We start from the raw sequence: 57,671 nt of genomic DNA on the forward strand, positions 1-57,671 counted from the left end.
CAAACCACTAATCTTATTGGTTCTGGATAAAGCATTATAAAGCTCATTTTTGTTTTGGTTAACAATATCATTACCAATACTGGAATAGATGTTCGCTATAAAATCGAAATTTTTATAGGAACAATTCAAATTCAAACCTATTGTATATTTTGCCCAAGGAGAACCTATTTTAGTTCTATCATCAGCATTAAGAACCCCATCTTCATTTACATCTACAAAACGAACATCACCTGCTTTTGCATAAGGCTGTAATAAATCACCGTTATTATTTGTATGTGCATTTAACTCAACATTATTTTGAAACAAGCCATCTGCTTTGTATCCGTAGAAAAAACCTGGCTCATCGCCTTCAATAGTCAATGTTCTTTCTCCATTTCCAAATAATTGTTCGCCATCAACACTTAACTTGGTCATTTTTACATTTGACTTTGTAAAGTTTAAGTTAGCTCCATAATTGAAATTTCTAATGTTGTTTTTATAAGATAAACTAAATTCCATTCCTTGAGCCGTCATAGATCCAACATTAGACCAAATTCTAGCATCATTTGGATAACCACTATAATTAGGATATGATTTTTGAAACAACATATTTTGGGTTGTTTTTGTATAAAATTCAATAGTTCCAGATAATTTATTTTGGAAAAAACCAAAATCAATACCTGTATTAAAATCCTCTACAGTTTCCCATTTAATGTCTTTATTAGGAACGGCACTTGGATAAGTTGTATTAACCACAAGGTCTCCAAAAGTGTAATAATTTTGTCCTAACTTAGAAAGATAGACACTTGCTGGCAAATTTTGATTTCCTACTTTTCCCCAACCTACTCTAAACTTAAGATCACTTAAAACATCTGAATATTTGGCCATAAAACTCTCGTTTGAAGCTTTCCACGCAAAAGAAGCAGAAGGAAAAGTTGCCCATTTATTATTTGCTAAAAATTTAGAAGACCCATCACGTCTGAATGTAGCAGTCAAATAATATCTACTATCAAAGTTATACGTTAAACGACTTAGGTAAGACATAATTGAATTTGTGTATGAAGTCCCCGAAGTTTGAGGATTTAAAGTTCCTGCATTTATTTCGCGTAATTCTTCACTGTTATTAGGCAGTTTTGATATAGTACCTCTTAAATCTGCACCATTATATTCCTCGGCAGTATTACCAATCATTAAACTAACATTATGTTTATCAGCAAATGTATTGTTATAGGTTGCTGTGTTTTGCAAACTCCATGAACGTGTCAAGTTAGTGTTACGAGAAATATTATTGATCAATAAACTTTCGTGCGCCACATCAATGATAAAATTAGGATTAAAATTATTTGAAAGTGTTGAATTTATCTCATAAGAACCTTGCGAACGAATAATTAAACCTTTTACAGGACTTAATTGAACATATCCATTAGTAGCCAATGAATATTGCTTATTAGTTGAAAAAAAACGTCTAACAGCAGCAACAGGATTAAAAACATAAGTAGGAGATCGGGCATAAATACTGAATTCATTTTCATTACCAGTTAATTGATCTGCTGGTTTATAAATTGGTGTAATGGGATCAATTCTATTAAAATCGGCCCAGTTTCCAGGATTCCCCCAGGATTCGTATCTAGGATTTAATGAAAATCCAGCCGAAACCTTTTTTGAAAATTTATAATCCGATGAAATACGAGAAGTAAATTTTTCCCATCCACCTGTTTCATAAAAAGAATCTTGTTTATAAAAATTCAAGCTTACTGCATAAGTATGATTATCCGTTCCGCCTTGCAAACCAAAGCTGACATTACTCACCGCAACTCTTTCTCTGATACCTGCATTCCACCAATCAGTTGATTTTCCTCGATAACTACTTGGGTCACCAAACTCGGCTGGAAATCCAGATTGAACTGCTGCTGTATTAAATATAGTAGCATACTCCTCTGCATCGGCCATGTTATATGGGTTTTGCATTAATTGAACTCCATAACTTGTATCCAAATTGAATTTAATTGCTCCTGATTTTCCTCTCTTAGTTGTAATTAAAACAACACCATTAGAGGCTCTACTACCATAAATTGCACTTGCCGATGCGTCTTTAAGAATCTCCATACTTTCTATTTCATTTGTATTTAGAAAGTTAATATTGGTTCCCATTGGTATTCCATCAACAACATAAAGTGGATCAGTACTTAAATTAATTGTTGAAATTCCACGAATGAAAACTTTAGGTACTGAACCTGGACCACCACTATTTACAATCTGTACACCAGCTGCTTTTCCTTGTAAAGATTCAGTGGCATTTCCTACTGTCATCGTATTTAATTCTTTTCCTTTTACTGTAGCTATAGAACTGGTTAAATCACTTTTCTTTATAGTAGCAAAACCAACAACTACAATCTCATCTAATATGTTGTCAGAACTTTCAAGAACCACATTAATAGAGGTATTTGCTCCTACTTTAACAGATTTAGTAATAAATCCAAGATATGAAAATTCAATTTCTGATTGCTCATTAGGAACATTAACTGAATAATTACCACTACCATCTGATATTGTTCCCGTTGTTGTTCCTTTTACAACAATATTTACACCTACAAGAGGTTCTTTATTCGAGTCTGAAACAGTACCTTTAATTGTGTTTTGTCCAAAAGACATTACACTAAACAAAAGAGCTGTAAAAAACCATATCGTTTTTAATTTCATCTTAAATTATTTTTAAATTATTTTTTTATCAAAGTAGTTCGCTCTAATTCTGTGTCAAGTGTAAAGATGTAAGTTCCCGCAGCCACACCACTATAATTAGCATTTCCTCCACCTAAATAGGGTGCTACTGCAAATGTGTCTAATCTCCAGAATGGAAACCAACCATTCCCTGTGATGGTCATAGCTACAGCAGATCCATTTAAAGTAATTTCTCTTGTCAATCGATAAGGATTTGTAGGATCAGCAGAAAGTGCTAGAACTGTAGAACTAGGATCCCAACCAGCGTTTACAATTCCATTCCCGCAAATCGTTATAGGCGTTGTACTCAAGTTAATAGGTGCTGAAGTTGGCGTATAAGGCGTAACTGTATAAACTAAATCAATTGGATTGACCGTGATTTCATAATAGCCTTTTGTAGGTAAAACTATCGGATTAGATGTAGTGCTATTTTGCAATGTTCCTGTTGATGACAATCCAAAAGTATGTGGTTCAAAAGAAACATCTTGTCCAAGTAAAAAGATATTTTTATTATTTGAATCAGCATAATATTTAAAAGTAAATACATTTCCAACTTTCTTATGAAAAAGCATTGGTACTCCAAACGCATCATTAGATAAGCTAGAACCAACTGCTAAATCAGTTAAAAACATAGAAGTCAATCCGTCTGCAACAGTAAAAGTAACTTTGGTTGTTTCTTGATTTGGTGTCAAAAAATTATCTTTAACAGTGATTAAAATTTCATACGTTTTAAGATCCGAAGGAATAGAAAATACTTTGTTGTAATTATAGGTTTTCAAACCACCTACCTCAACTACATCATTAATTCCTAATTCTGGACAACTAACTAAGATAGTATCAATTCCTGTATAATCTTCAAGATGAAAACTAATAGGCACTTTTGTATCACTGGTTTTAAAAACTACACTATTATTGACTGGTTTTACATTGGTCAAAGTTGGAGCTACAAAATCACCATCAAGTCTTAGGCTAATATTTTTTGTAACAACATTTTCAGAAAGATCAGTAAGAATTAATTCAATTTGAAAGGTTTCTGTTATTGTTTTATCACTTGGCACTAAAAATTTATAATTAAGATCAAATTCTGTAGTTAAAGGATCTTTAGGAAAAGTAATCACTTTAATTAAATCTAACTCAGGAATTCTAATTTCAATTGTTTTCAGTCCAATATCATCATTCAATGAAGCTTTTATTTCAAATTTTCTATTTGGCCCTCCATAAATTTCATTGGACTGAGTAACTATTTCTGGATTATCCGATGCAGGGAATGCCGGGTCATTATTTTCACAACCTAAAAAGGCAGAAAACACAATCAACAATTGTAATAATTTTAGTTTTTTCATAATTAAATTTGGTTTGGTTAAAAAATAGAGTTAAATGGTTTATTAAAATTTAGATTTCATTTAAAATTTTAGTTAATAAGAGCCCTGCGCTTATATACTAGCTGACTAATCTTGAGATAGATTAGCTATAGTAATAGTAATAGCGTAAATGAACTAGTAACACCCTGTTACTGAAATAGATTTATGACTTGGATTTTATTCTATATACAATTGTATTTTTCTAATAGATACTCGTTGGTTTTTCTGCCGTTTTTTCTTTTTCTTTTTTCAAAATCAATTTTAAAGCATCTGGATTTTTAATGGTATCTGGATTAAATGAGGAACTATTCATGTAATTCAGTATCGAGACTAACATTTGTTTCGCAACTGGACGTTTCTCTAAATCATTTGCCAAATCAAAAGAAGCAAGAACTAGTTTTCCACTTCCGATACTTCCTTCAAAAAGTGAGGCCAATCTTCTATTATTAGCAAAATTATCTACCATTTCAACCAAAGGACTCCCACCATCAATACTATCTACAATTAAAGTTGTTGAATTTACATTCAAATCCCACCATTGCCAATCCGTATTCATATCTGTAGGGAAATCAGCAAAAACTTTGTGTATAGGATTACAAAGTATTCCCATAGTTCCTGCCTGTTTAGGGAAATGAATTGGGCTCCAGAAAACAGGAACAAATTTTCCTTCAATACCTTTTATTTTTTTCCAATCTGGATTTAATAATACTTTTTTTCCAGCGTTTAAAAGTTTGATGGCTTCATCAAGATTTCTGGTATAAACCACTTTTCCATAATCAATAGATTGTTTTTGAGGGTAAACCCAAATGTTCCATTTGTTTGTATAATTTGTCCCTTTCAGATTTACTTTGATGGTTAGTTTTGATGCTTTTGTTATTTTAAGCAAGCTTTCATTTAAATCTAAAATTTTATGATTGTATCCAATTGAAATTGCTGCCTTAGTACTTCCCGAAGCTATTACTGAATCATCATCAGAAATACTCCATTCAATTTCCTGATTATTTAAACTGCTATCGGAATAATTACTTACATCTAAAGAAGCCGTAAAAAATTCATTATTGGTATAAGTTGCTTTAGCAAAACGCATGAGCGGTACTACAGGAGCTGAAAAACTTCTAAATTCATCAGCCGAAATCAGTCCTTTACTGTCCCAGAAAGCGTCCAACAGACCAACTAAGGCCGTTCCCTGACCCGGAAAATCATGCAGATCTAATAATTGAAATCCGCTAATTCCTGCAGTCTTCAAAGCTCTTTCTATTTCTTCTTTGTAAAGAATTACGGCTAATTTCCCCGAAGCTTTCGTAAAATCAGCGGCTTTATGGATTAATCCTTTGCGCTCCAAATCTTCTTTAACCGATTTGAAATTGATGGGTTCTAAAACGCCTGTGTATTTTGAAATTTCATCTATTTTTGGATACACTGCATATTGTCCTATTTCATGTGTAATCAGTGGAACGGTCATCCCTTCCACAGAAGCCACATAATCTTTATTGAATGTTGGTGATTCGCTATTAAAGACTCCTTGCCCGCGCACCCAGCCCTTTTTTGTCCATTGGGTAATGAAGAAATCATCTTCAGGTTCTGGCCAGTCACCATGTCCTTTTTCGAAAGTAAAAGAAGTGGTGGTGTACAAATGCCTTTCGTCTTTTGCTTTTAGACTGTTCATCAATTTAGTCAAAACCGTCATATCGCCCTGTAATTCATTCCCCATTGACCACATACAAAAAGAAGGATGATTACCATACTCGTCAATCATACGCTGTGCTTCGGCGTATAAAAAATCGGTTGTTTTTTGATCCTCACCAATCTTGAGCGTCCAAACTGGCAATTCGACCTGAAGATAAAAACCCATTTCATCTGCAACTTCAAACGCAGCTTTGGGAGGACACCAAGAATGAAAACGTAAATGGTTTAATCCCCAGTTTTTAGCTGTCCCAAAAACTTTTTGCCAGCCTTCTTTGTCCATTGGTGTATATCCTGTAAGCGGGAAGATATCACATTCTAATGTTCCTCTTAAAAAAACAGGCTGACCGTTAATAGTCAAAACCGATCCTTTTTTAGAAAAATTTCTCATTCCAAAATCAACAGATATTTGGGAATTATTTTTTCCAACTTTTAATTCCGCTTTTAATTCGTACAACTCAGGTGAAAACTCACTCCAAAGTTTTACATCTTTGCCCATATCATAATCCACTTCAACCACAGATTGACCTGCGTTAATTTGAATCTTTTTTTCAAGCGTTTCTATTGCAATTTTGTTTTTCTTGTTTACAGCAGTTACGATCAAAACTCCTTTTGCAGCTTTTCTTGTGTTGTTATTTAATGCAAAAGCCAACTTTGCTTTTTTTGCATTTATATCTGATTTTACTTGTACACTAGCTATACGAACAACATCAAACGCTTCAATTTCCATTTTTCCAATAACACCATTCCAAATAATCTGTGTATGATTGGTATAAGCATGTGCCATATTATCTACACTGATATCAAATAGTTTACGATTATCTACCCGAATTGTTATGCGATGCGTTTTTCCTGCAATTAAATACTTAGAGAGGTCAAAATAATGCGGAGCTATAAGACTATTTTGTTCTGTTTCGACTTGTTTACCATCAATCCAAACATTGGTTTTCCAAATAACACGTTCTAATTTTAATAGTAGTTCTTTCCCTTTCCAATTTTTTGGAATTGTTATTTCACGAGAGTACCAAGCAGCTCCTACATAGCTGTTTTTTCGGGTCAAATGGCTCATTTGGAGCTTTTCTAAACTTGGCTTAAGCTTATTTGCAACTCCAAGTCCTGCATCATCTGTAGTTCCTGGTAATTTCATTGGCTGTATAAAACTCCTATTCTGCCAACCCTTTTTTAGTCCAATATCAGCACTGTCTAACTGAACTGTCCAGTCTCCCGCTATATTCATTACCAGCTTATCTTTCGAATCCCAGGAAGAGAGAAATAGTATAAGAAGAACTGATGTTACGATATGTTTGATTTGCATTTTCTAAATTTTATAATTAAAAATCCCTTTAATTAGCAGATAACATTAAGACCAACAAACTTTTCTATTTTCGAAAAGTTTGTTTATTAATATCTAATTGTTTTACTTTTTGATAATATTGCTCCGATTGGGTTTCATTCCCTAATCCACTGTGTCCTAAAGCCATCACGTAATAACAATGCACTTGATTACGAACACTTAAATCATCATCCCAAATTGCTAAATCCGGAAGTGATACCGCAAAATAATCGATTCTGGATTTTTCAAATAAATACTTTTCTCCATGCGCCAATAACTTGTTGAAACGACTACGAGCTTTATCTTCGTCTCCTAATTCGCGCCAAGCTAATCCCTGATAAAATATTTTATCCGGCTGTTGGTCATTATAGAAAAACGCCTGAACAGGCTCTGAGGATCCAAGCGTTGCATGAACAAAATTAGCCTTAGCATTTTCTACATCTCCTAGTCCTTTGTAAGCAAGTCCTTTATAATAAAAAACTTCGTTTTCTTCAGCATTTTTCAATTTACCTTCGCCTAAATTGTGTGGGTAAAACTCTGTTTCTTCCAGCAACTGTAAAGCATTTTCAAAACGGTTTTCTGCAATTGCAATTTTTGCCAGTTCTACTCTACACAATGTATATTGTCCGGTTACTTTTCCTTCACCGCCCTCCCATGGATGGAATTTTCGCTTCGAAATCAGTTCTTTTGCAATAGCATATTTTCGGGTTTGATTATAAAGCGTAATGCGTTCGATACACAAATCATCACGTTCCTCAACTAAATTTGGATATTGATTTAAAACGTCTAATCTAAATTCTGGCGATTTACCGATTTTCTTGTAAAGTTGATCCAACTCCATAAAAATTCTTGAATCTGTTGTGTCTAATGCAAACGCTTTTTCTAACATTTCCTGAGCCTTAGCTTTATCATTTGTCTTATTGAAATACGCAAGTGCTAGGTTTCTTAACAATGTTGGAAAAGTATCATCAATACTATATGACAATTCCCAGCATTTTACTGCATCTTCATATTGACGGAAAGCATACCAGAAATTCCCTAAATAATAAGGTGCTTTAGCGTCGTCCGGATTCCATTTAATGGCATCCTGTAGAATGTTTACTTCTTCAATTCGATTAGGAAAACATTTTTCCGAAGGCTGCAATGAAGCTTTTTTATACCATTCAATTGCCAGATTAGTATTTCCATCTAAAGAAGAAAAATAACCTAAAGCATAATATATCATTGGATATACTTCTTCGGTATCATTAATCGATTCCTGTAATAATTGAGAAGCTTCCTGATACAATCCGGCTCCTGCAAAATCCAATGCGTATTCAATATATCCGTGTGACCACTGACGCATAATCGTGTTCATTTCGTCTAGAACCGCTTGGTCTTTGGTAATCAAATATTTCTCAAAACGGCATCCCATATTGAAACGGTCTATTTTAATCGAATCCTCAATCCACGTTAAAGCTTCTTGATTTCTATCTAATTTTCTTAAAATAGAAGCTTTCAACTGACGTGCTTTATGATTGTGCCAATTGCGAATCAATGACGATTCTACTCTTTCTAAGGCTTCAGTCCATTCTCCTTTTATACTGTCGATTTGTGCCAAAGCATAAAACGCAGCATCCTGCCAAGCGGCATTCCATGTCGATTTAAAAAGTGAATTATAAGCATCATCAAATTTTCCTTGAAGTTTTAAACAATAACCTAAATTGTACAAAGGTTCACCGTCAATTGGATTTGGATTGCGTTCTGTTAAGACCTCAACTGCAGTTTTAAAATAAGCTTCTGCTTTTTCGAATTGACCTCTTCTTAACATCAATAAACCAACTGCATTATTACAGCGAACATCTCTCGAATCTCTGCTTAAAGCTTCAAAATAATAATCAAGTGGATTATAAGTAGCGTGTCTGTATTGCTCTAAATGCAATCCTGTTAAATACAATTGCTCCATTGATGCAATATCTTTTGGATCCAAAGCTGCTTTTGCAGGATCAGGAACAGGTTTTATTTCGGCTTTTTCTTGTTGGTATTGAACCAAAATTTTTCCATTAGCAGTATAAACTGTAAAAACTAAATCCTCTGATTTAATATCTCCAACAGCAACTCTTTTCTTGTATGGATTTACAGGGGAAATAGTAATTTCATCCTGAAACAAAACGGTATTTTCTTTAGATTTTAGTTCAATCTTTAGATTTTTATAAAGACTTGTGGTGTATAAAATTAAATCGGCTTCATTACCCTCCACTTCAATGTTTATTATGGCATCTTTAGTAGCATTTTTAACATAACCCACTTCGGCATAAGGCATAAAATACTGAACCCAGGACTTTTCTTCATAGGCTTGAAGCCAGGAAAAATCGGGCTGATTATCGGTAAAAACTCCTGTCATTAATTCTATATAAGGACCGTCTTTGTCCGTTAGATTTCGATCCCAAGCCAAACCAAAATCACCGTTACCCCATGTCCATTGTTTTTTTCCAGGAGAAACATGATGATTAGCTACGTGTAATAATCCTGCTTGTACATTATCTTCATAACCTCCCACAAAATTATACTTTGATTGCACCGCCATATAGGATGTTGGTACCGGAATATTTTTATATTTAGAAATATCAACACCAGCTGAATAATCTTGTTTGTAATATTCGCCAGTTGCAATGGGAAATTTAGAAACATCTCTTTTTCCGTGGTCAAATACGGCATTTACATCTGGTGGAAATACTGATTTATAGCCATCATTTACTACAACTGCTGGATTCGCCCACCAAAGAAACGTTTGAGGAAACGCAGTACGATTGTATATTTTTACTTTAATTTCGATATAAGCTTTATCAGGATGCAGTGTAAATCCCTGCATTCCTTTAGTTCTAAACATTCGTTCTACTTCATTACACCAAATGGTTTTACTACCATCAGCATTTTCTTCGATACTAAAATCTGTTGGTAAAAAAGTACTCGGACGGTGGTGTTGTGGCCAGTTGAACTCTATCCCTCCAGAAATCCAAGGACCTGTAAGCCCAACTAATGCAGGCTTAATTACTTGATTGTAATACACAAAATGGCGTTGTTTTACTTTATCATACGCCATGTGAACGCGACCGCCTAATTCCGGCAGAATCATTATTTTGATGTATTTGTTTTCTAAAAATACAGCATGATAGGATTTATCAAATTTTTCATCTGATAATTTTTCGACAACTGGATATGGATAAACCGCGCCAGAACTTCCTTGATACACTCGTTTTTCAAGAAATATCGGGTTTTTTTCTTCCTCCCCTATTTGGTAAGTTGGTAACAATATATCTTCTTCCCAAACACGAACTACTCCATCTTCATCAATAGTGGATTGAATTAAATAAGCTGTGATTTTTTCATCTTGAGCGTTTTCGTTTACTAATTCTTCTACAATTGTATTTTTCATTTTATTATAAGCTATTATTTTGTCAATTCATTTTCAATTTCCTCTAAAGACTTTCCTTTGGTTTCAGGTAAATAAATACGTAAGAAAAGATATCCTACAAAACAAACAACTCCGTAAAGCCAGAATGTTCCATAAGCCCCCAAACTATTATTCAATAAAGGGAAAGTATAGGTAAGAATAAAGCAGGCGGTCCATAGAGAAAAAGTAGCAACTCCCATTGCCATGGCTCTAATTTTTACAGGAAATATTTCTGATAAAACAACCCATGTAACAGGTGCCAATGTCATAGCATAACAAGCAATAGCTGCAATTACCAGAAATAAAACAGCTGGGCCAGTTACTGTAAAATAATAGCAAACACCTAAAATTGCATATATACAAGCTAGACCAATGGAACCAAAAAGCATTAAAGCCCTTCTTCCTATTCGGTCAACTAAATACATTCCTACATAAGTAAAAATTAAGTTAGTCAAACCTGTAATAACAATATTGAATAGAATATCTGACACACCATAACCAGCTGCTGAAAATATTTCCTGGGCATAATTGAAAATTACGTTTATTCCGCACCACTGTTGAAAAACAGCGATAAAAACACCCAGCATAAGTATCTTTGGTATTTTACCCTCAAATAACATTTTATAGCTAACTTTTTCTTTAATTGTTCCTAAAGCAGCTTTCAATTCCTTGATTTGTTCTACAGCAAATTCTTCGCCTCCAATTTTAGAAAAGATTGCTGTTGCTTTTTCATATTTGTATTGACTTGCTAGCCATCTTGGACTCTCTGGAATAATTAATATTAAAGCAAAAAAAGCAAACGATGGTATAGCCTCGGCCCAAAACATGATTCTCCAACCAGTTTGTACATTCCAAGAATCTAATAAAATAGTTCCTGAAGCAATTGGTTCTGCAACAAGTAAATTAGTAATTTGTGCAGCCAAAATCCCTAAAACAATGGTAAGCTGATTGATTGAAACATATTTCCCTCTAGAAGCACTTGGTGCAATTTCAGCAATATACATTGGTGAAAGATTAGATGCTATACCAATTCCAACACCACCAACGACTCTCCAAAAAATAAACATTTCAATTGTATTTGCAGCTCCTGTGCCTATAGCAGATATTGTAAAAAGAATCGAAGCTACAACCAATAACGGCTTTCTTCCATAACGATCAGACAAACTTCCTGACACCATCACACCTAACAAACACCCTAAGATGGCACTTCCCATAACCCAACCCTGCATTGAAGGCAAATTTGTAATATTAAAGAAAACTTCATAGAAAGGTTTTGCTCCACCAATTACAACCCAGTCGTAACCAAATAGCAAACCACCCATGGCTGAAACTAATGCAATAAAAAGTAGATAGGAAGAATTATACTTACTCATATATTTAATTTTTAAATTATTTTAACATTGCAAATGTCGCTGCTTCATTTGGCTACAAAAATGTAATATTCATATAAAACATGTATAAAACAACTTTTTAGAGGAGATAATTATTATACTAAAAAAAATAAAAGATATATTTACGATAAATGTATTTTTTAAGTTAATAATAAACATAAAGAACATTACTAATACTAAAGGTATCTAAAAAAAACATTAATTATTAGCTGACAAAAACCTATACTACATCAATGAATTACATAATATGTAAATTACCATTATTGAGCCAAATTTATATTTAACATTATTATTTGTTAAATTTGACTTGTAATGCTTCGGAAAATGAGTTTCGTATTTTTAAAAAAATTATAATTGACATGGATCACATAGCTGATGGTTTTAAAGGTGAAAGAGCAATCGTTGTACCTTATAGCGTGAGGAATTTTCAATCGGAAAATGAATTGACAAAAAATGTATTCGTTACTCATATTGGCTATTATCCGAATGCAAAATATCATTTTAGAAAAAGATCAAAAGGTGCGCTTGAAAACATTCTTATTTACTGTGAAAACGGAAAAGGATTTATAACTCTTGAAAATGAAGAATTTTTCCTTACAAAGAATCAGGCTTTTATTATTCCCGCACACAAAGCGCATAGTTACGAAGCTGAAATTTCAAAACCTTGGAGTATTTACTGGTTACATTTTAAAGGAAATTCAAATTCTTTATACACAACGGTTTCTGGAAAAATTTTAAATCTAGACGACAGCAGATCATTAGACCGATTGAATCTTTTTGAGGAAATTTATCAAAACCTTGAAATGGGTTTTTATCCTGATAACATGGAATATTCTAGTATTTGTTTGCAACATTTTTTAGCCAGCATAAAATATACCGATCAATTTTTAAAAATAAAAACAGCGGATACAGAAGTTTTAGACATAGTACCTATGAGTATTATTTTCATGAAAAATAATTTAACAGCTAAGATCACATTACATGAAATTGCACAACATGTGGGATATTCAAGCTCCTATTTTGGATCTTTGTTTTTAGAAAAAACATCATTTACTCCAATGGAGTATTACAATCAATTGAAAATTCAAAAATCCTGTTCTCTATTACAATTCAGTACTATGAAAATAAAAGAGATAGCTTATTATTTAGGATATTACGATCCTTTCCATTTCTCAAAAACATTTAGACTTGTTATGGAAATATCACCCAGAGAATATCGACTAAGATATAAAAGTCAGGTGTAATTTATGCCTTTGCGGAGCTCTATAAAAATCAAGCACTACGTTTTTTTTTTTAATACCCGCTTAACAATCTTAAATGGTATTAAGTAACAATTTAACTTTTATTTTATTTCATTTCTTTTGTTACTAAAAATTTACTATTGCCAAACCCGTTGGGTGAAATTATCAAAAACGTCAATGGTAGTGTTTTTTGCGTAATGAAATGAAGCAAAAATGTATCGAGAACCGTTTTCTATTCAATATTTTCTCGTTCTCGATACAAATTTTCCGAAAAAACTGTTGCGTTTTCTGAAAATTCACTCGAACTGACGAAAATTTAATATCCAAAAACAATTTCACCAAACGAGTTATTACCAACTATATCCTTTTGTATAATCAATAGGACTATTGATACAGTCTCACTTTATTTAAATTACTTACTTTCACTATAAATCTGAACTATTTTAAAGCAAATAATTTACTTTTGTGTTTTAAATCTTATCGATAATATTTCTTTTACAAAAAAAAATTATATTATTAAAATTGGATTAAAAATATAGTTATGTTCCCTTTAATAATTTGTAAAAATGTTTGAAAATTTCCCTTTTTATCTAGGTATATTAATTGTTATTTTATTGTTGATTATGTTAGCTAATAAAATAAAAGTGGCTTATCCTATACTTTTAGTGTTGGCAGGATTAGTCATTAGTTTTATTCCTGGTGTCCCTGTTATAAATATCGAACCTGAACTCATATTCTTTATTTTTTTACCACCCTTATTATATGAAGCAGCTTGGAAAGTCTCGTGGAAAGAAATGTGGCGTTGGCGACGCATTATTACGAGTTTTGCTTTTGTAGTGGTGTTTTTATCGGCACTTTCCGTAGCATTAGTAGCTAATTATATTATTCCTGGATTTTCATTAGCATTAGGTTTTTTATTAGGCGGAATTGTATCACCTCCCGATGCGGTAAGCGCTGGAGCGATTTTAAAATTTGTTAAAGTTCCAAAATCAATTTCATCAATATTAGAAGGTGAAAGTTTATTGAATGACGCTTCATCATTAATTATTTTTAGATTTGCAATGATTGCCGTTGCCACTGAACAGTTTTTATTTTATAAAGCTGCCGCAAGTTTTAGCTGGATGATTATAGGTGGCGTTACAATAGGTTTATTCATTGGATGGATTTTCATGAAAGTCCACCAATACATGCCAACTGATTCTAATATTGATATTGTTCTATCCTTGCTTACTCCTTATGTTATATATCTGGCAGCCGAGGAAGTACACAGTTCTGGTGTACTAGCGGTGGTATGTGGCGGTTTACTTTTAGCTAATAATAGGCATCGTTTTCTTACCAGTAAATCACGTTTGCAGGGAATAAATGTTTGGGAAAGTTTTTGCTTTATTTTAAACGGATTGGTTTTTATGCTCATCGGATTGGATTTACCACAAATTACCAAAGGACTTGAAGAAGCAAATATTAGCATTACAACAGCAGTGGGTTATGGCGTGTTAATAACAATTGTTTTGATGGTAAGTAGAATTTTATCTTCTTATGGTGCAGTAATAATTACTTCGATTACTAGAAAGTTCATTACTGGTACTGAAAACAGAAATCCTGGTATTCAAACCCCTTTTATACTTGGATGGACCGGAATGAGAGGTGTTGTTTCATTGGCAGCAGCATTATCTATACCTGTTTTTTTGAATAATGGTAATGGATTTCCACAACGAAATCTAATCTTATTTATAACTTTTATTGTTATTCTTTTAACTTTACTAATTCAGGGATTAACACTGCCTTATTTTATTAAAAAAATTAAATTTACCACTATTGATGATTCTTTGTCTCGTGAAGAAGTGTATAATAACATAAGACAAGAATTAGCGGAATTTGCTGTAAATTATCTGAAAACGAATTATAATGAACAAGTCGAAAATAGTTCTGCTTTACAACATCTTATTCTAAAATGGGAACAGCATAGTAATGGAATCTACGACGAATCAATTGCTATAGAACTTAAAGATATTTATCTAGATTTGTTAAATAAACAAAGACAATGGCTTACAAATAAAAATAAAGAAGATCAAAGTTTAGACGAATCAATCATTAGAAGGCAGATGCACTATTTAGACATTGAAGAAGAAAAATTGCGATATTTATAAAACAGTTTAGAAATATCAAAAAATTAAATTTCATTTTTTTACATCTGCTGTAGCGAACACTAGTTTTTTCAGTCCTCACTACAAAATAGACACCATAATAATCAACGGATTAGATATTCTAATCCGTTTTTTTATGCCTAAAAATGAGATTTTCAATTCCATTTTCTACATACGAAAAAATTAAAACCACAGGAATTAATCTATTTACAAAAAAATATTCATAATAACCTCTAAAAGGATATACTACTAAAAACCAACATCTTGAAAACCAGCATTTATGGATTGCTAAAAAGAAAGTTTTTTCTTTAATTATTTAAAAAAAACGTCTTTTAATCGATTATTTATACTTTTAATCGATTAAATAACTAAGATACTTGTATTTTTGTACGATACAAGAAAGCCCGATTGCTTCTCTATGATTGAGTTTAAAAACTGGCTTTTCCTTACAATAAACACAATAGTTCTAATATCAATATATACTATGGAAGAACTTTACTTAAAAAAAACAAAGAAAAATAGCCTTTACTTACTAATTCTGTTGGTAATATTGGTAGTTCCTAATTGGTTAGTAGCTCAAACAGTTACGTCTCCACAAGTTAATTTTACACAAAGGACTGCAGCAGCTTCTCCAGCAAAAACAGTCTATAATATTAAAGGAGATTTTACCCTGTTAGGAAATACAAACCTCACACTAGACAGTTATGGAGACAATCTTAACAATGAGGGAAGACTAATGAAATACGTTGATATAGATGGTGACAGTAATACCTTAAATTCATCTATGGCAACTATGGAACTCTCTAATGGAGGAGAAAATAGTGCTAATCAAGATTGCTCTACCATAATTTTTGCTGGACTGTACTGGACAGGGAAATCTGATGATGCTAATGAAACTTTCCTTGCAAATAAAAGAATATCTCACTCGCAAACTACTCCAAACGCCTCTTATACACTAACTGTAAGCAGAGGAGGCTCTTCCAGTAATTATTATCCCATTTATACTTTCTCTGGATATTCACACACCTATGCTTTTAGCTTTACAAATGCAACAACAGGATCATCAATAGTAACCCTTAGTATCGACAGCGGAGCGGCCGTTAACATTCCTGTTACATACAATAATCTTGGAATAGCAACATTTAGCACTCCTTACACATCAAATTCAGCTTATGGGCCAACGTTTAGTATTACTAGTTTAGTAAGAGATATTTCCAAAACGTTATCTTTAGCTAATTATCAATCTAGTAGTTCTGCAGGTATTGTCTTGTCTCCATCAAAAAACTACGATAAAAAAACAATTTCACTAAAAGGGCCTGGAGCAGCTTCATACACTACAGTCACAGCCAATTCAAATGTTTATTTCCCCGGAACATCATACGGTGGGATATTTGTTGGTTACCAAGAAGTTACCGATTATGTAAAAACTCACGGTCCTGGCGCCTACACCGTAGCCGATATTGCTTTAGTAGAAGGAACTAATGGATCAAGTGCCCAAAATCCAGGATTCGCTGGGGGTTGGACTATGGTGGTTATTTACGAGAATCCAGTAATGAAAAGTCGTGCGGTAACTCTATATGATGGTTATGCATACGTAAATGGACAACGCAGTGGTGGTGGCGAATTTGGAAACATCCCTGTTTCAGGATTTACAACAGTTGATTCAGGACAGGTAAATATGAAGCTGGGTGTGATGGCTGCAGAAGGAGATGTTGCAACAAATTCAGGAAGCGATTATCTTGCAGTTCAAAAACTAAATGCAGACCCTAATACTTATAATACTACCAATTATTTAACGTTAAGTCATGCTGGCAACACCACAACTAACTTCTTCAATTCTTCTATATTTCCTCAACCAGCGGCTGGAACGAGCAACCCTATCTTAAAGAACAATACAGGAGTTGATTTTAGTATGTTTACCATTCCAAATGCAGGAAACACAGTTATAGGCAACAATCAAACCTCAACCACATTTAGATTTGGTTCTACTTTTGAAGTTTACACTATTTTTGGATTTGCCATGTCAGTAGATGCCTATGTTCCAAATCCGAAAGGTTTAATTAGTGTGAATTCTATTAACAATATTACTAATCCTACTGTGCTAAACGCATTACCAGGGCAAGCCATAAATTATTCTCTCGATATTACCAATGAGGGAACGGAAGCAACAAACAATACTATTGTTTCTATCCCTATACCAGCAACTGCACTTTTTAATACAGGAGCAAATATTATTTATAATACCTACCACGGTTTTATCCCTAGTGAAGCCCCTAGTTATGATTCAAATACAAATAGTATCGTCTGGAATTTAGGAACTTTACCCGTAACAGCTGGTCATCCTGAATACATTTATGCCGACATAAGCTTTGAACTTAATGTTACAACAGATTGCTCCATCATATTAAATGCTGGTTGTAATCCCGAAGTAGCTCTGGAAACAGGTGCGATATCAGGTACAGGTGCGACATCAGGATCTGCATTTACCAACTATTTTTTCCAAGGATACGATAACAGTACTTGTCAATTACCGATTGATGGCGCTATCAAAGTAGCCATAGACGCTAGTTCCTGTTTATCATCATTAGCCGGTCCCAACCAAACCACTTCTTGTGGAGGAGAATTTGTAACACTGAATGCCTCAACTGGAGCAACTGGTACCTGGTCAATTGTAAACGGTCCCGCAGGAGGAGGGGAAATTTTCTCGAATAATACCAGTCCAAGTTCAACGTTTTATAGTCCAAATGTTGGTGTGTATACCTTGAGATGGACCACTAGTTGCAACACAACAGACGATGTTTTAGTTACATTAGAACTTTGCAACGTAGTCAATTTTGATGGTGTTGATGACCACATCAATTTCAAAAACAAATTTAATTTAGAGAGTGGAAATTTTAGTATTGAAGCTTGGGTAAAATCTAATGCTGTAAATGGTAACACGCAAACCATACTTTCTAAACACCTTAGCCCTACCGCTGCTAATGGCTATGACTTAAGAATAGTAAACAATTTCGTTTCATTTTACTGGAACAACAATGCTATAACTGCTACACATAGTATTGATACTGACAGATGGTATCATATTGCACTGACTTTTGACGGTACTACTTATACATTATATATTGATGGTATAGTAGAAAAAACTACTTCGGGTATAAACCCAACATCAAACAGTGTCGATTTTATTTTAGGCGCAATGAGTCAAAATACAGATACTCCGTATAATTATTTCAATGGCTGGATGGACGAACTCCGCATTTGGAACGTGGCTTTAACTGAAGATCAAATTCGAAAAATGATGAATCAGGAAATCATTAATGATGGAAGCAACAATGTAAGAGGAGTCATTATTCCAAAAAACATTAGTAGCTTGAATTGGTCTAATTTATCTGGATATTTCCAAATGAATAATGCTAGTGACGTTAATAATGGTTACTTAATCGATAAATCAGGTAATGCTGTCAATGGAAAATTAAAAGGGATTTACCTTCCAGAACCAGATACTGCTCCTATACCATACACCACAAGAATTGATGGGGAATGGGAAACAGATGAAACCTGGACACATCATGATGTTTGGGATCCTCCTTACAGTTTAGGAATTGACAACATTACAGCCATCGAATGGAATATTGTTGAAACCTCACATAATATTACTTCTATAGGTAATAAAACCGTTTTAGGATTATTAGTTAATAGTAACACAATTAGCGCTAACAATAATTCCAAAATAGAAATTTCTAGCTATTTGAAACTTGATGGGAAAATAGATTTAGTCGGGAAATCACAATTAATTCAAACACTGGATAGTGATTTAGACGTAAATAGTTCTGGTGCTATAGAACGTGACCAACAGGGACAATCTAATTTATTCAATTACAATTACTGGAGTGCTCCTGTTGGCGCCATAAGTACTATTTCCAACAACGTAAATTATACTGTTGGAAGCGTAATGAAAGATGGTACTACAACTACTCCAAGAAACATTCAATGGATTGGAGGATACAATGGCTCCCCTACAAGTCCTATAAGTGCGGCACGTTATTGGCTTTTTAAATTTGACAATTATGCTAATGCTTACGCAAATTGGGTACAAATGAATGAAAATTCAGGAGTAAGAGTAGGACAAGGTTTCACTATGAAAGGTAGTGGAGCTGCCACAGCTACTCAAAACTACACCTTTGTAGGAAAACCAAACAATGGATTAATCACCTCTAATTCTGTAAGTGCTAATCAATTATTATTAGCCGGAAACCCATACCCGTCTTCTCTGGACAGTTATACTTTTATTAATGACAACCAAAATTCAATAAACGGAACTATCTATTTATGGGAACATTATGCTACTAATAATACTCATATATTAAGAGACTATCAAGGTGGTTATGCTACTCGAAATCTAACAGGAGGTATTGCTCCATCATCTGCCAATGTAGATTTTATAAGCAAACAAGGAACTCCTTCAAGAGGTATTCCTAACCGATTTATTCCAGTTGGACAAGCATTCTTTTTAGTTGGTAAAACAGATGGAGGAGGCACAATTATTTATAATAACAGTCAAAGAGCTTTCCACAAAGAAGATGATGCAGTGAATTCTAATGTATTATATAGAATTACTTCTCAAACAAAAGAACTTTGGCAAAACAACAACAACGACATAGTAGAGGAAGAAAATCATAAAAAAATTAGATTAGGATTTAACTCTCACAATGATTACCATAGACAAATACTTTTAGGTTTTATAGACGGAAAAGCTACTGACGAAATAGATTTTGGTTATGATGCTCATAATATGGATAATTTCCCTAATGATATGTTTTTCTTAATTGGAGGAAATCATTTTGTTATTCAGGGAGTAGGCGCTTTCGACAAAAATGCCTCATATCCAATTGTTGTAAAAACAAGTGCCGAAGGAATTGTAAAATTCATGATCGATGAAATAGAAAACTTTGATACTAATCAAGCTATTTATATTTTTGATAGTGAAACCAATACCTATCATAATATCCGAAATAGTACATACGAAGTAAACCTAATTACGGGAATAAACACAACACGATTTTCTTTACGTTTTTATAATCCAGCAGATGCTCCAATTGAACCAGAAATTCCTGTAGAAGAACCAGAAATCAAAGATGGTATTGATATTATACACATTCAAAAATCTAACAATATCAATATCAACAATCATAATATTAATAGTAGTATTACAATGGTAAGACTTTATAATAGTTCTGGAGTTGAAATTGAAAATTGGAAAATTCAAGAAAACAGAAACCAGGCTAATATACAAGTACACATTAAAAAAACAAAATTAGGAGTGTATATTGTAAAAGTGGAAACCACAGCCGGAGTATTTACAAAAAAGCTAATCATACAGTAAATGAATAAAATCTATATTTAATCTTTTTTGGAATTATTAAACAAGAAGGAAGTTTTAAAGTCGAAAATTCAAAAGGCTCAAAACCATTAAAATTCCTGTATGTATATAATTTTATTCCAAATTATAAACTGACATTGTATTCATTTCATAACTTTAAAATAACTAAATCATCCCAAATTGATAATTCAATCACTTTTGGGATGATTTTTTTTAATCAACATACTCTTCTGTTTTTCAATAAATTAGTATAGTAAAATATAAATTACTTATTAAATTTTTCAAAAAATAATAAGTAAGAAATTGATACTGTAGTTTTTATTTCTACATTTGCATTATTTTTATTTATTCTAAATAGACTGAATAGATTAAACCAAAATAAAAAAGCACTATCTAATCGAAAAACAATATAATAATGAAGAAAAATCTATTTGTTTCCCTTGCCCTGGCTACTACTTTCCTAGCAGTAGCACAACAAAAAAATTCGCTGTTAGAACAATCTTTTTGGAAATCATCTCCTGATGTTACTGCACTTAAAACAGAAATTGCAAAAGGAAATAATCCTTCAGCCAGCAACCAAATGGCTTTTGACGCCGTAGTTTATGCCATTAATAATGAGGCTCCAAATGAAACTATCAAATTTTTATTGGAACAACATGGAAATACTATTAGCAAATTAACCCATGACAACCGTATTTATTTGCATTGGGCAGCGAGCAAAGGAAATCTGGAAATTGTAAACTATTTAATTGCAAAAGGTGCTGACATCAATTTTGAAGACAGTCACGGAACTACACCTATAACATTTGCAATCAACGCAGGTCAAAAAAATACAGCTATTTATGATGCTTTTTTTAAAGCAGGATTAGATATTAAGAAAAAGTACAAAGATGGTGCTAGCCTTTTGCTTTTGTCGATTGCAAATGACAAAGATTTAAGTTTAACTAATTATTTTATTGCTAAAGGTCTGTCATTAAAAGACACGGATAACAATGGTAATACAGCATTTAATTACGCTGCAAGAACAGGAAATATTGAGTTTTTAAAAACACTTTTACAAAAAGGAGTAAAACCTACGGATAATGCAATTATAATTGCTGCACAAGGTTCTCGCCGTGAAGCAAATACAATTGAAGTTTACCAATATTTAGTAGATGATTTAAAATTAAAACCAACTGTAGTTTCTGCGGATGGAGAAACCGTTTTACACAGTTTAGTACGCAAAACCAATCAAACTGAAATTATCAATTACTTCATAAGCAAAGGAGTTGATGTTAACAAAGCAGATAATGATGGAAATACTGCTTTAATTAACGCAGCCTCTGCAAGAGATACTGAAGTCTTAGAATTATTACTTTCAAAAGTGAAAGACGTGAATGTTCAAAATGCAAAAGGCGAATCAGCTTTGTCTATAGCAGTCCAATCTGGGAGTCCTAAAACAGTGGAACTTTTATTGAGCAAAAAAGCAAATATCAATGTTTTAGACAAAGACAATAACAACTTAGGTTATTACTTAATCCAATCGTATCGTCCACAAATGATGGGAGGACGTGGTCCTGAATCTAGCAATAATGCTCCTAAAGAAGACCCATTTACAGCAAAAATAAAATTATTGCAAGAAAACGGACTAAACTTAGCACAAACTCAAAAAGACGGAAACAACTTGTATCACTTTGCTGTCTTGAAAAACGATCTGACTTTACTACAAAAAATTGCCAATCTAAATATTGACATCAATACTAAAAATAAAGACGGATTAACTGCATTGCATAAAGCTATCATGATTGCAAAAAATGATTCGATAATAAAATATTTATTATCCATTGGTGCTAAAAAAGATATTAAAACTGACTTTGACGAAAGCGCTTATGACTTAGCTAAAGAAAACGAAACCTTAACTCAAAACAACATTTCTGTTGAAATTTTAAAATAACAAAATGAAATCTATTATTAAAACAGCCTTAGCAGGCGCATTCATCTTCCTTATTTCTTTTCAGGCTACAGCACAAAGTAGTAAATACAAATGCATGCTTCAAATGTCTAATTATGTTGGGGAAGGTGCTTATGTAGTAGTCTCTTTAGTAAATGCTAAAGGCGATTATGAAAAAACACTTTACGTGATGGGAGACGACAAAAAATGGTATAACAGTTTGAAAGAATGGCATAAATTCAACTCTAAAAAACCAAACAATATTAGCGCTATCACTGGTGCCTCAGTTACTGGTGGAGACCGAAGCATGACAACAATTGAAATTGATGATTCTAAAATTAATAAAGGTTACAAATTGCGTTTTGAATCGGCGGTTGAAAATCAAAAATACCATGTTTCTGATGTAGAAATCCCTCTTACCACAGCTGGGATTGCAGCAAAATCTGAAGGAAAAGGATACATCCGCTACGTACGATTAAGCAAAATTTAAAGTATAGCTAAATGACTCTTTCTTTTTGGCGGTACTCACACCTCGCTTTAGCGGTAATTTCTGCTGCATTCTTAATTATTGCATCCGTAACAGGTACTATACTTGCCGTAGATGCCATACAGCAGAAAATACCTGCCCATCGGGTGGAAAATTTCGATGCTATAACTTTGGGGCAAACCCTGCCTACACTCCGAAAAAGCTATCCCGAAATAACCGAATTAAGTATCGACCACAATCAGTTTGTAACCCTACAAGCGATTGACAATGATGGAAACGACATTAATGCTTACATAGATCCTACAACAGCGAAAATCATTGGTACACCAACTAAAAAAAGCGATTTTATTAATTGGAATATCAGCCTACACCGTTCTTTATTTCTACATGAAACAGGACGCATTTTTATAGGAATTAATTCTTTTTTATTAGTATTAATTGCTATTTCGGGTTTTGCACTTGTTATCAATAGACAGAGAGGTTTACGCAACTTCTTCGCTAAAATTATCAAAGAATATTTTGCACAATACTACCACGTTTTATTAGGCCGCTTGGCATTAATTCCCATCTTGATTATAGCGCTTTCGGGAACTTATTTGTCAATGGATCGTTTTCATCTTTTCGAAAATGAAAATGAAAACCAAACCGAAAATCCAACAACAACTGAGACTAAAAAAACATTCGATTTAAAAAATACTCCTTTAGCGAATGTTACTAAAATAGAATTCCCTTTTTCAGACGATCCTGAAGAGTATTACATCTTTGAATTAAAAGACCGAAAAATAGAAGTCGATCAATATTCGAATGCGATTGTTTCCGAAGAAGAATTCCCAACCACAAAACTCCTATCCGATTTAAGTTTGGACTTGCACACCGGAAGAGCCAATAGTATCTGGGCGTTTATCCTTGGGTTAGCTTCATTGAACATCCTGTTTTTTATCTATTCCGGATTTGCTATGACCTTTAAAAGAAGAGCAAGCCGTATTAAAAACAAATTCAAAGCGGAAGAAAGCAAATACATTTTATTAGTGGGTTCAGAAAACGGAAGTTCGCTTCGTTTTGCCAATGCAATACTCAAACAATTAAATGATCAAGGTAAAAAAACACACCTTGCTCAATTAAATAATTACACCAGCTATCCAGAAGCAGAACATTTACTGATTTTTACCTCAACTTACGGTTTAGGCGATGCACCTTCTAATGCGAGTAAGTTTGTAACTCTTTTAGAGAAAAATTCGCAACAACAACCAATTAATTATTCTGTAATTGGTTTTGGTTCCAAATCCTATCCAGATTTTTGTGGTTATGCTAAAGAAGTTGATGCTCTTTTAGAAACTAAAATCTGGGCAAATCGCTTGTTAGATTTGCAAACCGTAAACGATAAATCAGCCGAAGAATTTGTCAATTGGGTACAATTATGGTGTACCAAAACGGGAATTTTATTGAGCACTACTCCATCGGTTTACAATCATATTCCAAAAGGATTACAACAATTAATGGTTTTAGACAAAACTACTATATCCGAAACTGACCAAACCTTTTTATTGACTTTAAGAGCCGGAATAAGAAGCAAATTCACATCGGGAGATCTCCTGGCCATTTATCCAGCTAATGATAATCGGGAACGTTTGTACTCTATTGGAAAAAGAAATGGGAACCTTCAATTAGCCGTAAAATTACATCCTAGCGGTTTAGGTTCTGGATATTTATACAATTTAAAAGCAGGAGATACTATTAAGTCGCAAATTATCAATAACTATGCTTTTCATTTTCCAAAAAAAGCAAGTCAGGTCGCTCTAATTTCTAATGGAACAGGTATTGCTCCTTTTCTGGGAATGATTGCACAAAACAAGAAAAAAACCGACATTCATTTGTATGCTGGCTTTCGCCAAGAAACGGAAATCACAATACATTATCAAAAATTTGCCTCAGAGATGATGCAAAAACAATATTTAACACAATTCCATTTGGCTTATTCTCGCGCAGCCAATCATCATTATGTGATGGATTTAATCCAAATTGACGCTGATTTCTATGCTCAACTATTAAAAAACGGTGGCATAATCATGATTTGTGGGGCATTGGCCATGCAATTTGATGTCGAAAAAATACTGGACATTATTTGTATTGTTAAAAACAATACAACCCTTTCCGAATACAAAGCCAAAGGACAAATCCTGACCGATTGTTATTAATACTATTTTATAAAATTTATCTTCTCGAATGAAAACCAAATACTTATCCATAATAAGCTTTTTCACTTTTTTGCTATTTGGTTTGTCCTGTCATTCGCAAGTTTTACGAAAAAGAACAACAATGCTTATGGGCGGTCGTTTTGATATTAATATTGTAGCTCAGGATTCTCTTTCTGCCGAACAAAATATTGACATCATCATTGGCGAGATTGACCGTATTGAACACCTCATCTCCGATTGGAAACCCACATCTCAAGTTTCAGAAGTCAACCAAAATGCGGGAATTCGGCCTGTAAAAGTAGACCGCGAAGTTTTTAAATTGACTCAAAGAGCGCTTCATTTTTCTGAAATTACCAATGGTGCTTTTGATATTAGCTTTGCTGCAATGGATCGAATTTGGAAATTTGATGGTTCCATGACCGAAATGCCAACACCAGAAGCAATTAAAAAATCAGTGGAAAAAGTAGGTTATAAAAATATTATTCTGGACAGTATCAATTCGACTATTTTCCTGAAATTAAAAGGAATGAAAATTGGATTCGGTGCACTTGGCGAAGGTTATGCCACCCACAAATGCCAACAAATGATGCTTGCCAGAGGAATCCAGTCTGGAATTATAAACGCTACAGGCGATATGAGTGTTTGGGGAACACAACCCGACGGAAAACCCTGGAATATTGGTATTACAAATCCTTTTGATCCGAGCCAAATTTTAGCAACTATTGCTTTAAAACAAGGCGCTGTGACTACTTCTGGCTCTTATGAAAAATTTGTTGTCTTTAACGGGAAACGCTATTCTCACATTATCAATCCAACTACAGGTTATCCTTCAACGGGATTGTGTAGCGTAACTGTTTTTGGTCCTAATGCTGAAACAGCGAATGGTTTTAGTACATCGGCTATGGTTTTAGGTAAAAAAGAAGCGATAGAACTTTTAAAGAAATATCCTGAGTATTATTTTATCATGATTACCGATTCTGGAAAAATGATAAAATCTAAAAACTTCCCCAAACATCAATTAAAAAAATACAAAAACTAGAAATTGTTTTTTTACGACTTTAATTTAATAGTCCATTCAAAATCCATTTCAGAAACCCGCTCCCCTTTTTCATTTGTTCCAATAGATTTTAACCAAAAAGTTTGTCCTTCGCCAGTGGCTATTGTGTTCTGGATTGCTCTTTCTATTTGATTTTTATTTTGGCATTCAAATGTAATTCTTCCTGTAGCTTTTTTAGTAAAACTACTTTTATTATTAGCAACAAGCATTGCAATATTTCGATTTGATTTTTGAATATGAAACATCACTAAAGCTCCTGTTGTTAATTCGGCTGCCATGGCTTGTACAGCAAAATACATGGAATTAAATGGATTTTGATTAATCCATCGGTGTTTTACGGATACTATACATTGATCAAAAACGATTTGTTTTACCCTTACTCCGCAAAGGAATGCCGAAGGTAATTTGAATAATAAAAAACGATTCAGTTTTGCTGCTGTAAGTATCATAGCCTTGGTTTTGAACTAATATACAACTTATTTTATAATTCTGCTCGAATTCAAAATAGTTAATATTTTGTTAATATTTAGTACTTTGTAATACACAATACCTGCTTTAGGATATATATTTGCATAAGAAATTACTATATACTATAAAATATGGAAACCAAAAACGAAAAAACAATAGCAGCTTTAACGCATTTAAGTGCATTATCACAGTACTTTATCCCTTTTGGGAATTTTATTTTTCCTATAATCATTTGGAGTAGTAAAAAAGACAAATCGGAATTTATTGATACAAACGGAAAGCATGTAATCAACTTTCAGCTTAGTTTATTACTTTATTCGATTGTACTTATTCTTATTGCTGTTCCTACTTTTATCACGGTAGTTTTTAGCAATATGAATTGGAATGAACTAATAAACGATCACGATTTCTTTTGGGAAGGCATTAACATGGCTGATAATATTGGTTTAATGACCTTAGGAATCGTTTCAGTATTATTAGTTATTTTATTAAAAATAGTTGAATTTTTCTTAATTATAATTGGAACTATAAATGCTTCCAATGGAAAAGAATACAAATATCCTGTAACGATTAACTTTATTAAGTAAACAAAAAATCATGAACATTGAAAACACAAAAGCCCAGATGCGTAAAGGTGTTCTCGAGTTTTGCATCTTATCAGTCTTAAAAGAAAAAGATGCCTATACATCCGAAATATTAGAGACATTAAAAAACGCAAAATTATTAGTCGTCGAAGGCACTATTTATCCCTTACTAACGCGACTAAAAAACGACGGACTACTAACTTATCGTTGGGAAGAATCTACCTCGGGACCACCAAGAAAATATTATGGTCTAACCGAAATTGGTCAAACTTTCCTGAACGAACTCAATGGCACTTGGACTGAATTATCCAATGCCGTAAACCTAATCACAAACCAAAACACAGAGTCATGAACAAAACGGTAAACATAAACCTAGGCGGTATGTTTTTTCATATAGACGAAGACGCATACCAAAAATTATCACGCTACTTTGACGCTATAAAACGTTCGCTTACCAATTCTTCTGGTCAAGACGAAATCATTAAAGATATCGAAATGAGGATTGCTGAGTTGTTGAACGAAAAACAAAAAAGCGACAAACACGTAGTAGGTTTAAAAGATGTAGACGAAGTTATTGCTGTAATGGGACAACCCGAAGATTACATCATTGAAGATGAACCAAAAACTTTTGAAAATCAATACCAACAAAACACTAGAGTTAAATCTAGAAAACTATATCGTGATACTGAAAACGGCATGATTGGTGGCGTTCTATCTGGTTTAGGACATTATTTTGGAGTTGACAAAGTATGGCTTAGAGTATTTTTACTATTAATGGTATTTGTTTTTGGATCTGGAGTTTTGGCATATATTATTTTATGGGTAGTTATGCCCGAAGCCAAAACAACAGCTGAAAAACTTGAAATGTATGGCGAGCCCGTAAATATTTCAAATATCGAAAAAAAAGTGAGGCAAGAATTTGAAACTGTTTCTGAAAAAATTAAAAATGTTGATTATGACAAATATGGTAACCAAATTAAACGCGGAGCCAACAAAGCTGGAAATTCATTAGGGAATTTTATTCTGAGTATTTTTGGAATCATAGCCAAGTTTCTTGGAGTTTTGTTAATTATCACTGGTTTAACTACATTGGTATTTTTATTAATTGGCGTTTTCACTTTGGGAACCAATACCTTTATTGATTTTCCATGGCAAGGATTTATAGAAACAGGTAATTTTACCGATTATCCTATCTGGTCTTTTGGTTTATTGATGTTTTTTGCCATTGGAATTCCGTTCTTTTTCCTGACTTTATTAGGATTTAAGTTATTAGCTCCAAATACAAAATCGATTGGTGCTATTGCAAAATATACTTTAGTAGCGCTTTGGATTATTGCCATTACTTTAGTAACATTCTTAGGAATACAACAAGCTTCAGCCTTTGCAACCGAAGGCCGAACTGTTAAAAAAGAAACACTAAATATTGCTTTAAATGACACTTTGCTAATAAAATTCAAACACAATGATTATTTTTCGAAAGACATTCATGACCGTTCCGAATTTAAAATCACAACTGATTCAACTAATAATGATATCATTTACTCGAACGAGGTGCGTTTTCGAATAAAAAAATCGAACGAAAATTATTCTTACATCCAAATTGAAAAAGAAGCCAAAGGAAAATCATTTTCGGAAGCCAGAGAAAAAGCAGAACAAATTCGTTACCAATATAAAATAATTGGAAACCAATTGGTTTTTGACAATTACTTACTGACGGAATTAAAGAATAAATTTAGAAATCAAGAAGTTGAAATTACCTTATTTCTAATCGAAGGAACGCTTTTTAAAGTAGATGATAGTGTTCATCATTACGACCGATCTGACAATGACTTTTTTAATATAGATCATGATACTGATGAACCATTGTACAAAGTAGGTTATTCTAAAGTTTCCTGCTTAAATTGTTTTGATAATACGATTATCAATCAAGACACTAACACGGAATCAGTAATTATCAACAAAGATGGAATTACAATAACAAAAGACAGTGTAAATAGTCTTCCAATATTAAAAGTGGATAAAAATGGTATTATTATTAAAACCAATTAGTCATGCAAAAAACTAAATTCAATACATTTATTTTATTCTCTTTAATAATACTATTATTTGCTTCGTGTATCAATTATGAAAGAACCGAAACCGTAAAGACCGTAAAATCTTCAGGAAATATAACTCAAGAATCTCGGTATTTTGACGAAGATTTCAATAAAATTAATGTGAGTTGCGGGATTAATGTAGTTATTGAACAGTCTACTAATACTGAAGTTACTGTAATTACCGATGAAGACTTTCAGCAGAAAATAAAAACCAAAGTAGAAAATGGTACTTTGTATATTTCAAATACTACAAGCAAAACTACTTTTTCAATATTTGGATACAAACGTACCAAGATTCATGATGCAGCTACTAAAAAAGTCATTATTAAATTACCTATAATAAAAGAATTAGAAGCAAATTCGGCATCAAAAATTGAAAACAAAGGAATTTTAAGAGGAAATAGTATCGCGCTAAAATCATCAAGCGCAAGTGAAATAAAACTAAACTTAGAATACGAAAAAATAGATGCCGAATCCAGCAGCGCAAGTAAAATTGACCTGGAGGGATTGGCAATCGATTTTAATGCATACGCATCAAGTGCCAGTAAAATAGAGGCTGATGATTTATTAGTCAACACTGCAACAGCGGAATCATCAAGTGCATCAAAAATAAGTATTCATCCTAGTGTAAGTTTAAAAGCAAATGCCAATAGTGCAGGAGAAATTAAATACAAAAAGATTCCTAAGCAAATTGAAAAAACAATTAATTCAGGAGGAAACATTAAACAAGATTAACAAAAAGTCCCGTTAAAAAACCAGAAATCGCCCATTAATAATAGGCGATTTCTTTATATTTGTAGGTAATCTAAATGAATATGAAAAAAATCAGCATCCTACTCTTAGTCTTTTTATCTACAAACGTTATTTTAGCTCAGAAAAAAGAAAAAATAAGTGGTTCCAAAAGCGTAACCACAAAGCAAAAAAATATTGGCAATTTTAACGCAATTGAAGTCGAAGACAACTTTGAAGTTTCCTTAGAAAGAGGTGAATTTCCAGAAATAAAAATTGAAGCCGACGACAATCTTATGGACATTATTGATATTGAGGTTACCGATGGGACATTGCATCTTTCAACCTCAAAAAAAGTTCAAAAAAGCAAAGCCTTAAAGATAAAAATAACCTACACATCCGATTTGAATACTGTGACATCAAAAAATGATGCCGTCATTAAAGCAATTCAAGAAATCCAAACCGATAATCTTATCATTAAAACTTTTGACGATTCTAAGGTGTTAATGAATGCCAATACAAAGAGTTTTGTTTTACAAGCCGATGGCAATTCAGAAGTTGAATTGAATTTAAAAAGCGAAAAAACTGAAATAGAACTCTCTAAAGACGCCGAATTAAAATCCTTGATTACAACTAATGATTTAGCCTTAGATATGTATCAAAAAACAAAAGCCAAAATTGAAGGAACAGTAAATACAGCTGTCATAAGATTAGAGAATAATGCCGAACTTGACGCTTCTAAATTAGAAATAAACACTATAGAATTAACCACTGAAGGAGATAGTAAAAGCAGTGTAAATGCTAAAAAAGACATCATTATCAGCGCTAACGAAAAATCAGAAATAGATTTATATGGCGATGCTAAAATTGAAATGAATAAATTTGCCGATAAAGCAAAATTATCTAAAAAATAATTTTTAGATAAAAACAATCAAAAAAGAGAGGCTGTTTCAAACATCATGAAACAGCCTCTCTTTTATTTAAAACAATTGCTAATTTATTTCGCAGCTAAATATCTTTCTGCATCAAGAGCGGCCATACAACCTGTACCAGCAGCTGTAATTGCCTGACGATACACGTGATCAGCAGCATCACCCGCAACAAAAACGCCTTCAATATTAGTTTTAGAAGTTCCTGGAGTATTGATAATATAACCTGTTTCGTCTAAATTTAAAAAGTCTTTAAAAATATCAGTATTGGGTTTATGACCAATAGCCACAAAGAAACCAGTTGCTGGAATATCATAAGTTTCATTATTGGTTTTATTCAAAACTTTAATAGCTTCCACTACTTGATTATCTCCTAAAACTTCAACCGTATCATGATTTAATAAAATTTCGATATTCTCCGTTTTACGCACGCGTTCTTCCATAATTTTAGAAGCTCTAAATTTCTCGCTTCTTACTAACATGGTTACTTTTTTACAAAGTTTTGATAAATAATGAGCTTCTTCACAGGCTGAATCTCCTGCACCTACAATGACTACTTCTTGATTTCTATAAAAGAATCCGTCACAAACGGCACAAGCCGAAACACCACCACCCATTTTTAAATAATGCTGTTCTGATGGTAATCCTAAATATTTAGCTGAAGCACCAGTAGAAATAATAACCGTTTCACAGTGTAATTCAATAGTATCATTAATCCAAACTTTATGGATATCACCAGAAAAATCAACTTTTGTAGCCCATCCATCACGAATGTCAGCACCAAAACGCTCTGCTTGTTTTTGCAACTGAATCATCATTTCCGGACCAGTAACTCCATCAACATATCCTGGAAAATTTTCTACTTCATTAGTTGTAGTCAACTGACCACCAGGTTGCATTCCTTGGTATAAAATTGGATGCATATTAGCTCTTGCCGCATAAATTGCCGCAGTATAACCCGCAGGACCTGAACCTATAATAAGACATTTTATTTTTTCGATTGTATCAGACATAATAATTAAGGTTTAATTTTATAAACAGCACAAAAGTAAGTTTTTATTATTGGAAAATGAGTCTAGAATAATCAGTTTTTATTATCCTAACATAGACAAATAAAAACATGATTATCCTTCGATAGGTACCAAGTCTTTTTTTACCAATGATTTCAAAGATTTTATACAATTGATAAAGAAATCTATATTAATCTTTTTGAGCTGTGGCTAATTTTATTTTTATTAATTCTGTATCGCTATTTCAAAACGGGATATTATAAATAAAAAAAACCTTCTTGGTTTACAAGAAGGTTTTTGTCGGGGTGGCAGAGTTTATTCCGAAAAACGGAAATTCGAACCTGCGGCCTTCCCGTTTTCAAAACGGGACGCAATAACCGTTCTAAGCTGAAATCAATTCAATTATCCTTACTCTACTCTTCCATTTCTTAATCTCTTGCTCTCGCAAAATTGCTTCTTTCTTATTCTCATAAGATTCACAATAAACTATTTCCCAATCTTTTGCCCTTCCTGTAAAACCGCTATGTAAACATAAATGACGACGCAATCTGTCCTCCAATAACATTGAGGTAGAACCGATATAATAAGTATCGATGGTTTTCGAGTATAATATATAAACGTAAAACATAATTACTACAAATAAAAAAACCTTCTTGGTTTACAAGAAGGTTTTTGTCGGGGTGGCAGGATTCGAACCTGCGGCCTCCTGCTCCCAAAGCAGGCGCGATAACCGGGCTACGCTACACCCCGTAACGCGGCTGCAAATATACAACTCTTTTTTGCTTTTACAAACTATTCTTAAAAATAAAATATCAATTGAAAAAATAGCCTAAAAGCAAACGAAAATTCCTCAAAAGACAACAAATCAAGCTTTAACAAATGTTAACAAAATAGATTTTCAGAAACGATAATAAATTGTATTTTTACCGTTCAAAATTATACAAAATAAATGGGCAAAATCATTGCGATTGCTAATCAAAAAGGAGGCGTTGGAAAAACTACAACATCTGTAAATCTAGCTGCTTCACTAGGTGTTTTAGAAAAAAAAGTATTATTAATCGATGCTGATCCTCAAGCTAATGCCAGTTCTGGATTAGGTATTGACGTGGAAAGTGTAGAAATTGGTACCTACCAAATTCTGGAGCATAGCAATACCCCAAAAGAAGCTATTGTAAAATGTTCAGCACCTAATGTAGATGTTATCCCTGCTCACATTGATCTTGTGGCTATCGAAATCGAATTGGTAGACAAGGAAAACAGAGAATACATGCTTAAAAAAGCTTTAGAAAGTGTAAAAGACGATTATGATTTCATCATTATTGACTGCGCCCCTTCTTTAGGTTTATTAACACTAAACGCTTTAACGGCTGCCGACTCTGTGGTTATTCCAATCCAATGTGAATATTTTGCACTGGAAGGTCTTGGTAAATTACTGAATACGATAAAAAGCATTCAAAAAATCCACAATCCGGACTTAGACATCGAAGGTTTATTATTGACGATGTACGATTCTAGATTGCGTTTATCGAACCAAGTGGTGGAAGAAGTACAAAAACATTTTAACGATATGGTTTTTGAAACAATCATTCAAAGAAATGTGAAGCTAAGTGAAGCACCAAGTTTTGGCGAAAGTATCATCAACTATGACGCTACGAGCAAAGGGGCAACCAATTATTTACACCTTGCTCAAGAAATTATAAAGAAAAACATCCAATAGTTTTATGACAAAAGCAATAAAAAAACAAGCCTTAGGAAGAGGTTTATCTGCTTTATTAAAAGACCCAGAAAACGATATCAAATCGGTTGAGGACAAAAATGCAGACAAGGTTGTTGGAAATATTATTGAGCTTGAAATTGAAGCTATTGAAATCAACCCTTTTCAGCCTAGAAGCAATTTTAACGAAGAATCTTTAAAGGAATTAGCTACTTCCATCAAAGAACTAGGTGTAATTCAGCCTATTACTGTTCGGAAATTAGATTTTAACAAATACCAATTAATTTCTGGAGAACGTCGTTTGCGTGCTTCAAAATTAATAGGTCTTGAAACCGTTCCAGCTTACATTCGAATTGCAAACGACAACGAATCGCTAGTAATGGCATTGGTTGAAAATATTCAACGTCATGACTTAGATCCTATCGAGATAGCTCTTTCTTACCAACGTTTGATGGATGAAATCCAACTGACTCAAGAGCAAATGAGCGAGCGCGTAGGAAAAAAACGTTCTACAATTGCTAACTATTTACGCCTTTTAAAACTAGACCCGATTATCCAAACTGGAATTCGCGACGGTTTTATCAGTATGGGACATGGTAGAGCTATCATTAACATTGAAGATTTAGACGCACAAACTGATATTTATCAAAAAATTGTAAGTCAAAATCTTTCTGTTCGCGATACCGAAGCTTTGGTAAAAAACTATCAGGAAAGTTTAAAACCAAAACCAGCTGCAAAAGCTAAAACAGCTTCTTTTGATATTGACGAAAGCCAGAAAAAAGTTTTTAATTCTTATTTTGGAAACAAAGTAGATATTAAAATAGCAACTAATGGAAAAGGAAAAATTACTATTCCATTCCAATCTGAAGAAGATTTTAATCGAATTATGGAACTAATTAAGGGATAGTGAACAAAATTATTTCCATAGCACTATTTCTTTTTATCTTAAGCACTACTGTTACATTGGCACAAAAAAAAGCCGAATCAGAAGTAGTTGTTAAGGATACTTTAAAATCGATAGACATTGATCCTCTAACACCAGCTAAGGCAGCCTTTTACTCGGCGGTTTTACCAGGTTTAGGTCAGGCTTATAATAAAAGGTATTGGAAAATCCCATTGGTTTATGGTGCCATTGGAACTAGTCTTTATTTTTATTTAGACAGTAATAAAAAATACCATGAATTTAGAGATGCGTACAAACGAAGATTAGAAGGATATACTGACGACGAATTTTCTTTTTTAGACAATAGCCGATTGATTGCGGGGCAAAAATTCTACCAACGTAATCGCGATTTATCCTCTTTATTTGTTGTAGGTTTTTATGTTTTAAACATTATTGATGCCAATGTTGATGCGGCATTAATGCAGTTTAACGTAGACGATCGACTGTCTGTAAAACCGACACTTTATCAGAACAATATCAATTTTAAAACAAATGTAGGGCTAAGCCTTAACTATAACTTTTAATCGAATACAAAAGAATTGATGCATTCAATATCTTTTTAATTTAAATAATACACAAATGAAAATTGCGCTTTTAGGATACGGAAAAATGGGTCAGGTAATTGAAAGAATTGCTTTAGAAAGAGGTCACGAAATTGTTTTGAAAAAAGATGAATTCAACACCTACGACGGACTTTCAAATGCTGATGTTGCTATTGATTTTAGTGTTCCTACGGCAGCCGTTGATAATATTTCTGCTAGTTTTAACAACAATGTTCCTGTAGTTTCAGGGACTACGGGATGGTTAGACCGCTACGACGAAATGATTGCTTTGTGCAAAGAAAAAAACGGTGGTTTTATTTCAAGTTCCAACTTTAGTTTAGGAGTGAATTTATTTTTTGGTCTAAACGAATATTTAGCTAAAATGATGGCTAACATCGATGGTTACAAAGTAACTATGGAAGAAATTCACCATATCCATAAATTGGATGCTCCTAGTGGAACAGCAATTTCATTGGCTCAAGGTGTTATCGAAAACAGTAACTATAGCAACTGGACACTTGAAAACGCAACAGAAAACGATATCCTTATCGAAGCAGTTCGTACAGGTGAAGTTCCAGGTACACACACTGTAACTTATGATTCTGGCATTGACAGTATCGAAATCAAACATACTGCTCACAATCGTGAAGGATTTGCTTTAGGCGCTGTAATTGCTGCCGAATGGTTAGCAGGAAAACAAGGCATCTTTAGTATGAGAGATGTGCTTAATATTCAATAATCAAACCAAAATTAACTTTAATTAAAAAGAACTATGACACTATATCAATGGTTTGTATTCTTCCTTTTTATTCAAATTGTTCACTTTTTAGGAACATGGAAACTATATGAAGCGGCTGGAAGAAAAAAATGGGAAGCGGCAATACCTGTATATAATGCTATTGTCCTGATGAAAATTATTAGTCGACCTACTTGGTGGACTTTATTGCTTTTTATCCCAATTATCAACTTGATTATGTTTCCAGTTATTTGGGTAGAAACCTTAAGAACTTTTGGAAAACGCAGTCAACTAGATACTATTTTAGGAATTGTAACTTTCGGATTGTACATCTATTACGTTAATTACACACAAAAATTAGAGTATACTAAAGAAAGAAGTTTACACCCTAAAAACAAAACTGGAGACACTATAAGCTCTTTGTTGTTTGCTATTATTGTAGCCACATTAGTGCATACCTATTTTGTACAACCTTATACTATTCCAACTTCTTCATTAGAAAAATCGCTGTTAGTTGGTGATTTTCTATTTGTTAGTAAAGTAAATTATGGAGCTAGAGTTCCTATGACAACCGTAGCTTTACCGATGGTTCATGACTCGATTCCAATGACAAAAAGAAAATCATATTTAAGCTGGCCACTATTGCCTTACTTAAGATTACCTGGGATTGAAGATCACATTAAACGCACAGACATTGTTGTCTTTAACTGGCCTGTTGATACCGTACATTACTTTTTTGAAGCTAAAGGAAAACCGGGTGTAATCAAGCCTATTGACAAAAAATCAAATTATGTAAAACGTTGTTTAGGTATTCCTGGAGACAGTTTAGCTATAAAAGACGGAATTGTATACATCAATGGAGAAGTTTTGCAACTCCCTGAGCGTGCTAAACCTCAATTTTCTTATGCCATAGGAATAGACACAAAAAATCCTCCTGTAGATTTAGAAAATCTATTAAGAGAAATGGATGTTACTGATGGCGTAGGTTTTAAAAGCGAATTGAGAGACACTCTTTATTTTAGAGCTTTAACTGCCGTAGGAGCTGAAAGATTAAAAAACACAGCTGGAATAACATCTGTAAAAAGAGAAATTTCCAAAAGTGTTGAGCAAAATATTTTCCCTAATATCAATAAATGGAATCAAGATAATTTTGGCCCCATTTATATCCCCCAAAAAGGCAAAACGGTAGCCCTTACATTAGAAAGTTTACCATTTTACCAAAGAATCATTACGGATTACGAAACTGATGACAACGGCACCAAAAACGATCTAAAAGTAACTGGAAACGAAATTAGATTAAATGGAAAAGTAATTAACAGCTACACTTTTAAGCAAAATTACTACTGGATGATGGGTGATAATCGCCATAATTCAGAAGATAGCCGTTACTGGGGTTATGTTCCAGAAGATCACATTGTGGGGAAACCTGTGTTTATCTGGATGAGTTGGGACACTAATGGGAAAGGATTGAACAAAGTGCGTTGGGATAGAGTATTCACAACTGTAAGTGGCGAAGGTCAACCGCAATCTTATTTCAAAATTTTCTTGATTTTATTAGCAGCGTTTTTCGTTGGTGAGTATTTTTGGAAAAAGAGAAAAGAGAAGAATAGTTAATTTGACTATTTGTGGATTTGTGGATTTGTGGATTTGATTATTGGATAGTTTATGGTAAATATTCTTATTTTTACAAATTAATTACTAAAAAAATCAATCATAAGATCTTAAAGCAAATATACAAATCCACAAATAACCAAAACTATGTATACATTTTCTTTTGAAAAATTAGAAGTTTGGATTGAAGCCAAAGATTTTTCTAAAATGATATATCAAATAACCACAAAATTTCCTGAAACCGAAAAATATGGTTTAATCTCTCAACTACGTCGTGCATCGATTTCAATAGCCTCAAATATTGCCGAGGACAATGCCAGAAAGACCTTTAGAGATAAAGCACATTTTTCAACAATTGCTTTTGAATCTTCCGTTGAAGTACTAAATCAATTAATCATCTCCTACGAATTGAATTTTATCTCCGAAATAGATTATTTGAACTTGAGAAAACATTTGGAAAGTATAACCAACAAACTTAATTCTTTAAGAAATTATCAATTAGAGAAGTCTGAAAACAAATAACCAAATCCTCAAATCAACAAATGAAAACCTTATTACACCCTTCTTATTTCCCATCGATTAGTCATTTTGTTGCTATACTGCAATCAGAAAGTATCGTATTTGAAATGGAAGACAATTTCCAAAAACAAACCAATAGAAACCGAACTTACATTTATAGTCCAAACGGAATTCAACTCTTAAATATTCCGATCAAACATTCGAAAACAAGCCATCAAAAGACTAAGGACATCCAAATAGAAAATGATTTTGACTGGCAGAAACAACATTTTAAATCTCTGGAAGCAGCTTACAGAAGCTCTCCTTTCTTTGAATTCTTCGAAGATGATTTTATTCCTTTTTTCGAAAAAAAACATCAATTTTTAATGGATTTGAATTTTGAATCATTAGAAATCATATCAAAATGCATGCGAATGAAATTAGATTATGAGAAGACAACTGAATATTTTCACGAAGTAGATGCTAATGCAGTTCTTGATTTAAGAACTTTGGTTGATGGAAAAAAAGACCAATCTCAATTCGAAAGCTACACTCAAGTTTTTGATGATAAACACGGATTTTTAAGCAATTTGAGCGTTTTGGATTTGTTGTTTAACGAAGGAAAATACGCTTTGGATTATTTGAAAATACAGCAACTGATTATCAAATAATTCCGAGCGATTGGGTTGCATTATTACAATGATAATTGTGACCTGCTTTTTTACCTCAAAAGCTGTTTGAATATTGCTCTTGCCAACAAAACATCTCGCCACTTTACTTCCGCTAGATATGCCATATATGACTCAACATTGTGGAAGAATCTACTAAATTCAATGTTATTTTGAACTGTAAATAACTCATATTTCTTATTTCAAAGGCAACATTTACAGAAATAATCTGGATGACATAACAAATTTAAATATCTGGTTCTACTGGATATTTTTGAAAATTTATTTTTTTTATACAATCTTCAGCCTCTATCTATCACCCTATAAAGTGTCCCTACTCTCGTGTTGAGACTCCTGCGGACTGACAAATAGCCTTATATTTTATTCTTTTAGTTGAATCTTGTTTTCACACAAACCCTGTAGAACCTAAAAAAAATAACATTCACAACATTTTAAGAAAAATCATTAAAAAAATATATATTTAGAGCTTAATGGTTATTTTTTTATTATTAATTTTTTTTTTACTTAATTTCACACCATATAAACAACTAAACCAATTTTTTATGAAAAAAATTTACCAAATCAATTTTTTAAAATGTGTGATGTTTGCACTTATTTTAATGTCTGTAAACACGATTACGGCACAATATTCTAATCAAGTTACCTTTTCAGGAACCAGATTTGCTGTCCGAATCAACGGAGTTGACTCTGGCACAGAAAGCAGTCTTGGGACAGCCATTAACCGATGTATTGGTACAGGAAACCGTACGGTTCACATTTTGGCGGGTGGAACAATAAATCAACAAATCAATTTGCAACCAGGATTGATTTTGGATTGTCACAGTGTAACCTTTAACAAAACACATACTGGTGTGGGTTTCTTTAGAGATGGAGCAGGGCCAATTACTATTAAAGACATGAATTTAAATAACAATACCAATTTTGGTATTCGTACTAGTCGTGCCAGTAATGTAACCATTACAAATGTAAGAATTAGCGGAGGTGGCATTGGTATTAGAATCGATAGCCATCCAAGTCGTCCATACGAAGCACAAAATATAGTAAGAACCATAGCAGTAAATAATTGTAGTTTATTGAACACATCTGGTCATGGATTGGAAACTTATGGTGTAGATGGATTTACACTTAACACAATCACTACTAATAATAATGGCGAGTGTGGTGTATTATTGAATAGAACATTTAATGGTAGATTAGGAACTGTAAATGCATTCAGATCTGGTAATGGAACTGGTTACGCAGGTTTACGTTTAGCAAATGATTGTGACAATATTGTTACACAAAACTTGATTGCAAATGAATGTGGTAGAGGCTACTTTGTGCTTACAGGTAGTAAGAACAGTACGCTTAACAACTGTAGAATTACCAATGGAACAGGTGTTGGAATCTGGCTGGAAAATGTTGTCAACTGTAGAGTTTTGGCGGGCTGTACTAACGATGGTATTGCAGTTACTGGATCTGGTAGTTCCGCTGCTGGTGTTAGTCAGGTAAATTGTTCTGCAAGCAGATTTGCAGAACCTACTAAAAACATGGACATACAAGCAATTGATACTGAAAATGCAGAAGTATTAACGAACAGTAATCAACTATCTTTGGAGGTATCTCCAAACCCAACAACTGGAGAGTTTACAATTTCATTACCAGACAGTTTCCAATCCGATACAACGGTAAATATTTACAACGTAACAGGAAGTATTGTAAAACAAGAAGTACATAATACACAAAACATATCTATAAATATTGCCGATTTACCAAAAGGAATATACGTATTGAGTGTTACTAATTCGAAGAGTGAAATTATTAAAAAAATCATTAAGAATTAGGAATTTATAACAATTAACAAATTAAAAGGCAACTCTAAAAGTTGCCTTTTCTATTTATACATCTTAAATTATCAAAATCAATATCAAATAAAAATGTTTGGTTTGATATATCTATAAGAATACTATTAGGAGAACATCAAACATAAATCAGGTATTAAAAAAGCATATTTTAGTTCATGATGGTTCATGGAAATGATGCTTCAGCAATACAAATTTATTGAAGGATCTTTTCGAGAAGAAAGCTTCAAAAACTCACCAATCCTTTACAAAATAAATAAATGCTTTCTTTTACTCCATAGAAAGTCTAGCCATAATTGGATAATGATCTGAATTATCAAATTCTGGAAAAGTCTCAAACTTTTTAACCATCATCAGTTTATCGGCAAAAATGTAGTCAATTCGAGCTGGATAATATTTAAATCGGTAGGTTTGTCCAAAACCTTGTCCCGCTTCTTCAAAAGCATCTTTTGAACTCCCTTTGATAATGCGATATACATAAGAAAAAGCACTGTTATTCATATCTCCGCAAATAATTACAGGATATTTACATTCTTTGATATTCTCGTTTAAAATCTCCGCTTGCTGCTGTTGTTGCTTAAAAGCTTTACTTATTCGAATAAACATCATTTGCGATTTTTCTTTGTTAATCACGTCAATATTTTCAGAAATCTCATTTACATCTGGCGAAATTTTTATGGATTGCAAATGCATGTTATACACTCTAATAATATCCTTCCCTTTCTTAATATCTGCAAAAACGACATTGCTATCCGAATTGGGAAAAACAATTTTACCTTGTTCTATAATCGGAAATTTAGAAAAAATAGCTTGTCCTGTTTTTATCTGTTTCCCATCAATAAAAATAGTACGATGAGGAAACACTTTTAAGTCAAGATGAGCCGAACTAGAATATTCCTGAACACATAAAATATCCGGATTTTTATCATTGATAAATTCTAAAATGGACTCTGGAACGTCTGATTTGTCCTGCCATTTAAACAAATTAAACAAACGAACATTGTAACTCATTACCACAAAGTCTTTATCGCTTTCAGGATATTCTTTAGTCGAAAACTTGTAAAATTTATTAATAAAAGTAATTCCCATTAAAAGAACCAAGCCAGACAACATCATTCTTTTTTTAAATTGGATGGCCCAAAACACAAAAAAAAGACTGTTTAAAATTAAAAATAAAGGCATAACCAAAGTCAACACCGACAAGAAAGGAAAAATCTTGGGTGCCAAAAAAGGCAACACATACGCGATAAAAGTGACGACTATGAGAATAATGTTTAAGAAAAACATTCCTTTATTGAACCACGAAAGATTTTTCATTCTATTTTATTTATGCTAAAGTAAAACTAGAAAACTTTAAACAATTATTTTCCTGATTTGAATAAAAAATCCTTTTCCTCTTTTGTTAAACTATCATAACCCGATTGACTGATTTTATCTAAAATTTCATCAATTTGCTGTTGCGCTTTATCCTTTGTTACAATTCTAGAAGACGTTCTCTTTTCAACTGGTTTTGAATAATTTCTATGTACTTTTTTAAAGGGTGTTGATGGCGATTTTCTAAAACTATTGGCAAAAAAATCAATAATTTTAGTAATTACAATACTCATATCTGTACCATTTTGTAATGCTTTTATGTAGAAAAGCCCAAAAAAAGCACCTGCTAAATGCGAAATATGCCCACCCATATTACCTAAACGAAGTTGTACCAAATCTAGTATAAGCAACACCGCAGTTAAATGCCATAATTTTACATTTCCTATTAATAACAAACGTACTTGCATTAAAGGCTGATAAGCCGTAACAGCAACTAAAACTGCCATAATTGCTCCCGAAGCTCCCACAATAGCCGAATTGATATTTAGAAAATAATAACTGGCAACAAATACAGCACCAGCAAAAATCCCGCCCAAAACATACAGTCCAAAAAGTTGTTTTTGAGTAAAAAAAGTTAAAAACAATTGGCTGGAAAAATTAAGAACCAGCAAATTGAAAAGAATATGAAAAAAGTCAAAATGAAAGAAAGAATAACTAAGTATTGACCAGGGTTTCCATAAAAAGTCGGATGGATTAGATGATAAGCTAACGTACTGCAATAAATTTACATTCACACTAAACAACCCAAGTAGACCTGGAAGAACAAAGGAAATCAAAAAGAAAGCAATATTCCAATAGATCAATCTTTGAGCTACTCCTCCTTGTTTGTATTGTAATTTTAAGTCGTCTAAAATATTCATTTAGCTTATTTTCTTAGGTTGATTCTTTTTCTACAATTAATTCCAACGGTTGTCATTAAACTGGTTTTTCTTCCAATACCACATAATCAGGAAACCAAATAAAGCACCGCCTACGTGAGCAAAATGAGCAATTCCGCTTGATCCCCCAAAAATGGACTGTCCTGAAACTCCTAAATATAAATCTATCAAAACTAATCCGGGAACAAAATATTTTGCCTTTATTGGCACTGGAATAAACATTAAAGCCAACTCTGCATTAGGAAACATAAATGCAAAAGCAACTACAACTCCATATATCGCACCAGAAGCACCAACAACCGTTCCTGCAAAAGCGCTAATGAAGTTTTGATATTCTGATGGTGTTAAAATAGCTTGCCATTGTGTATTAATTTTACCTTCATTCAATAATTGTAAAATCTCTGATTTTCGAAAACCATTTTCCCCTAAAATACTTACAGCATCATTAAAATAATAATAGTTAATTCCGGTATGCAATAAAGCTGCTCCTAAACCACAAGAAATGTAGAAAAAAAGGAACTTTTTTCCTCCCCAAAAATGTTCCAATGCTGAACCAAAAGAATACAAAGCAAACATATTAAAGAAAATATGCATAAATCCGCCATGCATAAACATGTGAGAAATAATTTGCCAACCATGAAAGGCTTGGTTCTCTGGAAAATACATGGCTAACATTTGGTAAGCCGGATCACCCACAGCTAATGTTCCAATAAAGAAAAGAACATTAATTATCAATAATTGCTTTACCGTTTCGGTTACATTCATCATAGTGCAAATTTTTTATCTATATCTTCCACACGCATTGTAATGAAAGTTGGTTTTTGAAAAGGAGAAACGTTAGGATCTTTGCAGGCAAAAAGTCCGTTTACTAAATTTTCCTGTTCTTTTATGGTTAAACTTATTCCTGTTTTTACAGCCAAACTTTTTGCCATCGACTTGGCAATAGTATCATTTTGACTAAAACTATTCTCTGGGATTCCATCATGCAAATCACTCAATAACTGTTCTAAAACCATCGAAATTTCACTTTCAGTAACATTCACTGGAATTCCGGAAATCACTACATGATCGTCGTTAGTTTCTTCGAAGACAAATCCGGTATTAACTAGCGAAAGCTTCAACTCATCAATTAATTCCATTTCGCTTGACGAAAAATACAAATTCAACGGAAACAACAATTGTTGACTCGATGCTTGATGTACCGTCATATTCGTCAAAAATTGTTCGTACAAAACCCGCTGATGTGCGCGTTGCTGATCCACAATAACCATTCCTGATTTAATAGGCGAAACAATATATTTTTTATGAATTTGATAGACATTCTGAACCACATGTTCTACTTCTTCGTCATTAAATAATGAACCCGTAACTTCTTCGCTTTCAAATGAAAATTCGGTACTTTCGGTTGTAAAATCAGCTTCTTGCTTTAAACCCACATACAAACTCTCCCAGTTAGCCGTAGCAGCTGGTTTCTTGTAGCTTGAACCAGAGCCAGCATAATGCTTGTTGACTTTATCATCCGAAAATGGATTAAAAGTACTATCGACCTGAATGGTAGGCACTGCTCCCTCCAAATCTTTATAATGATAAGGTGTATCCAAATTAGCATCTCTTTCGAAATCCAAAACCGGTGCCACATTAAACTGTCCTAAACTGTGTTTTATCGAAGCTCTTAAAATAGCATACAATGCACTTTCGTCATCAAACTTGATTTCAGTTTTCGTAGGATGAATATTAATATCGATAGAATTAGGTGGAACTGATAAATACAAAAAATAACTCGGTTGCGCTCCATCTTTTAAAATTCCGTCATAAGCAGCCATCACCGCATGATGCAAATAACCACTTTTTATAAATCGGTCATTGACAAAGAAAAACTGTTCGCCTCTATTTTTTTTAGCAAATTCAGGTTTGCTAACAAATCCCTGAATGGTTACAATTTCGGTTTCTTCCTGAACGGGAACCAATTTTTCATTGGTTTTCCCCGAAAAAACATTCACCACACGTTGTCTTAATGTCGAACTGGGTAAATTGAACATTTCGCTGCCATTGTGGTAAAAAGTAAAATGAATATTAGCATGCGCCAAAGCCACACGTTGAAATTCATCAACAATATGTCGGTATTCCACCGTGTCCGATTTCAGGAAATTACGTCGGGCGGGAATATTAAAAAACAAATTTTTAACCGCAAACGAAGTTCCTTTAGGCAACACAGCTGATTCCTGAGAAATAAATTTACTTCCTTCGATAACAATTTGCGTTCCTAATTCTTCTTGATCTTGCTTGGTTTTCATTTCCACATGAGCAATCGCAGCAATAGAAGCCAAAGCTTCTCCACGGAAACCCTTGGTATGCAATGTAAACAAATCTTCGGCATGACGAATCTTAGAAGTCGCGTGACGCTCAAAACACAAACGTGCATCGGTAACATTCATTCCTTTTCCATTGTCAATCACCTGAACCAATGATTTTCCAGCATCTTTTATAATCAACTTGATATCCGTTGCATTAGCATCGACTGCATTTTCAAGCAATTCTTTGACCACCGAAGCAGGTCTTTGAACGACTTCTCCAGCAGCAATTTGGTTAGCAACATGATCAGGAAGTAATTGGATTATACTCGACATTTTTTTAGGATTCAGTTTTCAGTAATTAGTACTCAGAAAATAACCAAGCCCAGCAAATTTAATAAATTTCTAGCGTCTTTTAGGTTATCTTAAGTCATAAATAAAACAAAAAACCTATACCATTTGGCCAGAATAGTATAGGTTTCATTTTGAATTATTTAGTTTTTATTCTTTTAATTCCAAAGGCGTTCCTTCTTCTAATTGTATTGCTCCGGAAGTCAACAAATTCTGACTTGGATATTCATGCGTTAATGAAGCCTGCTGACGAATGTAAGCCATTTTTATAGCTGCAATAGCTGCTTCAGTTCCTTTATTTCCATGAATTCCTCCACTTCTGTCAATGGATTGCTGCATCGTATTATCGGTCAGGACACAAAAAATTACCGGAATATCCGTTTGTACATTCAGGTCTTTAATTCCCTGAGTTACGCCTTCGCAAACAAAATCAAAATGCTTGGTTTGTCCTTGAATTACACATCCAATTACAATAACTGCATCAACTTTTTGAGTTTGCAACATTTTTTTCGCACCATAAATTAACTCAAAACTTCCTGGGACATTCCATCGAATAATATTTTGAGCAGGCACTTCATTGTCTAAAAAAGCATCTTCTGCTCCTTTATACAAACCTTCTGTGATGTTGTCATTCCACTCTGAAACAACAACTCCAAAACGAAAATCTTTCGCACTTGGAAGCGTGCTCTTATCGTAAACTGATAAATTTTTATTAATCGTTGCCATATTAAATTTAATTTTTTTAGACGTTCAATTTATAAATAAAAATTGGTGATTACAAGTATTAATTCCTTGCAATCACCAATTTTTAAATGCGATTTTATGTTACTGAGATAAACCGATCAATCCTTCTACAGAAGCTGCTTCTGGTGAATTCTCATAGTTATCTTTAATATCTGTAAAATATTTCAAAGCCTCTTCTTTTTGACCTAATGCTAAAGCTGTTTTTCCCGCTTTCAACAAGAAACGTGGCGTTGTAAAATCATTTTTATTCGATTCTGCTGCTTTTACATAATTTTCCAAAGCTTCTTTTGGTTGCTTGTTTTCAGAATAAGCATCTCCAATAGCTCCTTTTGCCAAAGCACTCAAAACAACATCATCCGATTTGAATTTGCTCAAATAATCAATTGCTTCAGTATATTTTCCAGTGTTCAAATAAGCAACACCAGCATAATAATTAGCTAAGTTTCCAGCTGAAGTTCCTGAATATTCGTCAGCAATTTTAAGGAATCCAAATTTTCCTTCAGAACCATTCAATGATAATTTGTATAATGAATCACTGGCTACGCCATTACTTGCTTGTTCAAAATTTTGTTGCGCAACAAACATTTCACTAGCTGCTTCTTCTTCTTTAGGATCAGCAACAAATTTTTGGTAAGCTACATAACCTACAGTAAACAAAGCAATAGCTCCTACTATACCAATAATAATTTTTTGATTTTTAGCAACCCAGTCTTCCGTTTTTGATGCAGTTTCGTCTAATTTAGAAAAAACCTCAGCAGTTGTACTGTTTTTTTCGTCAATTACTACTTGTTCTTCTACAGCTTCTTTTACTTCTTTCTCTTTTGGTGCTTTATATCCTCTTTTATTGTACGTAGCCATTTAAAAATAATTTAGTGAACCGCAAAAATAAAATTTTTATTCAAACCCACACATAAAAACTCATATTTTATATTTAAATCGAAAATATTTTTATTTTATGGATTTTTTTCAACAAATGCAGTCTCAAACTTTTTAATACAGAAAAGTTCCAAAAGCTATTTATATCGATATTTTTCAATAATTTGCAGCCTGTTTTAAAAGCTCAGGCAAAAACAGCAAATTCCTCAATACCAGCAGCACTTCAATGTATTTAAAAAAAATATCTTTATTCAATTATAAAAATTTTTCGGAAGCCAATTTTGAGTTTGACGGCAAAATTATCTGTTTTGTAGGTAAAAATGGTATTGGAAAAACTAATGTTCTGGACGCTATTTACCATTTATCCTATGGAAAAAGCTATTTCAATCCGTTGGCAGTTCAAAATATCAAACACGGCGAAGAGTTTTTTGTCATTGATGCCGAATTCATCAAAAATGAAAGAAGCGAACAACTGGTTTGCAGCTTAAAAAAAGGGCAGAAAAAAGTTTTGAAGCGCAACGGTAAAGCTTACGATAAATTCTCCGATCATATTGGATTCATTCCCCTTGTTATTATTTCGCCAGCCGACAGGGATTTGATTATTGAAGGTAGCGAAACCCGCCGAAAATTTATTGACAGCATAATATCCCAACTCGATTCCCACTACTTGCAACAACTCATCCAGTACCAAAAAGTAATGAGTCAGCGCAATGCCTTGTTGAAATATTTTGCTTTGAATCATGTTTTTGACAACGACACTCTTTCTATATATAATGAGCAATTAAATGGATTTGGAAAGTATATTTTCGAAAAAAGAAAAGAATTCATTGCCGAGTTTATTCCCATTTTCAACGAACACCATCACACCATTACAGGTTCGCAGGAATCCGTTCAATTAGTATATGAAAGTCATTTGTTCGAAAAGGATTTATTGACGCTTTTACAAGAGAACATCAATAAAGACCGAGCTTTACATTACACCAGCGTGGGAATTCACAAAGACGATTTAGCATTTGAAATCGACAACCATCCCATTAAGAAATTTGGTTCACAAGGCCAACAAAAATCATTTTTGATAGCTTTAAAACTGGCTCAATTTGAATTCCTAAAAAAACAAAGTGGTGTAAAACCCATTTTATTATTCGATGATATTTTTGATAAATTAGACGAAACCCGGGTTGCAAAAATTGTTGAAATGGTCAATTCGGATACTTTTGGTCAGCTTTTTATTTCCGACACACATCCGGAACGCACCGAAGCCATTGTAAAATCGACGTTGCAATCGTATAAAATATTCAACTTATAATTTTTTTAACCACAAAGGGCACAAAGTTTTCCGCAAAGTTCACTAAGTTTTTTTTAGCGAAAAAAAGAAAAAATCTGTGTTAATCTGTGAAATCTGCGGTTAAAAAAACTAACAAACTAAACAAAAACTATCCTTTTTAACTATTTTTGATACAATTAAAATCCAAATTCGATGAAATTCAAATCCTTATTCGCAATACTACTTTTATTCATTTTATTTTCTTGCAACGCACAAACTTCAGAAAACATCAAGACTGTTGAAGTGGCTGCTTTCGCAAAAGAAATAAAAACAACTCCAAAACCACAAATACTCGATGTTCGCACTCCTGAAGAATTTGCTACAGGACATATTGACAAGGCGAAAAACATAGATTGGCAAAACGAAAATTTCGTTAAAAACACCGAGAAATTAGACAAAAACAAGCCCGTTTATGTATACTGCAGAAGTGGAAAACGAAGCCAAAAAGCATCTGAAAAACTATCAGCATTAGGTTTCAAAAAAATCTACAACCTAGACGGCGGCTACCTGAAATGGAATGCCGAAACAAAAACAGCGCAATAAAAAACTCAAAAGCCATTATTCATGCTAACAAAAGAATCACTACAATTTTTAGACGATTTAAGAAACAATAACAACAGAGACTGGTTTCAGGATAATAAAAAACGATACGAAATTTTCAAAAAAGAGTATCATCAGTTAGTTGCTGCTTTTTTAGACACTATGAAACCTCTGGATCCTGCATTAGAAATATTGGAAATAAAAAATTGTACTTTCAGAATCAATCGTGACATTCGGTTTTCTAAAGACAAATCACCTTATAAATCGCATTTGGGCGTTTGGTTGTCTTCTGGTGCTAAAGGACTCAATCGTGCGGGATATTATGTTCATATCGAAAAAGGAGCTTCGTTTATTGCTGGCGGTTTTTATTCGCCCGAAGCCGAAGACCTAAAAAAAATACGCAAAGAAATTGCCTTTTTCTACGACGATTTAGAAGCTATTTTGAATGAACCTAATTTCAAAAAAGAATTTGGTGATTTCAATCGAAATGAAAAAAGCACACTCAAAAATCCACCAAGAGGTTACGAAAAAGATCATCCTGCGATTGAATTATTGAAATTAAAAAGTTTCGAAACCATTCAAAAATTTGATATTTCAGAGGTGACTCAAAAAGATTTTGTTTCGAAAATGAGTCAGAAACTAATCCTTTTAAAACCTTTAAACGAATTCATGAATCGTGCTTTAGAAACAGAGGGATTTTAAAAAGCGAGTCCTGACGACACCTATACTAGTTTTAACCGTAAAGAACACGAAGATATTTTTTCTTTTTTAACGCAAAGACCGCAAAGCTTTGCGATCCTTGCAAAATACAAATACTTAAAAGCATAGCGTCCTTTGCGGTAAATAAAAAAGTTTTATCTGTGGCAAAAAAATCAGCTTATTTTAATGAAAAAAAGGAAAATACTTTTTCTTGGAGAATCCTATCGCGCTGATGCCATTACCTGGACAAACGGCTTAAAGGAATTTGGTGGTTTTGAGATTATCAATTGGGAATTGCAAACTGCAAACAATTCGTTTTTGAATAGAATCCTAAGAACATTGGAATTTGGCTTCGCTCCTATTGCCATTCGAAAAATAATTCGCCAACAAAATCCCGATATGATTATTGCCGAAAGAACCACCAGTTATGGTTTTCTGGCAGCACTTTCAGGTTTACAACCTTCTGCCATTGCCCAACAAGGCAAAACTGATTTATGGCCTGAAGATTCGATTACCATTCCGTTTAAAAAAATAATTCAAAATTACGCTTTCAAAAAAGCCACACTTATTCACGCCTGGGGTCCAATAATGGCGGAACACATGAAAAATTCCAAAGTAGATACGACCAAAATTTTGGTTTTACCAAAGGGAATTGATTTGAACAAATTCGAAAATAAAAACACCGTCAATCCTGAGAAAATTTTCGCTATTGTTACTCGTTCATTATTGCCAGAATACCGACACGATGTTATTTTAAAAGCTTTTGGAATTTTACACCAAAAAGGAATTGATTTTAGTTTGACTATTATTGGTAATGGCAAACAACTTGCTGTTTTGAAAAAATTAGTCAGAACATTGGATATTGAAAACAAAGTCATTTTTACTGGAAGAATTCCGAATACTGAACTTCCAGAACAGTTACAAAAATCTAACTTTTATATTAGTATGCCCATAACCGAAGGCGTTTCGGCTTCTTTATTTGAAGCGATGGCTTGCGGTTGTTATCCCGTTGTTAGCGACATATCGGGAAATCAAAGTTGGATTCACCATCGCGAAAACGGTCAATTAATTGCTGTTGATGATTTTGAAATGTTAGCTAAAGAAATCCTTTGGGCTTTTGAAAATTCAGCCATTCGAAACGAAGCTGTTACAAACAATCGAAAATTCATTGAAAATCATGTGGATTACAAAACCAATATGAAAATTATTGCGGAGAAATACCACGAGTTGATTGATTCTAAAAAATAGTTTAACCACAAAGTTCGCTAGGATTTACGCAAAAAACACAAAGCTTAGCGAACTTTGCGCAAACTTTGTGTCTTAGCGGTAAAACCAAAAATTATAATTCTTACTTTTGAATCTTCAATTCACGACTAAAAAAGCGCTTTCTTTTATGGAAATTCTAAATCATTTTTCTTTAAAAAACTACAATACTTTTGGCATTGAGGCCAAAGCCAAACAATTTGTTGCTGTTCACAGCATCGCCGAATTGAAAACCATTTTAGAACAATATTCTTCTGAGAGAAAATTCGTTTTGGGCGGTGGAAGCAATATGTTATTGACAAAAGATATTGATGCTTTAGTGATTCATATTGATTTAAAAGGAAAAAAAATCATCAAGGAAGATGAGGATTTTGTCTGGATTGAAAGTCAGGCGGGCGAAAACTGGCACGAATTTGTACTTTGGAACATCGAGCAAGATTTTGGAGGATTGGAAAACATGTCGTTAATTCCTGGAAATGTGGGTACAACTCCGGTTCAAAACATTGGTGCCTACGGAACTGAAATCAAAGATACCTTTGTTTCTTGCAACGCAATGAATATTAAAACTCAGCAAATAAAAACCTTCAGCAATGCCGAATGCAATTTTGGATACCGCGAAAGTATTTTTAAACACGAAGCAAAAGACCAATATATTATTACTTCGGTGGTTTTTAAACTGACTAAACGAAACCATAAAATCAATACATCTTACGGAGATATTTTAGCCGAATTAGAAAAAAACAATCCCGAAGGCTCGGGACTAAATCCTAGTTTAAAAGACGTAAGTAACGCCGTAATTGCTATTAGACAAAGTAAATTACCTGATCCCAAAGAATTGGGTAACAGCGGAAGTTTTTTCAAAAATCCAATTGTTTTGAAAACCGATTTCGAAGCCATTCATAGAAAATTCCCTGAGATGAAATTCTATGAAGTTTCAGAAACCGAAGTAAAAGTTCCTGCGGGTTGGCTGATTGAACAAGCTGGCTTTAAAGGCAAACGTTTTGGTGATGCAGGAATTCATAAAAACCAGGCTTTGGTATTAGTCAACTATGGTAACGCAACAGGACAAGAAATTTTAGCCGTTTCCAGAGCCATTCAAAAAACTGTTTTTGAGACTTTTGGCATTCACATTGAAGCTGAAGTAAACGTGATTTAGTACAAAAAACCGACTTGAAAATTTTCTTTTAAAATTCATATTTTATCATTTTCAAATCCTAATTGTATTCATACCTTTGCACTCGATTTAAAAACCCATTAAACTCTGATGCTTATACTGATTCTTTACTTTTTTATTGCTATTGTTGCTATTCAAATTGCGTATTATTTAGGTGTTTTTGGGAAATTTGCTTTCGCCAAAGCGCAAAAAATAACACCCAAAAGAATTCCTATTTCGGTTATCGTTTGTGCTAAAAATGAAGAAGAAAATGTAGCAAAGTTTGTTCCGCTATTAGCTGAGCAAAACTATCCTGATTTTGAGATTGTTTTAATCGATGATGCCTCTAGTGATGATACATTAGAACTTTTTGAAGCATTCGAGCAACAATATTCTAACATTCGTCTCGTTAAAGTTCAAAACAACGAGGCTTTTTGGGGAAATAAAAAATACGCTTTAACCTTAGGTATCAAAGCCGCTAAGAAGGACTATTTGTTGTTTACGGACGCCGATTGTTATCCAACATCAAAAGACTGGATTACTGCTATGAGTTCGCAATTTACAATGCACAAAACGATTGTTTTAGGATATGGAGGTTATGAAAAAATCGCCAATTCATTCCTGAACAAAGTCATTCGTTTTGAAACTTTGCTTACCGCAGTTCAGTATTTTTCCTGGGCAAAACTAGGACATCCTTACATGGGAGTGGGCCGGAATTTAGCCTATAAAAAAGAAGAGTTTTTTAATGTAAACGGTTTTATCAATCACATTCAGGTACGTTCAGGCGACGATGATTTGTTTATCAACGAAGCGGCCAAAGGAAGTAATACCACAGTAGCGTATATGCCTGAAAGTTTTACGTATTCGGCACCGAAAACCAAGTACAAAGATTGGTTTACCCAAAAAAGAAGACATATTGCCACGGCAAAGCATTATAAAACCGTAGATCAATTGCAATTGGGTTTGTTCTATAGTTCGCAATTGTTATTTATTGTTTTGGCTACTTTATTATTAGCTTTACAATTCCAATGGATTCTGGTATTGAGCTTAGTGGGTTTACGCTATTTATGTGCCTGGATTATCGTTGGTTTTTCAGCAGGGAAACTAAAAGAAAAAGATATTAAATTTTGGTTCCCAATAGTAGAGATTGCGCTTGTTTTTACACAAATCAATGTTTTTATCACTAATCTTTTTTCAAAACCAGTCAATTGGAAATAAAAATTCAAATAGAAAAAGCCAAACAAGGAGACCAAACGGCCTTTACTTTTCTATTGAACCATTATTGGGGTGAAGTCTATGGATTTATGCTCAAACACACCGAAAACGAGACCAACGCCGAAGATATTACCATTGAAACTTTTTCGAAAGCATTCGATAAAATAGCAACTTACAATTCTGAATTCCAGTTCAACACCTGGCTGATTGCCATTGCAAAGAATGTCTATATTGATATGCTACGCAAAAAAAAATCCAGCCTTTTTGTCGAAATTACCGAGCAGGAAGACCAGAAAGCTTACAATATTGCCGACACCTCTCCGTCTAAGGAAGACGAGCTGATTACCGAGCAAAACCTATCACAATTGCTGCAATACATCAAAGAATTAAAACCACATTATCAGGAAGTAATTCAACTGCGTTATTTTCAGGAAATGAGCTATCAGGAAATAGCCAACAAAATTGACGAACCCCTCAACAACGTCAAAGTAAAACTCCTTAGAGCCAAAAAATTATTGGCAGAAATTATCCATACTAAGAGATAGTTTTTTTTTAACCATTAAGGACATTAAGTATCATTAAGATTTTTCTTTTACAAGTAAGAAAAGTTTTTATATTTGTAGAAATAGAAACTTGCGTGTAATATGCTGTTTTTAGAACAAAACAAATCAAATTTATGCGTGTTAAACCGGTTACAGGCATTTTATAAAAATGAAGCAGCAAAAACACATTGAAAAGTTAAGCCAACTAACAAAATCTTCAGGTTTTATATTTGTACTTGTCAAAATTTTATTCAATGATTTTATTGGTACAACGGAAACATTATTTAACAAAAATGTTTTCGAACACCTAAATCACAACGAGTTTAGCTTTCTAATTGGACTTTGGTTAAAAAATGCTAATGTTGATGAGGTAGATACTGAAAGAATTGAGGAAATGGAGGCACATACATATGAAATAATGGAAAACCTTCATAATTCTTTTCTTGAAGATTATTATGAAACTAGAGATGAAAATGCATCTTTTTATGAGCGTTTTACTCACGGTGGGATGCTGAAGGAAGCAATGTTCTATTCTAGTGATGGCGCTTATGATTTACAGTATTTGAGCTTAATTAATCACAAATTTACTTACGATAAGGAATGGCTCCAATTAAATAAAGATTTGGACTTAATTGTGAGTGAACTATTTTATAAAAACATCTCAGACAAACTTGAAATAAAAATCAATCAACTTAAAATAAAGAAGAATATTCCCTTTTATCAACATTTCTTAGATAGTGTTTGTTTAACAAAAGAAGAAATTACAAATAATAAAAAAACATATGAAAGTTTATTAAATCACTTATCAATTGACATCGAACAACCAAACAATAAGAATTTAAATGATTTGGGGGACTTTAATATTTTTAAGGAAAAACCGATTATAAAAATCGCATCTAATAAATACTTCATTCCATCTTTATTTGCAATAAGTGAATCACTTTACGAAAGTCCTTTTTATTGGATGATTCTTGACAAGGCTTATTCATCAAAAGCCTCATATAATAGAGGAAAAGTTGCAGAAGAAATGACTAAAAATATACTTTTAAAAATTTTTCCAGAATGTTCAGTCTTTCAAAACATTATAATAAATAAAACAAAAAACGATCAAATAACCGATATTGATATTTTAGCAATTTCTGGAAATTTTGGAATTATATTTCAAATAAAATCGAAAAAATTAACTTCATTATCTAAGAATGGAAATTTAGATGCTATTAAAAAAGATTTTAAAGCTGCAATTGAAGATGCTTTCAATCAAGGAATAGTAGCCAAAGAAAGTTTATTAAATCCTGAAGGACTTATATTTAATTGTGAGAACACAAACTTTTCCATAAATAATTTACGTGGCATTGAAGAATATTATATTGTAACAATAGTTCTAGAAAATTATCCTGCGCTTACTCACCAATCACACGTCATGTTAGGAGAAACCAATACAGAAGTACCTGTGACACTAAATATTTTCGACCTTGATCTTTTGGTAAAATATTTAAACAAACCTGTTAACTTCCTGGATTACATATCGAAAAGAGTGAAATTTAGCAAAAAGTACAAAGCAGAAAATGAAATGGGATACTTAGCATACCATTTAAAACATGGTTTAACCGAACCGAAAACTGACATTGTTGGATTAGATTATTCTTGGGGACAATCAATTGATCAGATCTATTACCGTGAAAGGCGTCAAAAAAAAACTGAAAAATTTCAAACTAAAAAATTTCAAAGAAACGATTCTTGTCCTTGCCATAGTGGATTGAAATTCAAGAAATGTTGTGGAAAAGTTTAAACCGCTGCTAACAGCTAATAAATCCCGACAGCTTGGGTATATCAACACAACGATAGCGCGGAAATATTTTCCGTGCCCACAACGATAACCAAATACTTAAACACTTTACGGAGTTACGGGATGCCATTCCTCGTTCCTCGAAATGACAGAATTGTGAGTAAAAATCCTTCAAAACGTTCTTTTATACAAACCAAAACCGCCCAGTTTGTCTTTCCAACGAGGGAGGACACGAGCGATAGTGAACTGGCGAAGCAATCTCAACAATACTTTTCTATCCTGATAGTAAAGATTTGAAATGATTAGACAAACAAACAACTTATATACTTTGTGGAATTACTAGAGGGAATTGCGTAAAATCAATTGGAACGGGCTTTAGCCCGTTTTAAAATAAGAATCTAAATTGGCTTTAGCCTAATTCGTTCTGTTTTTTGGCTAAAGCCTTATCCTTATCTTAATTCCATCATCTGGCTAAAGCCAGACGCAATTGATAAACGAATCCTTAATCCCCTCTGGTTCTCGTTTGCAACGAGGACCTACTTCCTTTTTAATATAAAACAGAGCGTTTGCAACGCGGCTTATTAAAGAGAATCCCCGATAGCAAGAACATCTTTTCCATGCCCACAACGATGAGCAAATACTTAAACACTTTACGGAGTTACTGAATGAAATTGCTAGTTCCTCTGAATGACAAGATTATGAGTAAAACTCCTTAAAAACGTTCTTTCACACAAACCAAAACCTCCCAGTTTGTCTTTCCAACGAGGGAGGACACGAGCGATAGTGAACTGGCGAAGAAATCTCAACAATACTTTTCTATCCTGATAGTAAAGATTTGAAATGATTAGACAAACAAACAACTTATATACTTTGTGGAATTACTAGAGGAAATTGCGTAAAATCAATTGGAACGGGCTTTAGCCCGTTTTAAAATAAGAATCTAAATTGGCTTTAGCCTAATTCGTTCTGTTTTTTGGCTAAAGCCTTATCCTTATATCAATTCCATCATCTGGCTAAAGCCAGACGCAATTGATAAACGAATCCTTAATCCCCTCTGGTTCTCGTTTGCAACGAGGAGCTACTTCCTTTTTAATATAAAACAGAGCGTTTGCTACGCGGCATATTAAAGAGAATTCATAATTTAAAGACCCTAACAACCCACTTTAAAATTATTCTAAATTATTTTCGAAAACACTACGGAAATTACACACTAAATTCGTACCTTAATCGTTCTAAATAAAAATACCACATACGCATACCGATTTAACTGAAAACTTTAACCATTAAATCTATATCTTATGTCACAACACAGTCTTTATGAAAGCAACTGGATCAATCTAGTTTTCGAAAACAGAAACAAAGAGTACGGCGCCTTCCAACTGCGTCAGGAAACTACAAAAACCTCTTTTAACGCCCTTTTTATTGGTATTTTAGTGTGCACCGCACTAGTGATTTTGCCCAATTTACTACTTCATCCAAAAGAAATCACTGTTCCCACAGTTCCTGAAATGCAAGATAGAATAATTGAATTAACCGATATTTATCAGGCAGAAATACAAGAGGCAGCTGCAGCAGCACTTCCAGCACAACAGCAAACAGCTACCGAAGAAATAGATAACAAACAACTTATTAATCCAACGGTAGTAAGCACAATACAAGCAACCCCAGTTGTAGAATTCACCTTAGAAAGAACCAATCCAGTAGAAAGCACAACCGATGGACTGGTTATTGCTGGCTCCGGAAATGGAACAGGAGAAGGAGTTGCAAACGGAACGGGTTCAGGAATCGGAACAGGCACTGCAACTGACGGCACTGGTTCTGGTACAGAAACTCATATTGCTGCAATGTTAGATAAAAAACCGCAATTTCCAGGAGGAATAGAAAAATTCTACCGTTATGTTGGAAATAATTTC

At 33.3% G+C, this 57,671-nt stretch carries 43 protein-coding genes and 1 tRNA gene (2 of these 44 cut by a window edge); 29 read left to right on the forward strand and 15 right to left on the reverse strand.

The genetic code is table 11. The features are described 5' to 3' along the window. From AAGV28_RS10590 to AAGV28_RS10610, 5 genes are all read right to left on the reverse strand, one after another. Positions 1-2,679: the 5' portion of a SusC/RagA family TonB-linked outer membrane protein gene (locus AAGV28_RS10590; protein ID WP_373406779.1), read on the reverse strand. The gene continues 333 nt to the left of window position 1, outside the view; only the first 2,679 of its 3,012 coding nucleotides appear in the window; its start codon is at positions 2,677-2,679; the stop codon falls past the left edge of the window. A gap of 17 nt (positions 2,680-2,696) precedes the next feature. Next, the gene (locus AAGV28_RS10595) at positions 2,697-4,040 is read right to left on the reverse strand and encodes a hypothetical protein (RefSeq protein WP_373406780.1); all 1,344 of its coding nucleotides are present in this window, start codon (positions 4,038-4,040) and stop codon (positions 2,697-2,699) included. Positions 4,041-4,260: 220 nt separating this feature from the next. Next, positions 4,261-7,056, reverse strand: coding sequence for a sugar-binding domain-containing protein (locus tag AAGV28_RS10600; protein WP_373406781.1), 2,796 nt, complete (start codon positions 7,054-7,056; stop codon positions 4,261-4,263). 64 nt (positions 7,057-7,120) lie between these two features. Then, positions 7,121-10,489 (reverse strand): DUF5107 domain-containing protein, encoded by a 3,369-nt coding sequence (locus tag AAGV28_RS10605; RefSeq protein WP_373406782.1) that lies wholly within the window; start codon positions 10,487-10,489, stop codon positions 7,121-7,123. Between the two features lie 14 nt (positions 10,490-10,503). Continuing rightward, on the reverse strand, positions 10,504-11,880 hold the full coding sequence (locus AAGV28_RS10610; RefSeq protein ID WP_373406783.1) for a sugar porter family MFS transporter: 1,377 nt from the start codon (positions 11,878-11,880) through the stop codon (positions 10,504-10,506). A 377-nt stretch (positions 11,881-12,257) separates the two neighbouring features. Between AAGV28_RS10610 and AAGV28_RS10615 the strand changes: the two genes are divergently transcribed. The 7 genes from AAGV28_RS10615 (at position 12,258) to AAGV28_RS10645 (ending at position 26,314) form a co-directional block, all read left to right on the forward strand. Next, the gene (locus tag AAGV28_RS10615; RefSeq protein ID WP_373406784.1) at positions 12,258-13,142 is read left to right on the forward strand and encodes an AraC family transcriptional regulator; all 885 of its coding nucleotides are present in this window, start codon (positions 12,258-12,260) and stop codon (positions 13,140-13,142) included. Between the two features lie 563 nt (positions 13,143-13,705). Then, a complete protein-coding gene (locus AAGV28_RS10620; RefSeq protein WP_373406785.1) occupies positions 13,706-15,286 on the forward strand; it encodes a Na+/H+ antiporter in 1,581 nt (526 codons plus the stop codon). 481 nt (positions 15,287-15,767) lie between these two features. Further along, a complete protein-coding gene (locus tag AAGV28_RS10625; protein ID WP_373406786.1) occupies positions 15,768-20,666 on the forward strand; it encodes a LamG-like jellyroll fold domain-containing protein in 4,899 nt (1,632 codons plus the stop codon). Positions 20,667-21,078: 412 nt separating this feature from the next. Next, positions 21,079-22,596, forward strand: a complete 1,518-nt coding sequence (locus tag AAGV28_RS10630; RefSeq protein ID WP_373406787.1) for an ankyrin repeat domain-containing protein — start codon at positions 21,079-21,081, stop codon at positions 22,594-22,596. A 4-nt stretch (positions 22,597-22,600) separates the two neighbouring features. Beyond that, entirely contained in the window at positions 22,601-23,083 is a 483-nt protein-coding gene (locus AAGV28_RS10635) for a DUF2271 domain-containing protein (RefSeq protein ID WP_373406788.1), read from the forward strand. A gap of 11 nt (positions 23,084-23,094) precedes the next feature. Continuing rightward, entirely contained in the window at positions 23,095-25,275 is a 2,181-nt protein-coding gene (locus tag AAGV28_RS10640) for a PepSY domain-containing protein (protein WP_373406789.1), read from the forward strand. A gap of 28 nt (positions 25,276-25,303) precedes the next feature. Next, entirely contained in the window at positions 25,304-26,314 is a 1,011-nt protein-coding gene (locus AAGV28_RS10645) for an FAD:protein FMN transferase (protein ID WP_373406790.1), read from the forward strand. 11 nt (positions 26,315-26,325) lie between these two features. On the opposite strand, the gene AAGV28_RS10650 is transcribed toward AAGV28_RS10645, so the two are convergent. After that, positions 26,326-26,781, reverse strand: coding sequence for a DUF4442 domain-containing protein (locus tag AAGV28_RS10650; protein ID WP_373406791.1), 456 nt, complete (start codon positions 26,779-26,781; stop codon positions 26,326-26,328). Between the two features lie 150 nt (positions 26,782-26,931). Between AAGV28_RS10650 and AAGV28_RS10655 the strand changes: the two genes are divergently transcribed. The 5 genes from AAGV28_RS10655 (at position 26,932) to AAGV28_RS10675 (ending at position 31,123) form a co-directional block, all read left to right on the forward strand. Continuing rightward, complete coding sequence (locus AAGV28_RS10655; protein ID WP_373406792.1) at positions 26,932-27,387, forward strand: DUF4870 domain-containing protein; 456 nt, start codon at positions 26,932-26,934, stop codon at positions 27,385-27,387. A gap of 10 nt (positions 27,388-27,397) precedes the next feature. After that, the gene (locus AAGV28_RS10660) at positions 27,398-27,736 is read left to right on the forward strand and encodes a PadR family transcriptional regulator (RefSeq protein ID WP_373392508.1); all 339 of its coding nucleotides are present in this window, start codon (positions 27,398-27,400) and stop codon (positions 27,734-27,736) included. After that, on the forward strand, positions 27,733-29,433 hold the full coding sequence (locus tag AAGV28_RS10665) for a PspC domain-containing protein (RefSeq protein WP_373406793.1): 1,701 nt from the start codon (positions 27,733-27,735) through the stop codon (positions 29,431-29,433). Before AAGV28_RS10660 ends, AAGV28_RS10665 begins: the two co-directional genes overlap by 4 nt. A 2-nt stretch (positions 29,434-29,435) precedes the next feature. Beyond that, positions 29,436-30,215 carry a head GIN domain-containing protein gene (locus AAGV28_RS10670; RefSeq protein ID WP_373406794.1) on the forward strand — a complete coding sequence of 260 codons (780 nt, stop codon included), beginning with the start codon at positions 29,436-29,438 and terminating at the stop codon, positions 30,213-30,215. A gap of 80 nt (positions 30,216-30,295) precedes the next feature. Next, a complete protein-coding gene (locus tag AAGV28_RS10675; protein ID WP_373406795.1) occupies positions 30,296-31,123 on the forward strand; it encodes a GIN domain-containing protein in 828 nt (275 codons plus the stop codon). Positions 31,124-31,206: 83 nt separating this feature from the next. On the opposite strand, the gene trxB is transcribed toward AAGV28_RS10675, so the two are convergent. The 3 genes from trxB to AAGV28_RS10690 all read right to left on the reverse strand — a co-directional run bounded on the left by trxB (position 31,207) and on the right by AAGV28_RS10690 (position 32,898). After that, on the reverse strand, positions 31,207-32,151 hold the full coding sequence (gene trxB / locus AAGV28_RS10680; protein ID WP_373406796.1) for a thioredoxin-disulfide reductase: 945 nt from the start codon (positions 32,149-32,151) through the stop codon (positions 31,207-31,209). A gap of 379 nt (positions 32,152-32,530) precedes the next feature. Beyond that, positions 32,531-32,776 (reverse strand): GIY-YIG nuclease family protein, encoded by a 246-nt coding sequence (locus AAGV28_RS10685; protein ID WP_373406797.1) that lies wholly within the window; start codon positions 32,774-32,776, stop codon positions 32,531-32,533. Positions 32,777-32,823: 47 nt separating this feature from the next. Next, positions 32,824-32,898, reverse strand: a tRNA-Pro gene (locus tag AAGV28_RS10690). 199 nt (positions 32,899-33,097) lie between these two features. Between AAGV28_RS10690 and AAGV28_RS10695 the strand changes: the two genes are divergently transcribed. From AAGV28_RS10695 to AAGV28_RS10730, 8 genes are all read left to right on the forward strand, one after another. Continuing rightward, complete coding sequence (locus AAGV28_RS10695; protein WP_373406798.1) at positions 33,098-33,865, forward strand: ParA family protein; 768 nt, start codon at positions 33,098-33,100, stop codon at positions 33,863-33,865. A 4-nt stretch (positions 33,866-33,869) separates the two neighbouring features. Further along, positions 33,870-34,769, forward strand: a complete 900-nt coding sequence (locus AAGV28_RS10700; protein ID WP_373406799.1) for a ParB/RepB/Spo0J family partition protein — start codon at positions 33,870-33,872, stop codon at positions 34,767-34,769. After that, positions 34,769-35,329 carry a DUF5683 domain-containing protein gene (locus tag AAGV28_RS10705; RefSeq protein ID WP_373406800.1) on the forward strand — a complete coding sequence of 187 codons (561 nt, stop codon included), beginning with the start codon at positions 34,769-34,771 and terminating at the stop codon, positions 35,327-35,329. The genes AAGV28_RS10700 and AAGV28_RS10705 overlap by 1 nt, the downstream gene beginning before the upstream one ends. Before the next feature lie 55 nt (positions 35,330-35,384). Beyond that, positions 35,385-36,086 carry a 4-hydroxy-tetrahydrodipicolinate reductase gene (gene dapB, locus AAGV28_RS10710; protein WP_373406801.1) on the forward strand — a complete coding sequence of 234 codons (702 nt, stop codon included), beginning with the start codon at positions 35,385-35,387 and terminating at the stop codon, positions 36,084-36,086. A gap of 33 nt (positions 36,087-36,119) precedes the next feature. Continuing rightward, positions 36,120-37,697, forward strand: a complete 1,578-nt coding sequence (lepB, locus tag AAGV28_RS10715; RefSeq protein WP_373406802.1) for a signal peptidase I — start codon at positions 36,120-36,122, stop codon at positions 37,695-37,697. A 144-nt stretch (positions 37,698-37,841) separates the two neighbouring features. Next, entirely contained in the window at positions 37,842-38,216 is a 375-nt protein-coding gene (locus AAGV28_RS10720; RefSeq protein ID WP_373406803.1) for a four helix bundle protein, read from the forward strand. 20 nt (positions 38,217-38,236) lie between these two features. Then, complete coding sequence (locus AAGV28_RS10725) at positions 38,237-38,863, forward strand: WbqC family protein (RefSeq protein ID WP_373406804.1); 627 nt, start codon at positions 38,237-38,239, stop codon at positions 38,861-38,863. 560 nt (positions 38,864-39,423) lie between these two features. Then, positions 39,424-40,704, forward strand: coding sequence for a T9SS type A sorting domain-containing protein (locus tag AAGV28_RS10730; RefSeq protein WP_373406805.1), 1,281 nt, complete (start codon positions 39,424-39,426; stop codon positions 40,702-40,704). A gap of 288 nt (positions 40,705-40,992) precedes the next feature. Here AAGV28_RS10730 and AAGV28_RS10735 read toward each other — a convergent pair whose 3' ends face one another. The 6 genes from AAGV28_RS10735 to AAGV28_RS10760 all read right to left on the reverse strand — a co-directional run bounded on the left by AAGV28_RS10735 (position 40,993) and on the right by AAGV28_RS10760 (position 47,218). Then, entirely contained in the window at positions 40,993-42,039 is a 1,047-nt protein-coding gene (locus AAGV28_RS10735) for an endonuclease/exonuclease/phosphatase family protein (RefSeq protein WP_373406806.1), read from the reverse strand. A gap of 44 nt (positions 42,040-42,083) precedes the next feature. Next, a complete protein-coding gene (locus AAGV28_RS10740; RefSeq protein WP_373406807.1) occupies positions 42,084-42,956 on the reverse strand; it encodes a rhomboid family intramembrane serine protease in 873 nt (290 codons plus the stop codon). A 36-nt stretch (positions 42,957-42,992) separates the two neighbouring features. Then, complete coding sequence (locus AAGV28_RS10745; protein WP_373406808.1) at positions 42,993-43,742, reverse strand: rhomboid family intramembrane serine protease; 750 nt, start codon at positions 43,740-43,742, stop codon at positions 42,993-42,995. Continuing rightward, complete coding sequence (gene mutL, locus AAGV28_RS10750) at positions 43,739-45,601, reverse strand: DNA mismatch repair endonuclease MutL (RefSeq protein WP_373406809.1); 1,863 nt, start codon at positions 45,599-45,601, stop codon at positions 43,739-43,741. Before mutL ends, AAGV28_RS10745 begins: the two co-directional genes overlap by 4 nt. A 165-nt stretch (positions 45,602-45,766) precedes the next feature. Then, positions 45,767-46,342, reverse strand: coding sequence for a 6,7-dimethyl-8-ribityllumazine synthase (gene ribH / locus AAGV28_RS10755; RefSeq protein ID WP_373406810.1), 576 nt, complete (start codon positions 46,340-46,342; stop codon positions 45,767-45,769). A gap of 99 nt (positions 46,343-46,441) precedes the next feature. Beyond that, positions 46,442-47,218, reverse strand: a complete 777-nt coding sequence (locus tag AAGV28_RS10760) for a tetratricopeptide repeat protein (protein WP_373406811.1) — start codon at positions 47,216-47,218, stop codon at positions 46,442-46,444. Between the two features lie 244 nt (positions 47,219-47,462). Here AAGV28_RS10760 and recF point away from each other — a divergent pair, with 244 nt between their 5' ends. The 9 genes from recF to AAGV28_RS10805 all read left to right on the forward strand — a co-directional run. Then, on the forward strand, positions 47,463-48,542 hold the full coding sequence (gene recF, locus AAGV28_RS10765) for a DNA replication/repair protein RecF (RefSeq protein ID WP_373406812.1): 1,080 nt from the start codon (positions 47,463-47,465) through the stop codon (positions 48,540-48,542). 171 nt (positions 48,543-48,713) lie between these two features. Next, entirely contained in the window at positions 48,714-49,103 is a 390-nt protein-coding gene (locus tag AAGV28_RS10770; RefSeq protein WP_373406813.1) for a rhodanese-like domain-containing protein, read from the forward strand. A gap of 21 nt (positions 49,104-49,124) precedes the next feature. After that, positions 49,125-49,802: a DUF2461 domain-containing protein gene (locus AAGV28_RS10775; protein WP_373406814.1), complete on the forward strand. Its 678-nt coding sequence runs from the start codon at positions 49,125-49,127 to the stop codon at positions 49,800-49,802. Positions 49,803-49,985: 183 nt separating this feature from the next. Next, positions 49,986-51,047, forward strand: a complete 1,062-nt coding sequence (locus AAGV28_RS10780) for a glycosyltransferase family 4 protein (RefSeq protein ID WP_373406815.1) — start codon at positions 49,986-49,988, stop codon at positions 51,045-51,047. A gap of 106 nt (positions 51,048-51,153) precedes the next feature. Beyond that, the gene (gene murB / locus AAGV28_RS10785) at positions 51,154-52,218 is read left to right on the forward strand and encodes a UDP-N-acetylmuramate dehydrogenase (protein WP_373406816.1); all 1,065 of its coding nucleotides are present in this window, start codon (positions 51,154-51,156) and stop codon (positions 52,216-52,218) included. A 108-nt stretch (positions 52,219-52,326) separates the two neighbouring features. Further along, positions 52,327-53,433 (forward strand): glycosyltransferase, encoded by a 1,107-nt coding sequence (locus AAGV28_RS10790; RefSeq protein ID WP_373406817.1) that lies wholly within the window; start codon positions 52,327-52,329, stop codon positions 53,431-53,433. Next, positions 53,424-53,975, forward strand: coding sequence for an RNA polymerase sigma factor (locus tag AAGV28_RS10795; RefSeq protein ID WP_373406818.1), 552 nt, complete (start codon positions 53,424-53,426; stop codon positions 53,973-53,975). Before AAGV28_RS10790 ends, AAGV28_RS10795 begins: the two co-directional genes overlap by 10 nt. Before the next feature lie 166 nt (positions 53,976-54,141). Beyond that, complete coding sequence (locus AAGV28_RS10800; protein WP_373406819.1) at positions 54,142-55,761, forward strand: YecA family protein; 1,620 nt, start codon at positions 54,142-54,144, stop codon at positions 55,759-55,761. Between the two features lie 1,295 nt (positions 55,762-57,056). Then, positions 57,057-57,671, forward strand: the 5' portion of a protein-coding gene (locus AAGV28_RS10805) for an energy transducer TonB (protein WP_373406820.1). Its footprint extends 231 nt past the window's final position; 615 of the gene's 846 nt are visible here — the first part of the coding sequence; its start codon is at positions 57,057-57,059; its stop codon lies off the right edge, out of view.

Source organism: Flavobacterium zubiriense (assembly GCF_041729725.1).
Lineage (GTDB): Bacteria > Bacteroidota > Bacteroidia > Flavobacteriales > Flavobacteriaceae > Flavobacterium > Flavobacterium zubiriense.

What these genes read in the sequence shown, in the direction of transcription:
- AAGV28_RS10595 (WP_373406780.1), bottom strand. Translation starts at nt 4,040, where the DNA reads ATGAAAAAACTAAAATTATTACAATTGTTGATTGTGTTTTCTGCCTTT.
- AAGV28_RS10600 (WP_373406781.1), bottom strand. Translation starts at nt 7,056, where the DNA reads ATGCAAATCAAACATATCGTAACATCAGTTCTTCTTATACTATTTCTC.
- AAGV28_RS10605 (WP_373406782.1), bottom strand. Translation starts at nt 10,489, where the DNA reads ATGAAAAATACAATTGTAGAAGAATTAGTAAACGAAAACGCTCAAGAT.
- AAGV28_RS10610 (WP_373406783.1), bottom strand. Translation starts at nt 11,880, where the DNA reads ATGAGTAAGTATAATTCTTCCTATCTACTTTTTATTGCATTAGTTTCA.
- AAGV28_RS10615 (WP_373406784.1), top strand. Translation starts at nt 12,258, where the DNA reads ATGGATCACATAGCTGATGGTTTTAAAGGTGAAAGAGCAATCGTTGTA.
- AAGV28_RS10620 (WP_373406785.1), top strand. Translation starts at nt 13,706, where the DNA reads ATGTTTGAAAATTTCCCTTTTTATCTAGGTATATTAATTGTTATTTTA.
- AAGV28_RS10625 (WP_373406786.1), top strand. Translation starts at nt 15,768, where the DNA reads ATGGAAGAACTTTACTTAAAAAAAACAAAGAAAAATAGCCTTTACTTA.
- AAGV28_RS10630 (WP_373406787.1), top strand. Translation starts at nt 21,079, where the DNA reads ATGAAGAAAAATCTATTTGTTTCCCTTGCCCTGGCTACTACTTTCCTA.
- AAGV28_RS10635 (WP_373406788.1), top strand. Translation starts at nt 22,601, where the DNA reads ATGAAATCTATTATTAAAACAGCCTTAGCAGGCGCATTCATCTTCCTT.
- AAGV28_RS10640 (WP_373406789.1), top strand. Translation starts at nt 23,095, where the DNA reads ATGACTCTTTCTTTTTGGCGGTACTCACACCTCGCTTTAGCGGTAATT.
- AAGV28_RS10645 (WP_373406790.1), top strand. Translation starts at nt 25,304, where the DNA reads ATGAAAACCAAATACTTATCCATAATAAGCTTTTTCACTTTTTTGCTA.
- AAGV28_RS10650 (WP_373406791.1), bottom strand. Translation starts at nt 26,781, where the DNA reads ATGATACTTACAGCAGCAAAACTGAATCGTTTTTTATTATTCAAATTA.
- AAGV28_RS10655 (WP_373406792.1), top strand. Translation starts at nt 26,932, where the DNA reads ATGGAAACCAAAAACGAAAAAACAATAGCAGCTTTAACGCATTTAAGT.
- AAGV28_RS10660 (WP_373392508.1), top strand. Translation starts at nt 27,398, where the DNA reads ATGAACATTGAAAACACAAAAGCCCAGATGCGTAAAGGTGTTCTCGAG.
- AAGV28_RS10665 (WP_373406793.1), top strand. Translation starts at nt 27,733, where the DNA reads ATGAACAAAACGGTAAACATAAACCTAGGCGGTATGTTTTTTCATATA.
- AAGV28_RS10670 (WP_373406794.1), top strand. Translation starts at nt 29,436, where the DNA reads ATGCAAAAAACTAAATTCAATACATTTATTTTATTCTCTTTAATAATA.
- AAGV28_RS10675 (WP_373406795.1), top strand. Translation starts at nt 30,296, where the DNA reads ATGAAAAAAATCAGCATCCTACTCTTAGTCTTTTTATCTACAAACGTT.
- trxB (WP_373406796.1), bottom strand. Translation starts at nt 32,151, where the DNA reads ATGTCTGATACAATCGAAAAAATAAAATGTCTTATTATAGGTTCAGGT.
- AAGV28_RS10685 (WP_373406797.1), bottom strand. Translation starts at nt 32,776, where the DNA reads ATGTTTTACGTTTATATATTATACTCGAAAACCATCGATACTTATTAT.
- AAGV28_RS10695 (WP_373406798.1), top strand. Translation starts at nt 33,098, where the DNA reads ATGGGCAAAATCATTGCGATTGCTAATCAAAAAGGAGGCGTTGGAAAA.
- AAGV28_RS10700 (WP_373406799.1), top strand. Translation starts at nt 33,870, where the DNA reads ATGACAAAAGCAATAAAAAAACAAGCCTTAGGAAGAGGTTTATCTGCT.
- dapB (WP_373406801.1), top strand. Translation starts at nt 35,385, where the DNA reads ATGAAAATTGCGCTTTTAGGATACGGAAAAATGGGTCAGGTAATTGAA.
- lepB (WP_373406802.1), top strand. Translation starts at nt 36,120, where the DNA reads ATGACACTATATCAATGGTTTGTATTCTTCCTTTTTATTCAAATTGTT.
- AAGV28_RS10720 (WP_373406803.1), top strand. Translation starts at nt 37,842, where the DNA reads ATGTATACATTTTCTTTTGAAAAATTAGAAGTTTGGATTGAAGCCAAA.
- AAGV28_RS10725 (WP_373406804.1), top strand. Translation starts at nt 38,237, where the DNA reads ATGAAAACCTTATTACACCCTTCTTATTTCCCATCGATTAGTCATTTT.
- AAGV28_RS10730 (WP_373406805.1), top strand. Translation starts at nt 39,424, where the DNA reads ATGAAAAAAATTTACCAAATCAATTTTTTAAAATGTGTGATGTTTGCA.
- AAGV28_RS10735 (WP_373406806.1), bottom strand. Translation starts at nt 42,039, where the DNA reads ATGAAAAATCTTTCGTGGTTCAATAAAGGAATGTTTTTCTTAAACATT.
- AAGV28_RS10740 (WP_373406807.1), bottom strand. Translation starts at nt 42,956, where the DNA reads ATGAATATTTTAGACGACTTAAAATTACAATACAAACAAGGAGGAGTA.
- AAGV28_RS10745 (WP_373406808.1), bottom strand. Translation starts at nt 43,742, where the DNA reads ATGATGAATGTAACCGAAACGGTAAAGCAATTATTGATAATTAATGTT.
- mutL (WP_373406809.1), bottom strand. Translation starts at nt 45,601, where the DNA reads ATGTCGAGTATAATCCAATTACTTCCTGATCATGTTGCTAACCAAATT.
- ribH (WP_373406810.1), bottom strand. Translation starts at nt 46,342, where the DNA reads ATGGCAACGATTAATAAAAATTTATCAGTTTACGATAAGAGCACGCTT.
- AAGV28_RS10760 (WP_373406811.1), bottom strand. Translation starts at nt 47,218, where the DNA reads ATGGCTACGTACAATAAAAGAGGATATAAAGCACCAAAAGAGAAAGAA.
- recF (WP_373406812.1), top strand. Translation starts at nt 47,463, where the DNA reads ATGTATTTAAAAAAAATATCTTTATTCAATTATAAAAATTTTTCGGAA.
- AAGV28_RS10770 (WP_373406813.1), top strand. Translation starts at nt 48,714, where the DNA reads ATGAAATTCAAATCCTTATTCGCAATACTACTTTTATTCATTTTATTT.
- AAGV28_RS10775 (WP_373406814.1), top strand. Translation starts at nt 49,125, where the DNA reads ATGCTAACAAAAGAATCACTACAATTTTTAGACGATTTAAGAAACAAT.
- AAGV28_RS10780 (WP_373406815.1), top strand. Translation starts at nt 49,986, where the DNA reads ATGAAAAAAAGGAAAATACTTTTTCTTGGAGAATCCTATCGCGCTGAT.
- AAGV28_RS10790 (WP_373406817.1), top strand. Translation starts at nt 52,327, where the DNA reads ATGCTTATACTGATTCTTTACTTTTTTATTGCTATTGTTGCTATTCAA.
- AAGV28_RS10800 (WP_373406819.1), top strand. Translation starts at nt 54,142, where the DNA reads ATGAAGCAGCAAAAACACATTGAAAAGTTAAGCCAACTAACAAAATCT.